We start from the raw sequence: 56,354 nt of genomic DNA on the forward strand, positions 1-56,354 counted from the left end.
TCGCCCCCGCCCCGGAGGGGAGGCCTGGCGGCGGCCACCGACTGGGGCAGGTCCAGAGCCACCCGCGTGGTGCGCTGTTCCGCCACCGTCCAGCCCTCGGCCTCCAGCTCCCGGTAGGCGGCCAGCACGGTGTTGCGGTGGACGGTCAGCGTCTGGGCCAGGCTCCGCGAGCCGGGCAGGGGGTCCCCCGGTCGCAGCCGGCCGCGCCGGATGTCGGCCCGGATGGCCTGGGCGATCTGCTGGAAGACCGGCTCGCGCGTGCAGCTCGGCCGAAGGGCGACGGGAAAGGTCCAGGGGCGCATGGTCTAGTTGTAATGACAGAAATGGACCTTTTCAATAGGCCATCTGAGCCGATCCTGGAATCGGCCCATCGGCCACGGAGTCGTCATGCGCGCATCGAAACCCCATCCCGACCTCGCCCCCGCCGCCTACCAGGGACTGCTCCAGATCTACCGCTACACCCGCGCCTGCGGCCTGGAACCGGGGCTCCTCCACCTCGTGGAGCTGCGGGCCTCGCAGCTGAACGGCTGCATCTACTGCATGGACATGCACGCCACCGAAGCCCTCCAGGATGGGGAAGCCCCGCGGCGCCTCCACATCCTCCCGGGCTGGCGGGAGGCGAACCTCTTCACCTCCCGGGAGCGGGCCGCCCTGGCCTGGACCGAAGCCCTCACGGAGCTGACCCGCCACCAGGTGAGCGACGAGCTCTACGAGGCCACGCGGAAGCACTTCTCCGAGCAGGAGCTGGCGGACCTGACCTACGCCATCACCCTCATCAACGCCTGGAACCGCCTGGGTGTGGCCTTCCAGCCGGACCTGCCCCTCGACAAGACGAAGGAGCCCGCATGAGCGCCGCTCTCACCTACCATCTGGATCGCCGCCCGGAGGTGGAGGCCATCCGCGCCCTCTACGCCGCGGCGCCCCTGCGTCGCCCCATCCACGATCCGGAGCGCATCCGCCGCATGTTCGAGGGCTCCAACGTGGTGATCTCCGCCTACGATGGCGACCGCCTCGTGGGCCTGCTCCGGGGCTGGACGGACTTCGTCTGGGATGGCTACGTCTGCGACCTGGCCGTGCATCCGGCCGTCCAGAAAGCAGGCGTGGGGCGCCGGCTGCTGGAGCTGGCCCAGGGCCTGGACGAAGGCATCCAGTGGGTGCTCCAGGCCGCGCCCCTGGCCAAGGACTACTACGCCCACGTGGGCTGGGCGAGGATCGAGAACGGCTGGAAGTTGGACCGCAGCGGCTGGAAGCCGGGCCCCTACGAGGCCTTCCAGGCGGAACACGCGGACCTGGCGGCGAAGGCATGAGCCCGGCCTCCCGCTCCCTGGAGCGCTGGGCCCCGCGCTACGCGCGCCTCGCCCTGGGCGCCGCGTTCCTTTCCGGCATCGCCTCCCGCTTCGGCCTCTGGGGCCCGGGCCGGGGCTACGGCACCTTCGCCAACTTCATGAAGTACACGGCCCAGGTCAACAGCTTCATGCCCGCCCGCAGCATCCCCTTCCTGGCCTGGGCCGCCACGGCGGCGGAGCTGGCGCTGGGGCTCGCCCTCCTGCTGCCGCTCCCCTCCCGCGCGGGCCGGGCGGTGGCCCTGTCCAGCGCCCTCCTCCTGGCGGCCTTCGGCCTGGCCATGGCGATCTCCTTCGGCCCCAAGGAACCCCTCGACTACTCCGTCTTCTCCGCGTCCGCCGCCGCCCTGCTCCTGGCTCGACGTTCTGGCCCCGAGGCTTCATGAACAACCTGACCCTCTACCTCGCCTCCATCCTGATCTGGGGTTCCACCTGGATCGCCATCACCTGGCAGTACGGCCACGTGGCGGCCGAAGTCTCGGTGGCCTACCGCTTCACCCTGGCCGCGGCGCTGCTGGCCGCCTGGTGCCTCCTGCGGGGGCTGAAGCTCCGCTTCACGCTGCGGGAGCATGGCTGGATGGCCCTCCAGGGCACCCTGCTGGTCGGGATCAACTACGTCTGCGTGTACCTGGCCGAGCAGCGCATCCCTTCGGGCCTCATGGCGGTGATTTTCTCCCTGATGGCGGTCCTCAACCTGGTGGGCGCCCGGCTCTTCTTCCGCACGCCGTTGAGCCGCCGGGCTCTGGGCGGCATGGCCCTGGGCGTGGTCGGCGTGGGGCTGGTGTGCCTGCCCGGAACCTCGGGATCGATGCAGGGCGGGTTGGACCGCGCGGGCCTGCTGCTCGGGCTGGTGGGCACCGTGGCCGCCAGCCTCAGCAACCTGGTGGTCCAGCGCAACCTGCGCCAGGGCATCCCGGTCGTGCAGGGCAACACGCTCGGCATGGCCTATGGCGCGGCCTCCGTGGCCCTCTTCTGCTGGGCCACCGGCCGGCCCTTCGCCTTCGATCCCTCCCTGCGCTACCTGGGCTCGCTGGCCTACCTGTCCCTGTTCGGATCGGTCCTGGCCTTCGGCGCCTACTTCACCCTGGTGGGCCGCATCGGGGCCGGCCGGGCCGGCTACGCCATGATCGTCATCCCCGTGGTGGCCCTGGCGCTTTCCACCGCCTTCGAGGGGCTCCAGTGGCGCTGGGAGCTGGCCCTGGGCGCCGCGCTCTGCCTGGGCGGCAATGCCCTGGTGATGCCGGGAAACGGCCCCCGGCCCAGGATGCCCGCCCCGGTGGCCGATAGACTGGAGGCATGACGAACCTTCCGCCCATGCCCTGGGACCGCCCCGCCCCCGAGCGAGAGGGGCGGCCCTCGGCCTGGTCGCTGTTCCCGGAGGACCTCGATGCCCTGGGGTGCCCCGGCAGCGCCCTGGAGACCTTCAAGCGCCTGCACCGGCCCTGGACCTGGAAGGACGGCGCGCCGGACCTGGGCTCGGGCATCCGCCGCTGGCTGGAGGGCGTGGCGGACCTGCGCCTCCCCACGATCGTCGAGCGCCAGCCCTCCGGGGATGGCTCGACCAAGCTGGCCCTGGCGCTGGCGGACGGGAAGCGCATCGAGTCCGTCCACATGCCGCGCAAGGTGCGGAACCCGCGCGTGACCTACTGCATCTCCAGCCAGGTGGGCTGCGCCATGGGCTGCACTTTCTGCGCCACGGGCAGCATGGGCATCCTCCGCAACCTCCAGCCCGGCGAGATCCTGGGCCAGGTGCTGGCCCTCATGGCGGAGCTCGGGCCGGAGCGCGGGCATGAGCTCACGCTCGTGTTCATGGGCATGGGGGAGCCCCTGCACAACCTCGACAACCTGCACCGCGCCATCCGGCTCATGTGCCACCCGGCGGGCCTGGGCCTGGGGAAGAACCGCATCACCGTGAGCACCTCGGGCCTGGTGAGCGGCCTCGAGAAGCTGTCAAAGCTGGAACCGAGGCCCCTGCTGGCCCTCAGCCTCAACGCCACCACGGACGAGGCGCGCAGCCGCACCATGCCCGTGAACCGCGTGTGGAACCTGGCCCGGCTGCGTAAGGCGCTCGACGACTGGGGACCCAAGCGCGGAGAGAAGTTCTGCTTCGAGTATGTGCTCATCGCCGGCGAGAACGACACCGAGGCCGATGCGGAGCGCCTGGCGGACTGGCTGGGCGACCTGCGGAGCGGCCACAACCTGAACCTCATCCCCATGAACGAGCACGCCGCCAGCGCCTTCCGCGAGCCCGGCGAGGACCGCGTGCAGCGGTTCGCCGAGTGGCTCAAGGCCCGCGGCTGCTTCGTCACCGTCCGCCGCAGCCGGGGCCGCGATGTGCAGGGGGCCTGCGGGCAGCTGGTGAAGGAAAATCCAACGCAAAGGCGCAGAGGCGCAAAGGTGGCCGGTGAGTGTAGCGGAGAATGACTTGTCGCATCGGATCATCGAGGCAGCGATCGAGGTGCATCGAACGCTTGGTGGACCCGGGCTCCTGGAGAGTGTGTACGAGGAGGCGCTTTGCTGGGAGTTGGAACAGCGGGGCATGAAAGTGAAGCGTCAACCCCTCTGTCCGATCCGCTACAAGGGGGTCGAGCTCGGATCCCCCTTGAGGATCGATCTGTTGGTGGACGATCTGGTCATTGTGGAATGCAAGGCGGTGGCGGAGATCGCCCCGGTATTCGAGGCGCAACTGTTGACCTACCTTCGTGTGACCGGTTTGCGCCTCGGCCTGCTCCTGAACTTCGGCCAACGCCATCTGAAGGAAGGCATCCGCCGGGTCGTGAACGGCCTCGATTAGCCCTTTGCGTCTTCGCGCCTTTGCGTTGAATCTTTTTGAATGCGCATTCCGGTCCACCAGCTCCCCCACGGCCTCGGCCTCGACCTGCCCGCCGCCGCCACGGCCCATGCGGCGGGCATGGACCTTCGGGCGGCGATTCCCGAAGGCGAGTCCTGGACCCTCGCGCCCGGCCAGCGGCGCCTCGTCCCCACGGGCCTGGTGATGGCCCTCCCGCCGGGCTTCGAGGGGCAGGTGCGGCCCCGGTCGGGGCTGGCCCTGAAGCACGGGCTCACGGTGCTGAACGCGCCCGGCACCATCGACGCCGACTACCGTGGCGAGGTGCAGGTGCTCCTCGTCAACCACGGCGAGGCGCCCTTCGAGCTGCGCCGGGGCGAGCGCATCGCCCAGCTCCTGGTGGCCCCGGTGGAAAGCTGGACCTGGATTCCCGAGCCCAGCGTCGAGGCCCTGGGCGACACGGAGCGCGGTGGCGGAGGCTACGGAAGCACCGGGCGCTGAGGGGCCGCACGCGGCATCAGCCCATCTCCACCCGGTTCCTCCCGTCCTGCTTGGCGCGGTAGAGGGCGGCGTCCGCCCGGGCCAGGATGCTGTCCGGCTCCGCATCCTCAGGGGTGAAGACGGTCACGCCAATGCTCACGGTCAGGGGAATGGGCCCGGCCTCGGTCTGGACCGGGGAGTGCTCCACCTGGGCGCGGAAAAGCTCGGCCACGGTCATGGCGCCGGCCCCGTCCGTGCCCGGGAGGAGGATGCCGAACTCCTCGCCGCCCAGGCGGCCGAAGAGGTCCAGGCGGCGCAGGCGGATCCGGGACAGCTCCGCGAGGTGCCGCAGCGCGAGGTCGCCGACGGCGTGGCCATGGGCATCGTTGACGCGCTTGAAGTGGTCGAGGTCCAGCATCAGGAAGGCGGACGGCTTGCCGAACCGCTTGTGCCGGGCCAGCTCCATGTCCATTTCCTGGAGGAGGCGGCGCCGGTTGGCGACCCCGGTGAGAGGATCCGTGGTGGCCAGGCGCCTCAGCTCCTCCTCCATGGCCTTGCGCTGGGTGATGTCCTCGAAGACCGCCACGACGCCCACGATGCTCCCTTTTTCGTGCATGGGGGTGACGGTGAGCTGGACGGGGAACCTCTCCCCGTTCTTGCGGAGGAAGCCGTCCTCGCACTCCCGCTTGATGCCATCGCCCAGGGTCAGGCTGACGGGGCAGTCCTCCGCCTGGTAGGGGGACCCATCCATGTGGTGGGTGTGGAAGAGCTCATGCTGGCGCGCTCCGAGGATCTCCTCCGGGGCGTACCCCAGCATCCGGGCGGCGGTGGCGTTGATGTAAGTGCATCGCCCCTCCAGGTCCACGCTGTAGATCCCCTGTCCCGCGGAGGCCAGGAGCATCTCGTTCCACTGGGACAGCCGGGCGATCTCGGCCTCCGCCTCCTTGCGCTGGGTGATGTTCTTGGCCGTTCCGGTGACCCGGACGGCCCGTCCGTTCGCGTCGCGCTCCACGGCCATGGCCCTTCCCTGTACCCAGATCCAGCGCCCGTCCTTGTGGCGCATGCGGACCTCGGCTTCCAGGTGGGGGGTCTCGCCCTTGAGGTGGCGGATCAGGGCCCGGCGCGCCGCGGGGATGTCCCGCGGGTTCAGCAGGCCCCGGAGGGTGGAGGTCTGGTCCAGGAGGTCCCCCGGCTGATAGCCGAGCAGCTTGGTCCAGCCCTCTCCGAAGACCAGGGTGCCGCTGGGGACGTGCCAATCGGCGATGGCGAGGTCCGATCCCCGCAGGGCGAGGGCCAGCCGCTCCTCCGCCGCCTCGCGCTCGGTGATGTCCTGGCCCAGGGCCAGGATGCCCGTGATGGCGCCACCGGCGTCTCTCATGGGCTTGTCGTGCCACTCCACCAGGATGCGGCGCCCGTCCCGGGCCAGGATCTCGCTGGTGTTGGCGGTGCTCCTTCCCTCGGCAAGGGCGTTCCGGTAGCGGGCGCGAGCCTCGTCCCGCCCGGCTTCCGGGGGGAAGAGGGCGAACCAGTCCGCGTTCTGGAGTTCCGCCTGGGCGTAGCCCGAGAGCTCCTCCATGAAGCGGTTGATCCTGAGGATCCGCCCTTCGAGGTCGAGGACGATGACGATGGCCTGGGCCGTGTCGATGAGCCCCTCAGCGAAGTCGCGGTCCCGGCGGTGGACTTCCTCCAGGTCCTTCCGCTCTGCCAGGGCCTGTTCGAGCGTCCGGGCGAGCTGCTTCTGCTCGAGGCCCAGCCGGATCGAGGCTCCGAGGGTGCCATGCAGGTGCCTGGCCCCGGCCAGCATGTAGACCAGGAAGATGAGGCAGCCGAAGCCGAAGGCCCAGTGGAGGGACGAGCCGGCCTGGAGCAGGATCGCGGCGGTCATCGGCAGGCCGGCCAGCGCCACGAAGGCCAGCAGGGCCGCGGGGACCGCGGCCAGGAGGGGAAGCGCTCCGGCCACCATGGCTCCCACCACGAGGCCGGTGAACATGCGGGCCCCTTCGCTGCCGTGCCACACGAAGGGGAGGACGCCCGCGCCCCAGGCCGCGGACACCAGGGCCGTCGCCAGCACGTAGCGCCGGCGCCAGACCGTGGAAGCGCCGGCGTCCGGGGCCGCGGCCGTGAACCGGCGGGCCAGCGCGTAGCGGACCGTGGCCGCCACCGCCACCAGGGCCCACCAGGTCAGGGCACCGGCGACCGGGGCCGCCTGGGTCACGTTCACCCAGGCCAGCAGGCCCCCGACGGACAGATGCACGGCCCAGGTGAAGGGGGCGTTCCTGAAGACCAGCGCGGTCATCCGGTGCTGGACTTCCGCTTCGAGGCTCGGAGGGAGCTGGATCGACATGGGAGATCCATGGTGTGGCCGGCCCCGGAGGCGACCCCCGGGTCGGTACTCCCTTGTCGGCCGGGACATGCCGGTCCTGGAGTTCCCGTTCAAACAGGAATAGGATCGGGCTCCCAGCCCGGAGGTCCCATGCGATCCGCCGCCCTCGCCCTCTCCCTCGCCATCCTGCCCGTCTGCGCGGGCCAGCCGCTCAGCTATGCCGATGGCCCGACAAAGCTGGCGGGCTACCTGGCCAGGCCCAAGGCCGCCAAGGGCAAGGCGCCGGGAGTGGTGGTGATCCACCAGTGGATGGGCCTCACGGACCATGAGCGCAAGGTGTCGGACGACCTGACGAAGCTCGGCTATGTGGCGCTCGCCGCCGACATCTACGGCGAGGGCGTGCATCCCGCGAACACGGCGGAGGCCGGCAAGCTGGCGGGCCAGTACAAGGGTGACCGGGCCCTCTACCGGCGCCGCATCGCCGCGGCCCTGGACGCGCTGAAGGCCCAGAAAGGCGTGGACGCCTCGCGCCTGGCGGTCATCGGCTTCTGCTTCGGCGGCACCGGGGCGCTGGAGGCCGCCCGGGCCGGCCTGCCCGTGAAGGGCGTGGTGTCCTTCCACGGCGGCCTGGACGTGCCCAAGGACTTCAAGCCCGGCCCCATCGCCGCCAAGGTGCTGGTCTGCCACGGCGCGGACGATCCCTTCGTGCCCGCCATGGATGTGGCCACCTTCCAGGACGAGATGCGCGCCTCCAAGGCGGACTACGTGTTCGTGGCCTATGCCGGGGCGGTGCATGCCTTCACGCAGAAGGAGGCGGGCTCGGATCCCAGCAAGGGCGCCGCCTACAACGAGGCCGCCCACCGGCGCAGCTGGCAGCACATGAAGGATCTGTTCAAGGAGATCTTCTAGCGTGCAGAGCTGCGCCCCGCTTCGCGGGGCGCAGTAAGGGAAGACAGGGCTAGTTGGAACGGTTCGGATACACCGGTTTGCGGGTGGCGGGGGGCTGCTTCCTGATCGCCGCCTCCACCTCCTGGATGGCCCGGTCCAGCTGGGGGTCCCTGCCCTGGGCCAGCAGGGCGGGGTCGTCCATCACCTCGATGTCGGGCTCCACGCCGTGGCCCTCGACGATCCACTTCCCCTCATTGGAGTAGATGCCGAAGGTGGGCACGGTCACGCCGCCGCCGTCGATGAGGGCCGGGGAGCCGCTGATGCCGATGAGCCCGCCCCAGGTGCGGCGGCCGATGAGGGGGCCGAGGCCCGCCTGCCGGAAGTAGTGGGGGAAGAGGTCGCCGCCGGAGCCGCTCCAGCCGTTGATGAGCATGGCCATGGCGCCGCTGGGGGCGATCGCGGGCCACTGCCAGTCCTTGCCGTCGCGCACACCCCAGTGGTTCAGCGTCCGGCGGCCCAGCATCTCGATGAAGCGGTCGGGGATCTGGCCGCCGCTGTTGAATCGCTCGTCGATGATCAGGCCGGCCTTGTCCCACTGGCCGCGGAACTGGCGCACCAGGTCGTTCTGCCCGCCGATGCCGGTGTCGGGCACGTAGATGTAGCCGATGCGCCCCCCCGAGACCTTCTCCACATGTTTCCGGTTGGCCTCGATCCAGGCCCAGTAGCGCAGCGGATAGTCATTGGCCACCGTGTCCACCAGCACATCCCGGGCGCCCTCCAGAGAGGGCTTGTCGTTGACGGTGAGGAGCACGGTCTTGCCGGCCAGGCCCTGGAAGGCCGCCCAGGGGTCGGTGCGGACGTCGAGGGGGATGCGGTTCACGGCCAGGAGGTAGTCGCCCTCCTTCACCTTCAGGCCCGGCTGGGCCAGGGGGGCCCGGGTCTGGGCGTCCCAGTCCGCGCCACGGAGGATGGTCTTGATGCGGAAGGCGCCGTTCTCCAGGGCGAAATCCGCGCCCAGGAGGCCGACGCCGAGGCGCGCCGGCATCTCCTGGTCGCCGCCGCCGCGGTAGGCATGGGAGGCGTTCAGCTCGGAGATCAGCTCGCCGATGACGAAGTTCACGTCCTCGCGGGTCACGCAGTCCTGGAGCAGCTTGCCGTAGCGGACCTTCTGGGCCTTCCAGTCCACCCCGTGCATGCCCGGGTCGTAGAACATGTCCCGCTCCAGGCGCCAGGCGTCGTTGAAGAGCTGCTGCCACTCGGCGCGGGGATCGAGGGTCATCATCAGCTCGCCCGTGGGCAGCTTCTTCTCGAACTTCTGGTCGGGCTTGAGGTCGATGAGGGCGTAGTCCAGCTTCCGGTTCACCAGCACCTTCTTGCCATCGCCGCTGAGGAGGGCGCCATCGAGGTCCGCCAGCACGGCCTTCTCCTCCCGCTCCTCCAGGTCGTAGGTGTAGAGGGTGCCCGTGGTGCCCTCGGCCATGGGATTGATCTGGGCGGCGCGCCGGTAGACCAGCTTGCCCTTGGTGGCGGCCAGGTCCGCGTAGTAGCCCGCCGCGGGCGGCAGGAGCACCATGCGGCCCTCCAGGCCCTCCAGGTCGATCTCCACGGGCTTGGGAGCCTCCTTCTTCCCCTCCTCCTTCTTGTCCCCGTCCTTCCCGTTCGTTTTGTCGGCACCCTCCTTCTTCTCGTCCTTCGCGGCATCCGCGTCATTGCGGGGAGCCATGGGAGAGGGCACGTCCCTGCGGAGCGGCAGGGCCGCCACCCGGGTGGTGGCAGCGTAGACCCAGGTGCCGTCCAGGTCGCTGTAGGTGGGGCTGAACTGCTGGCCCGTGGTGAGGAAGAGATACCGCCCCTCGGGATCGAAGGCCGGATCACCGGCGTTGTAGTAGGGCGAGGTCACCTCGCGGCGCTGGCCCGTCTTCGTGTCGTAGAGGGCGATCACGCTGTTGCGGTTGGCCGTGTCGCGGGGGTAGGCGATCCAGCGGCTGTCCGGCGACCAACTGGCGCGGAAGTCCTGGAGGGGGCCATCGGACATGAAGAAGCCCTGGTCGATGGCCTGCGTCTTTCCGGTGGCCAGGTCGCAGAGGTGGATGCGCATGGCCTGGTCCGCGAAGACCACCCGCGTCCCGTCGGGCGACCAGCTGATGCGGTAGCGGAAGCCCGGGCCCAGGTGCGTGACCTGGCGCTCCACTCCCGATCCGTCCGCCGGCCGCACACAGAGCTCATACTCGCCGCTGCGGTCGCTGAAGTAGGCCACCTGCTTCCCGTCCGGCGAGAGGGCCGGATAGCGCTCCGCCGCGCCGGGCGTGCGGGTGAGGTCGATCACGTAGCCCTTCTCCGCGGGCACGGAGAAGACCTCGCCCCGGGCCTCGAAGAGCGCGCGCTTGCCCTGGGCGGACAGGGTGGGATGCCTCAGCAGCTTGCTGGCGTTCTCCTCCCTCGGCCGCAGGGTGGCCCGGTCCGTGACCACCTCCACCTTCACCTCCACGAGCTTCTCCGAAGGCAGCTCGATGCGGTGGAGGCGTCCCCCGGCCTCCAGGACGATGTCCGAGGGGCCGATGGCGGGGAAGTGGATGTCGTAGTCCTTGAAGAAGGTGATCTGCCTGAAGGCCTTCGTGGCCAAGTCGTAGGACCAGATGTTGCTTCGCTTCGCACCGTCACGGTCCGAGAGGAAGTAGAGTTTCCCGCCGTGCCACATGGGCTGGGAGTCGTTGGAGCCGCCTTCGCTGGGCAGGCGGGTGGCGGTCTTCTTCTCCAGGTCGTAGAACCAGATCTCCGAGGCCATGCCGCCGCGGTAGCGCTTCCAGGTGCGGAAGTCCGTGCTGATGGGCTGGTAGGCCAGGATCTTCCCGTCCGGCGACAGGGCGCCGAACTCGGCGTAGGGCAGGGGCAGGGCCTTGGGCAGGCCGCCGCCCTTGGGCACGGTGAAGAGCTTGTTGAAGCGGTCCTTGCCGGACTCCATGCCCGAGGCGAACAGGATCGACTTGCCATCGGGGGCCCAGTCCACCATGCGATCGGGCATGGGGTGGTGGGTGATCCGGGCGGGGACGCCGCCGCCCACGGGCAGGGTGTAGACATCCAGGTTCCCGTCGTAGTTGCCGCTGAAGGCCACCTCCCGGCCGTCCGGCGAGAAGCGGGCGAAGGTCTCCTCGCCCTTGGGCGTGGACAGGCGCTGGGCGGTGCCGCCGGCCTTGGGGACGATCCACAGGTCGTTGGCGTAGGTGAAGACGATCTGTGTCGCCGACACATCCGGATAGCGCATCAGGCGGGCGTCAATCTGCGCCGAGGCGCCGACGGAAGCCGCCACGACGAGGGCGGTGGCGAAGAAGGGCAACAGGCGCATACGGCTCTCCGGGTTCCTGAGGGGTCCGCCAAGCATACGGAGGTCCGGCCGCGCGGGTTGAGTGCCCGCGGATGCTTGCATCTGACAACCCGAGGTGTGGTTCGGGGAGGATCAGCCCGTCCGCCGGGCCCAGCGCAGCTTCGCGCTGGTGGAGCGGGGGTTCGAGCGCCGCTCCTCCGCCGAGGCCCGGAGGGGCTCGGCGGCCACCTCGGTATAGGAGCCTTCCCTCAGTCCCTCCTGGAAGGCCTTCTTCACGCGGCGGTCCTCGCCGGAGTGGAAGGTGAGGATGGCCACCCGGCCGCCGGGCGCCAGGGCGGCGGGCAGCTGGGTCAGGAAGTGGTCCAGCACGCCGAACTCGTCGTTCACGGCGATGCGCAGGGCCTGGAAGGTGCGCTGCATGGCCCGCTTCACGTCATCGTCCTCCAGGCCCTCGGCCAGCAGGGCCGAGCGGATGCACTCCGCGAGGCCGCGGGTGGTGCGGACCTCCCGGTCTGCCACTTCCCGGGCGATGGCCTCCGCATGGGGCTCGTCGGCGTTCGCCATCAGCAGCTCCGCCAGGGCGGGCGCGTCCAGCCGCGCCAGCAGGTCCGCGGCGGGCTGGCCCTTCTGGGGATTCAGGCGCAGGTCCAGGGGACCCTCGGCCTTCCAGGTGAAGCCCCGGGCCGGGTTGTCGATCTGCATGGAGGACACGCCCAGGTCCGCCAGGATGAGGTCGAAGGGGCCCAGCTCCGCCGCGACCTTGGCGAGGCTGGCGAAGTTGGTGCGCCGGACCACCAGCGCCTCCTCGTCGAAGCCCAGGGCCCGCAGGCGCGCCTCCGTGCGGGGCAGCTCCAGGGGATCCACGTCCAGCCCCACCAGGCGTCCGCCGGGCCGCAGGCGCGTGAGGATCTCCCGGGCGTGGCCCCCGTAGCCCAGGGTGGCGTCCAGGGCCCGCTCGCCGGGCTTCGGCGCCAGGGCCTCGAGGATCTCATCGACCATGATGGAGCGGTGCGTCCCCGCGGGCGTGTGGCCCCGGGCCGCCACCTTGGCCTGCTCCTCCGCGTAGCGCTCCGGCGCCAGCTCCTTGTATTTCTCGTCGAAGCGCCGGGGGTGGGTGCCCTTGTAGCGGGGGCGGCGCGGGGGCCGGGGGTTCGGGTCGGTCATACGGCCATGGTAGCCGTCAGCGGGCCCGGACCTCCTTCAGGGCCAGGGCCATGCGCCGGCAGGCCTCGTTCTGCTCCTCCACCGTGTGCGCCGCGAAGCCCAGGCTCAGGTGCGGAAGGGGATGCCGGTGGAGGTCGTACAGGCTGCCCGGGTAGACCACCACGCCATGGGCGAGGCAGCGTTCCGTCCAGGCCTCCAGCGGAATGTCCCCGGCCACCGAGAGCCAGAGGGAGAGGCCTTCCCGGGGGTTCTTCACGGAGACGGCCGGGTGGAGGTGGAGCAGCAGCCGGTCCACCATGGTCTCCCGCCGCTCGTCCGTGAGCTTCCGCACGCGGCGCAGGTGGCGCAGGATCTCGCCGTCGCGCAGCGTCTCCTCGATGGTGGCCTCCTGCACGAGGTTGCCGGGCCAGTCCACCAGCTGCCGCTGCTGGGCCAGGAGCTTGATGAGGCCCGCCTCGCCGGCCAGGAAGCCCACCTGCAGCCCCGGCGCCAGGATCTGCTCGAAGCTGCTGAAGTAGAGCACGCGGCCATGGGGATCCTCGCTGGCCAGGGGCAGGTGCGGGTTGCGCTCGCGGTGGAAGCCCAGGGCGGGGTCGCCCTCCAGGATGCGGAAGCCGTGGGCCTCGGAGAGCTGGAGCAGCCGCTGGCGCCGGGCCGGGTCCAGGTTCACCTGGGTGGGCTGCTGGGGCGCCGCGGTGAGGTAGAGGAGGCGGACGGGCTCCCGGCGCAGGAGCAGCTCGAAGGCCTCCACGTCCAGGCCGCGGGCGTCCACGGGGACGGCGAAGAGCCGGGCCCCGGCGGCGCGGAAGGCCTCGGCCACGCGGAACTGTCCGGGGTTCTCCATGGCCACCGCGTCCCCCGGCGCGAAGAGCACCCGGGACACGAGGTTGAGGGTGCTCATCAGCCCCCGGGTGAGCAGGAGGTTGCCCGCCTCCACGGAGAGGCCGCGGAGATCGCGCAGCATCTTGCTGAGGGAGTTCCGGAGATCCAGCAGCCCCCGCGGATCCCACCCGGGCTGGAGCAGGCGCTCGGGGTGCAGCCGCAGCACCCGGCCGTAGGCCCGGTGGATGGCGTCCGTGGGCGTGAGCCGCAGGTCCGTCGTGTCCGGGAGGAGCTGGAAGGACTCCGGCGCCGGGAGGCCAGGCTGGAAGAAGGGCCCGGTGCGCGGCGTGGCCCGCTTCCAGGAGGCGGAGTCCTGGGCCGAGATCCCCTCCGGGACCTCCAGGGCCATGGGCCGCTTCCTGGCGATGAAGGTGCCACGGTCCGGAGAGGCCTCGATCCAGCCCTCGGCCTCGAGCTCCCGGTAGGCGGTCAGGGCGGTGGTGCGGTTCACGCCCAGAAGCTCGGCCATGGCCCGGGTTCCGGGCAGGGCGTCGCCGGGCCTGAAGCGCCCGTGGCGGATGCCCTCCTCGATGGCCTTCACCAGCTGGAGGTACAGGGGCTCCGGATCGGACCGGTCCAGCGCGATGGCGAGATCCCAGGTGCCCACAGGGCCTCCATGCCTCGGGCCAGGATCCGGTTGCGGCGGGGCCCCGTCAAGGCGGCCGGGGACCCCACGATCCAGGATGGCGCCCGGGTGATCCAGGGCCAGATCCGGTTTCAGGATGGGGACCCCTCCGGTGGCCGCGGCCGCTTGCCCCGCCCGGGCAGTGGGCTACCATCCACGGAAGCCCGCGGGCCCGGAGACCGATGCCGATCCGTCGCTGGACACTCCCCCTGGTCGCCGTCCTTGCCCACGGCCAGGAGACCGCGCCGCTCCCGCCGCAGGCCGGCGGATCCTGGCGGCCGGCCTGGGAGCTGACCCTCCGGGGGGACCGGCTTTCGGATGCCGGCTACGATCCGGAGTCCTTCCGCCGGGTGGATCTCCAGCTCCGGCTGCGCTGGGCCTGGGAGTCCGGGAACCTGCGCCTGGAGGCCGGGACACGGTCGGCCCTGGGCTCGGACGGGAACCGGCTCAACGCCGACCGCTGGGACCAGCAGCCCTCCAACGGGAACCAGGTGGATGTGGCCAAGGCCACCTGGACGGAGCTGTCCGAGCGCGCCTTCGGCTCTCTGACCCTGGGCTTCCAGGAGAGCGGGCTCCTGGCCCCCCAGGCCCTGTGGGACCGGAACCTCCGCTTCCTGGGCGCCGGCGGGCGCTTCGGGCTGCGCAGCCCCGGCGGCCTGGTCCAGGAGGCGGGCTTCCGGGTGGCCGCGGGCCGGGTCCGGGACGTGCTGGGGGGCCGCGTGAACCTCCTGGCGGGACAGCTGGTGCTCAAGCTGGACACGGGGCCCTGGTCCTGGACCGCCCATGCGGATCGCTGGGGCCTGGCCTGGGACGCGGGTGACGAGCGGCTCCGGGCCCTGCCCGGGCACGATCCGGCGCAGCGCCAGCGCATGACGGTGGAGGCCGCGGGAGTCTCGGCCACCTGGCATGCGGCCCTCCCGCTGGAGGCAGGCTGGTCCGGCTCCAGGAACCGCGAGACCGGCGAAACCGCCGAGGAGGCGCAGCTCGCCCTGGGCAGCCGCCAGCGGCTCTACTGGCCCCAGCTGGCCCTCTCCTGGCAGCGCCTGTCCTCCACGGGCACGCTCTATCCCGTGAACGGGGACGAGTGGTGGCACTACCGCCGCGCACGCGGCCCGCGCGTGGACCTGGCCCTGCCCCTGCCGGACCGCTGGCTCGTCGCCGTCGTGTACCTGCGGCAGCGCTACGACGGGGCGGACGAATCCATCGCCCGGACCCTGCTGGTCCTCTCGAAGCGGTTCTGATACCCAATCACCATCAAGAATGAAGATTCACCACGGAGGCACAGAACCCACGGAGGCGGCACGGAGCCCTCCGTGCAACTCCGTGATGGGCAGGCCAGAGGCCGCTTCCGGCTCCGCCGGAAGCCACAGGAGGCGCCGGGCCCGGACCCGCCTGGAGCGTTCCGGACCCGGCGCCTCCTGTGTGCCCATGCTCCGTTCCTCCGTGGTGGATCTTTTACGATTGATTGCAATTTGGTATGAGCCCAGATCAGTACGCCCGCTCGTCCTGGGGCGGGGCGTAGTCGCGGCCGAACTTGTTCTTGTGCGGCTCCAGGGCCGGCAGGGACAGGTCCAGGTCCCAGGCGCCGCGGGTGACGCCCTCGCCGATCCGCACCGTCCAGGTCCGCTCGCTGGCCTCGGGATGCCAGAGGCGCAGCCGGTAGGCGCCCGGTGGCACCTGGTCGAAGGCCAGACCGGTCCGCCCGTCCAGCACCTGGGCGAAGGGCGTCGTCACCACCCAGAGGAAGGCGTTCATCTGGTGGTGCACGTTGCAGTAGAGCTTCACGAGGCCGGGCCGCGCCACCTTCACCCTGGGCGCGTCCCCCGGCTGGTACTGGCCCGTGTCGAAGCGGTTGCCCTCGGTGACGCTGAACACGTTGTGGAGGATGTGGTCGAGGTTGGGGAAGGCCACCTCCGTCCCCGGCGTGGCGAGGGAGACCCGCGGATGGAACTGCTTCCCCACGGTCCTGATGGACACGGGCCGGGAGGGCCCCGGGGCCGGCAGGGGGACGTCGAGGGGCTCCAGGATGGCCACGCAGTCCTGGAGCGAGGGCCGGACCTTGCCGCCCTTCTCGTGCAGGCGCACGGGGCCCTGGAGGCCGCCCGCGAGAAGGGGAACGGCCAGCACCAGGATCGGCAGGCCGTTCGCGAGGACTCGTCTCATGCGTGGCATCCCGGGTAGATTCGAGCCAGTATAGCCACCACCCAAGGGAGGCCGATGCCGCAGGGCATGAGCTGGTACCGAACGCTGGCCTGGACCTTCTTCCTCCGGCAGGCCGCGGCCATCGCCGCCCTCCTGGCCTTCATCCTCTGGGTGGCCTACAGCGAGGCGGATCGCGGCGCGCGGGCCACGGCCAGCGCCAGCCTCTCCGCCGGGCGGTATGTGGTGGAGCGCGCCTTCGAGCAGCAGGGGCGCTCCCTGGACGCGGGGCTGGAGGTCTTCACGGAATACTCGGGCAACCTGGCACTGGTGGAGCACGCGCTGGAGGCAGGGGCCTCCACCAGCCTCGCGGACACCCTGTCGGAGAACCTGCCGCGCCTGGGCGCGGACCTGGCCCTGGTGGTGAAGCCGGACGGCAGCCTGCTGGCGGCCACCGGCGGCGGCGGACGCCTCTCCTTCCCCGACGCCGGCATCCTCCAGATGGCCCTGGCGCCCGAGGAGGCCGAGGTGGCGGGCCACCGCGGGCCCTTCTACCGGGGCTTCCTCCGGGTGGACTGGGGGGACCGGCCGGGGATCTACCACGCCGTGGCCCGGCCGCTGAAGTCCCCGGGCGGCCGGCCCCTGGGGGCCATGCTGGTGGGCGTGCGGGTGGACGACCGCGCCGCCCTGGACCTCCGGCGCGTGGCCATCGCCGGGCCCCAGCGCGGCGACCCCTCCGCCCACCTGGCCCTGCTCAGCCGCTTCCAGACCCTGGGGGCCACCCTCCCGGGGCGCGGGGAGCTGGACCGGCTGCTGGCCCGGGACCCGGCCCTCCTGGCCGCGCGGGGGCCGGTGCTGGACGGCCAGGGCTCCGGCGTCCTCTCCTTCCGCGTGGACGGGCGGCCCTACCTGGGGATGGTCTCCCCCATCCGGGGCGTGAACGCCCTCGATCTGGAGTTGGCGGACGTCCTGCTGCTGCCCGTGGATCCGCTCATGGCCCCCTTCCGCAACCTCCAGCGGGCCATCCTCATTGCCGGCGCGGCGGGGCTTCTGGCGGCCCTGGCCCTCAGCCTCCGCTCGGCCCGGAAGGTCACGGCGCCCCTCAAGGCGCTGGCCACGGCCACGGAGGCCCTGGCGGCGGGAGAGCACCCCGGGCCCCTGGCCCTCGTGCCCACCGAGGACGAGGTGGGCGTGCTGACCCGCACCTTCAAGTCCATGGTGGCGGAGCTGCAGGCCAAGGACGAGCTGCTGGCCCTGCTGGGCTCCGCCCGGCGCAGGCCCGCGGTCCCGGCTCCCGTGCGTGCCGTCCCAGCGCGGGAGGATGAGGCCACGCAGCGCCTCCGGCCCGGGGGCCCGGCCCCGGAGGAGCCCCTGCCGGCCCCGCTCCAGGCGGGCGCCACCTTCGCCGGGCGGTACCGGGTGGAGCGGATGCTGGGCCGGGGCGGCATGGGCGTGGTCCTCCAGGTGCGGGACCTCCAGCTGGAGGAGGACGTGGCCCTCAAGGTCGTGCGCGCCGGGCTGGCCTCGCAGCCGGCCTACCTGGAGCGGCTCAAGCAGGAGATCCGCCTGGCCCGCCGGATCACCCACCGCTACGTGCTCCGCATCCACGACTTCGGCGAGAGCGACGGCATCCCCTACGTGACCATGGAGTACCTGCGGGGCACCACCCTCCGGGAGCTGCTGGAGGGGCGCGGGCGCCTGCCCCTGCCGCTGGCGCTGCGCATCGCCCGCCAGGTGGCGGAGGGCCTGGAGGCCGCCCACCAGGTGGGCGTGGTCCACCGGGACATCAAGCCGGCGAACGTGCTCTTCGACACCCGGGGCGATGCCAAGATCATGGACTTCGGCCTGGCCGCCCCGGCCGCCGGAGCCGCTCCCGGGGATGAGGGGCAGGTCCACGGGTCGCCGCGCTACGTGTCGCCGGAGCAGATCCGCGGTGGCCGGGTGGACGCCCGGACGGACCTGTACTCGCTGGGGGTCATGCTCTTCGAGCTGTGCGCCGGGAGCCCGCCCTTCGACAGCCCCCGCATCGAGGACCTCCTGTCCCTGCACCTGGAAGCGCGGCCGCCGGCCCTGGCGGAGGCCGCGCCGGACCTGCCGCCGGACCTGGGCCTCCTGGTGGCCCGGCTCATGGAGAAGCGGCCCGAGGACCGCCCCCAGTCCGCCGCCGAGGTGGTGGAGATCCTGAAGGCGCTGGCCTCCGAAGGCGGGGGCACGTCGCGCCTGTGAGCGCCCACGAGCGTTCCATAAGCAAGCCTGCTTATCGGCCAGGCTCAGCCTGAAATACCTGGAACCGCAGAGAACGCAGAGGGCACAGAGGTGTCCAGGCCAGGACATCCGGGCCTCTGGCCCCGGGCCGCGCATGGCGCCGCCCGAGAAAGGATGTCCGCGGTGGATCGAGTCCCCTTTGCGATCTCTGTGCGCCCGAAGGGCGTCTCTGTGTTCTCTGCGTTCCCCTTCTTTGGCTGAGGTTCACCGGTAAGCAAGACCTTGTTCACCACCAAGACCACCAAGAACGGCAAAAGCGCCTGGTCTTGGCTTTTCTTGGTGCCTTGGTGTCTTGGTGGTGTTCCTGATGTTTTGAATGCGGAGTCGTGTGAATACCGCCTAGGCGGAGGGCAGTCCGTCCAAGAATTCCGCCAGGGCCGCGAGCACTCGCGCCTCCTGGTCCTTGAAGGGGACGTGCCCGCAGCGGGGCAGCTTGAGCAGCCGCGCGCCGGGCACCCGTTCCGCGATGACCTCGACCTGCCGCAGGGTGGCGTACTCGTCGTCCTCTCCCTGGACCGCCAGGACTGGACAGCGGATGTCGCGCAGGCAGGCCTCGATGTTCCAGTCCCGGAAGGCCGGCGACAGCCAAGTGTCGTTCCATTCGCGGAACACCCGGGGCGCGTCCGGGTGGTAGCGGGCCAGCTTCCGGGGCCAGTCCGTGGCGGCCCAGGCCTCCCGGGCCGCGCGCAACCCCGCCAGCGTCTCCTCCTCGATGAACTCGTGGGGCGCCATGACCGCGAGGCCGAGCGGAGCCTCCGGGAAGGCCGCGGCGAAGAGCAGGGCGATGCTGCCGCCGTCGCTGTGCCCGATGAGCACGGGCCGCGCGATGCCCAGAGCGGCGAGGAAGGCCGGCAGGGCCCTTTCCGCCTCGCGGTGCATGTAGCGGGGCGTGCGCGGCTCCGGATGGGGGTCGGAGGCCCCATAGCCCGCGCGGGAGCCCGCCACCACCCGGCAGCCCGTGGCCGCGGCCAGGTGCTGGGGGAAGCTCCGCCACATGGCGGCGCAGCCCAGGCCCTCGTGGAGCAGGACCAGGGCGGGCCGTCCCTCCGCGGCGGCGGGGATGTCGAGATACTCGATCCGGAAACCATCCACGGTGGTGTGCTTCATGGAGCTAGCCTAGCGCTACCCTGGCGCTACCCTTCCAGCATGGCCGCCTCCGCCTTCACCTACCGCCCCATCGGAGTCCTGCGCTCGCCCTACGCGAAGCGCATCGACGCGCCGCACCAGCCCACGGTGGTGGCGGGCACGGAGACCGGAGCGCCCGCGGAGGCCACGCTGGAGCTCGATGCCTCCCTCCCGGAGACCGTGCTTCGGGACCTGGAGGGCTTCGAGCGCGTGTGGCTCATCTTCGCCTTCCACCTCAGCGAGGGCTGGGCGCCCCTGGTGCAGCCGCCGCGGGGGCCCCGGGCCAAGCGGGGCGTGCTGGCCACCCGCTCGCCCCACCGGCCCAACGGCCTCGGCCTCTCCTGCGTGGAGCTGGTGGCCGTGGAGGGCCGAACCCTCCGCCTGCGGGGCGTGGACCTGCTGGACGGCACGCCCGTCCTGGACCTGAAGCCCTACGTGCCCTATGCCGACGCCTTTCCAGAAGCCCGGGCCGGGTGGATCGATGGGGTGGACGAGGCCACGGGCCGCCACTCGGCGCCGGGCCCCCGGAAACCCCGGCGCGCTTGACGTTACGGGGACCCGCGGCCATCCTGCGGGCACCCCAACCCCTACCCAAGGAGCCATCCCATGGTCCCGCTCTCCCAGCTCTGGCTACCCATCGTGCTGTCCGCCGTGATCGTCTTCGTGGCCAGCAGCCTCATCCACATGGTCCTGAAGTGGCACAACTCGGACTTCCGCGCCCTGTCCAACGAGGACGAGGTCCGCGCCGCCATCCGCAAGGGCTCGCCCGCGCCGGGCCAGTACGTGATGCCCCGTTGCAACGACATGAAGGAGATGGGAACGCCCGAAGTCCAGGCGAAGTACCAGGAGGGCCCCGTGGGCTTCCTCGTGCTGAGCCCCAACGGCTCCCCGAACATGGGCAAGGCCCTGGGCCTGTGGTTCCTCTACGCCGCGGCCGTGGCCTTCATGGCCGCCTACGTGGCCGGCCACACGCTGGGCGCGGGCGCCCACTACCTGAAGGTGTTCCGCATCGTGGGCACCGTCTCCTTCCTGACCTATGTGGGCGGCAGCGTGCAGATGGGCATCTGGATGGGCAAGCCCTGGGGCAGCGTGCTCAAGGACCTGCTGGACGGCCTCATCTACGGCCTGCTGAGCGCCGGCGTCTTCGGCTGGCTGTGGCCGAGGATCTGACGCCGTGGAACCCAAGTCCGACCGCTACGGCCGTATCGCCTATCGCAGCCTCATCGACTGGCCCCAGCGCCTGAAGCGCGAGGCGCCGCTCCTCCAGCGCGTACTGGAGGGGGCGCCTTCGCGGCGGGTGCTGGACCTGGGCTGCGGCACCGGCGAGCACGCCCGCCTGCTGGCCAGCCTGGGTTTCGAGCCCACGGGCGTGGACGCCTCGCCCGCCCAGCTCGCGGCGGCCCGGGAGGCGGATCCCTCGGGCCGCTACGTGCAGGGCAGCCTCACGGGGCTGGCGGAGCTGGTCGAACCAGGGCAGGGCGGGGCCCTCTGCGTGGGCAACACGCTGCCCCACCTCACGGAGGAGGCGGACCTCCGCCGCTGCTTCGAGGGCCTGGCCTCGCGCCTGCTGCCGGGCGGCGTCTTCCTGCTCCAGACCCTGAACTACGACCGCATCCTGGACCGCCATGAGCGCGCCCTGCCCGCAGTGGTCCTGCCGGGGGAGGACGGCGATGAGACGGTTTTCCTGCGCCTGATGACCGCCCGCGAGGGCGGACGCCTCACCTTCACGCCCGTGCGTCTGCGCTGGCATGCGGGGGCCACGCCACCGGTGGAGGTGGTCTCCGCCGAGGAGGTCCAGCTGCGGGCCTGGCGCCGGACCGAGGTCGAAGCCCTGCTCGCCGCCGCGGGCTTCGAGGTGCGCGAGGCCCTCGGCACCATGACCGGCGAGGCCTGGAGCCCCACCTCGTCGGACCTGGTGATGGTCGCGGTGAAGCGCGGCTGAAGGCCTCCACGAAGGACACGAAGGAAACGCAAAAGACCGCGAAACCAGAAACTGGCGTTCCGGCCCGGAAGTCCCAGGTTGGGGCGCCCCGAGCTGCCTTCGTGGCCTTGATCTTCACCTTCGTGGTGGGCTTTTCAGAAGTAGGCGGGCCACTGGATCGGGCATCAGCTCCCGGGGATCACATGGAAGAGCACCCCGAAGACGTGGCAGGCGCTGCCGGCCACCACGAAGAGGTGCCAGAGGGCGTGGTGGTAGGGCAGCTTCTTGAGGCTGTAGATGGCGGCGCCCACGCTGTAGAAGACGCCGCCGCCGAAGAGCCAGCGCAGGCCTGCGGGTGAGAGCGCGCGGACCAGGGGCTCCGCGGCGATGACGATGATCCAGCCCATGAGCAGGTAGATGCCCGTGGAGATCCAGCCCATGCGCTTCACGAAGGCGGGATCCACGGCGGGCCCTGCGGGGGCGTGCAGGTGGTCGATGGGGGCCGGGCGCAGGGCGGCCTTGGCGATGCGCCCGTAGAACACGCCCTTGAAGGTGATGCCCAGGACCGCCAGGCCCCAGACCAGGCCGAAGACGGTCCAGCCCCAGCCCGGGCTGACGCGGCCCAGGGCCGAGAGGCAGAAGGGCGTGTAGGTGCCCGCGATGAGCAGGAAGATGGCCGAGTGGTCGAAGACCTTGAAGACCAGCTTCACCCGGGGGCCCCGGAAGGCGTGGTACAGCGTGGACATGATGTAGAGCAGGATCAGGGTGGAGCCGAAGATGGCCGCGCCCACCACGTCCCGGGCCGTGCCGTGGAGGGCCGCCTCCACCACCATGAGCACGAGGCCCGCGATGGCCAGGGCCGCGCCCAGCCCGTGGGTGAGGCTGTTGGCCAGCTCCTCGCGGGGGGTCTGCGGCGTCGAACCGGGGATGACGGCGCTTCGGGACATGCCCCAAGGATGACAGACTCAAGGACACAGGCACCCAAGAGGCTCTCCATGCACCTTCGTTTCTTCCTCTCTCTCTGCCTTTCCCTCAGCCTCCTGGCCCAGGGTAAAGGGGTGGTGGTGAGCCAGGAGCGCCTGGCCTCCGAGGCGGGCGCCGCCGTGCTGCGCGAAGGCGGCAGCGCCGTGGACGCCGCCGTGGCCACGGCCTTCGCCCTGGCGGTGGTGCATCCCGCCGCGGGCAACCTGGGCGGCGGCGGCTTCCTGCTGTCGCGCCCTACCTCGGGTCAGCCCTCCTTCGTGGATTTCCGGGAGACAGCCCCGGCTTCGGCCCATCCCCGCATGTGGCTCAAGGCCGACGGGACCTACGATGAGCCCCGGCATCACGATGAGCTCGCCTCCGTGGGCGTGCCGGGCACGGTGGCGGGCCTGCGCGAGGCTTGGAAGCGGGAAGGCCGCCTGCCCTGGGCGCGTCTGCTGGCGCCCGCTATCCGCCTCGCGCGGGAGGGTTTCGTGCTGTCGGAGAACCAGGCCGCCAGCCTCGCAGAGCAGCTGCCCGCCTTCCGGAAGCACGGCCCCACCCTGGCCCAGTTCAGCCGGAAGGGGGAACCGCTGCGGGCGGGGGATCGCCTCGTGCAACGGGATCTGGCCCGCACCCTGGCCCGGCTGGCCAAGGACTGGCGGGACTTCTACCGCGGCACCACCGCCCGCCTCATCGTCCGCGACATGAAGGCGAACGGGGGTCTCATCACGGCCGCCGACCTGCGTGCCTACCGGCCCGTGCTGCGGGAGCCCCTGCGGGGCACGTACCGGGGCCTGGAGCTGCTGGCGGCGCCGCCCCCCAGCTCCGGCGGCCAGGTGCTGATCGAGGCCCTCAACATCCTGGAGGGATATGACCTCAGGGCCATGGGCGCGGGCTCCCCCGCAGCCGTGCACTTGACTTCCGAGGCCCTGCGCCGGGCCTTCGCCGACCGGGCGCAGTTCCTGGGCGATCCCGCCTTCACGCCGGACATCCCCCTGGCGCGGCTGCTGTCCAAGGCCCACGCCGACGAGCTGCGCGCCACGATCCGTCCGGACCACGCCTCGACCTCGGACCCGGCCCGCTTCATCTGGCCGAAGGACCGCCCCGACACCACGCACCTCTCCGTGCTCGACGGGAAGGGGAACGCGGTGAGCCTCACCTACACCCTGGAGGAGAGCTACGGCCTGCGCCGCATCGTGCCCGGGGCGGGCTTCCTGCTGAACGACGAGCTGGGCGACTTCAACGCCGTGCCGGGTCTCACGGACACCGCGGGCCGCATCGGCACGGCGCCGAACCTGGCCCGGCCCGGCCAGCGCCCCCTCTCCAGCATGTGCCCCGTGATCCTCGTGAAGGACGGCCGTGTGGTCATGGTGAGCGGCAGCCCCGGCGGGCGCACCATCCCCGCCACGGTGCTGGGCACCGTGCTCAACGCCGTGGACTTCGGCATGGATGCCCGCGCCGCCGTGGATGCGCCGCGCTTCCACCACCAGTGGCTGCCGGACCGGATCCAGGTGGAGGCGGATCTCCCCGCTGCCACCCGCGAGGCCCTGCAGGCCATGGGCCACACCCTCAAGGAGGTGAAGAAGCAGGGCTGCGCCCAGGTGATCCTGGTGCGGGACGGCCGCGCCGAAGGCGCCGCCGACACCTGGCGCTGGGTGGATAGCAGTGTGGCGTCAGAATAGACGCCAGGCGACCGCGCCCTTTTTCGTCTACAGGGCTGATGCCGGGGAAGGGGTTCCGGAGGCTGAACTCCGGTCCTCTTCCGCCGTCAGCTTCTGAACCAACTGGACGAGTTCCACCCGGTTTCGGACGCCCGTCTTCTGGAAGATCCGGTAGTTGTGGTCTTTCACTGTTTTCAGGGAGATGAAGAGCGCGTCCGCGATCTCCTGGTTGGTGAGGCCGCGGCAGACGAGCTGGATGACTTCCCCCTCCCGCTTCGAGATCCCATAGGCCCCCGCCAGTGGATCACCGGCGAGTTTCATGGGCGTGGCTTCCTTCATGGGAGCTTCCGGGGCGTGGAGGATCGGGTCGAAAAAGTGGATCCAGGACACCGTCACGAGGTTGTAGACCACTCCGAACGCGACGGTGATGGTGACATAGGTGTACGGATGGACTGCGGCCGAGTACCGGTACCACCCGATGAAGAGGGTCAGGGTGAGGAAGATGACGGAATAGGCGGCCCCGAGGAGCCGGATATTCCGCCAGGCGGCTCTTTCCTGGACCGGGTGGGTGCCGAGGATGAACCAGAGGCTGAGGAGGGCCATCGTCAAGAAGGTCAGGCTGACGAGGATGCGGTTCAGCAGCCGGATCAGGGGCTCCTGGTCCATCGCGAAGAGGGCCAGGTAGATCGCTGCCGCGCCTGCTGACAGAAGGGAAGCCGCCCTCCAGGTCGAGCGCAACGATTTCGGCGAAAAGGCCGGCCGGGTGGTGCGGAGGATGAAGGCCAGGTAGGACGAACCCAAGTGGATGGCCAGGGCCACCGAGAGGCAGGAGAGGGCGAGGATCACTCCGCGCCCCATCGCGGGTGAGGGTTCCCCGAGCATGCTTGCCTCCAGGAAGCGATAGGTCAGCCTCAGGAGGATCCACAGGTTGTAGAACAGCAGGGGCGGGACGAGGGCATCGGCCACAGGTGAGTAGTGGTGGTGGGAGCGTCGCGACACGAGGGCCAGGGACATGAATCCCGTGGCCAGGGCGATCAGGAACGTCAGGACCATCGTGGGAAACATGCGGCAAGCATAGCCCACCTATGCGTTCTCTCCCCTCCGAGTTCAGCCCAGGGCGGGGGGAACCTCCGACTTAAGTCCGGATCCCGGGAATCAGGACTATCGGCGGATGGACCTGGGACTGGGCGGGTCCACATTCCAAGCAGCATCAACCACCGTTTCAACCACACCCAGTGAGGACTGCCCATGATCGCCCGACGTACCATCCCCTCCTCCCTACCGCGATGGGTGGGAAGCCTCCTGCTGGGCCTGTCCGCCCTCAGTCTGGGATTGGCCCAGGAGCGGACGCGTTCTGAACGACCTGAGCGTTCTTCGCCTTCCGTGGATCATCCCCGGGCTGAACGTACGACTCCCCCAGCTCCCGCGGAGCGTCCCGCTCCCGCGCGCCCCACGGGGACTCCCAGGGTCCAGGGATCTTCGGAGTCATCCAGCCGCACGAACCGGCCGGGGCCGGTGAGGCTGTCCAGCGATCCCGGCACATCTCCGACCCCACCGGCGCCAGGGAAGGGAGACGGAGTCCTGGCAGGGCGGACCAGCAGGCTCATCATCGAGCCGGCTCCCCTGCCTCGACGCCTGGAGGTACCGACAGAAAAATACTGGCGTAGCAGGGATCTCATGGCGGAAATCCAGACCATGGCCCGGCGCGGATCCATAGCCGTGCATCCAGTGGGCGACGACTTGGCTGAGTTCACAGGGATTGCGGACTTTCCCGCCGGATGGAAGGCCTACGGCTTCCGTGTGCCGTCCCGGGAAAACATCCGGATCAGCCTCCATCACTCCAATAAAGCCTGGTTCCGCCTGATCATGGTCAATCGGCAGGGTGAGCAGGAAAAGGGCATGCTCCAGAACCTCATTCCGACCGGCAATCCCGAAACGACTTACACGAACCCCACCGACGAGACACGGCGCGTGTACGTCATCGTCGACGATCCCGGCTGGATGTCCAGCGAGACGAACCCCTTCATCATGAGGATCACCCGCAGTTGGGGCCAGGGTGGGAAGGCGGAGGACAGTACTCCTCTCGCCTCGGGGATTTGGGCCGTGAAATAGCTGGCGTCCATGCTCCTTCCGACGAACGTGGAGCGGCCGTGAGACGGTTGCCCCACTGGACCGCTGCGTTGCTCGCGATGACGGGATGCATGCCCATCTCCACGGTGACGGCCCTGTTGAACCTGAGACCGATCCTTTGATTTGCGAATGATTGATCGAGGGATGATTCCGCCCTACTTCAGGTGCCTGTCGAACCAGTGGAGCATCTCCCACAGGGTGTGCTCCACGGACTCGCGGGCGAGGTAGCCGTGGCTCTCCAGGGGCAGGGTGACGTTGCGGGCGGTCTGGCCGTTGCCCTTGAGGGCGGCGTAGAGGCGCTCGCTCTGGATGGGGAAGGTGCCCTGGTTGTTGTCCGCCTCGCCGTGGATGAGCAGGATGGGCGCGTGGAAGTGGTCGGCGGCCATGAAGGGCGAGATCTTCAGGTACATCTCGGGGGCCTCCCACAGCGTGCGGCGCTCGCTCTGGAAGCCGAAGGGCGTCAGCGTGCGGTTGTAGGCGCCGCTGCGGGCGATGCCGGCCTTGAAGAGGGTGGAGTGGGCCAGCAGGTTGGCGGTCATGAAGGCGCCGTAGCTGTGGCCGCCCACGCCCACGCGCTTGGGATCGATGACGCCCAGCTCGTCGGCCTTGTCGATGGCGGCCTTGGCGCTGGCGACCACCTGCTCGAGGTAGGTGTCGTTCACGGTCTTGGGGTCGCCCACCACCGGCATGGTGGCACTGTCCAGCACCACGTAGCCCGACAGGAGGAAGAACAGGTGGGACATGCCGTTGATGGTGGTGAAGCGGTTGGCGGAGCCGCTCACCTGGCCCGCGGTGCCGGCGTCCGTGAACTCCAGCGGGTAGGCCCAGACCACCGCCGGGCGGCGCTCGCCGGCCTGATAGTCGGGCGGCAGATAGAGGGTGAAGCTGAGGGCCACGCCATCGGGCCGCGTGTACTTCACGAGCTTCTTCTGGATCTTCCGGAGTTCGGGCAGGGGGTCCGTGAAGGTCGTGCGCGCCACCGTGGGGGCGTTCGGGGCGGAGCCGTGCAGGAAGTAGTTCGGCGCTTCCGTGGGGCTCTCGCGCCGGGTGATGAAGCGGCCATCCGGAAGGAGCGCCGTTGGCGACTCGTAGACGCCCTCGCCGCAGCGGAAGAGGCGTTCCGTCTTCAGCGAAGCGGGATCGAAGCGGTCCAGGAAGGGCCGGTCGCCCGAGGGCGTGGCACCGGCGCCGGTGAGGAAGAGGCTGTTCCCCTCCTGCCGCAGGGCCGTCTGGCCGCTGGGCAGGGTGCGGGCGAGGAAGGAGCCGGGGTGCCGGTAGCGGTCGTTGCTGCTCAGGTCGAAGGCGAGGCGGGCCTCCGCGGGCTTCGCGGGATCCACCAGCCAGGTGCGGGTCCAGCGGCGGTCCCGTTCGTACTCGCGCACCACGGCCAGATCGCCGCGCTCGCCCCACTCGAGGCCCACGAGGCGGGCCTTGAGGCGGATCAGTTCGGCGGGCGCCGCCTGGAAGGGCGCGGCCTGCGTCAGCACGCGGTCCCGGAACTCGGCCTTCTGTTTGGGGTCGCCGCCGTCCAGGGCCTCGACCCAGGCGAGGGTGGCGGGTTCCGTGGGCCGCCAGTGCAGGGACCGGGGGCCCGTGCGCACACCCTCCATGGGGATGCCTTCGGCCAGCGGCAGGTCCGCCGCGGTATGGACGAGCTTGCCGGTGCGATCCCAGACCTCGTCGCGGACGGGGAACTGGAAGGCCGGCACCAGGTAGGAGAAGGGACGCCGGAGGCGGGCCACCAGGATCAGCTTCCCGTCGGGCGAAGGCTGGATGTCCGCGTAGAGGCCGGGCTTGCCGAGGGGCTTCAGCGCCCCGGTGGCGAGGTCCACGCGCACCAGCTGGGACTGGCCCAGGAATTCGAACAGGGTCTCGTCGAAGGCGTTCTGGAGGAGGTCCTGGTAGGTGGGCGCGGGAGCGGCCTTGCCCTCGGTCTCCTGGATGCGGGGGCCGGTGGGCACCTCCGGCGCCATGGGCATGGGGCCCTGGTTTGCGGGCACGGCCTTGGCGAGCAGGGTGCCATCCGGCAGCCAGTCGAGGGGCTGGCCCAGCACGGCATTGAGGTCCAGGCCCGGAACGCGGTGGACCTTCCCGGTGGCGGCCTCGCCCACCCACAGCTCGGTGGCCCGGGCGCCGGCTCCGGTCATCACGAAGCGCCGGCCGTCGGGCGACCAGCGCGGCTGGCCCAGGGCCACGCCGGCGGGCAGGAGGATGGGCCGGGCCGGGCCGCCCTTCACGTCCTGGAGGGCCAGGGCCTTCAGCCGCGGCGGATGGTGGGGGCCGCGGGTGCGGGGGTTCAGCCGCAGGCCCGCCAGCCGCGCCATGGGCTGGGCCAGGGCCCCAATCGGAGGATGGCGCTCGAACTCGGCCAGCAGGAACCGGTCCCCCGCGGGGCTGGCCAGCAGGGCAGGCGTGCCTGGCGCGTCCAGCACCCGCTCGATGGCCCGGGGTGCCTTCTGGTAGGGCGTCGGCTGGGCGGCGAGAGCCAGGCACAGGAAGGGCGCGAGGGGACGCAGCATGGGCACTCCGGGGGGTTCCGGGAGCATACCACGCCATGTGAGGTAGGCCCCTAGTCGACTCGGAAGCGCGCGTGGCTGCCGCCGGGGCCCGGCGTCACCTCCAGGCGGGCGGAGATGCGGGCCTTCACGTCGTCCAGGTGGCTGATGAGGCCCACCAGGCGACCGCCCTGGTTCAGCTCCTCCAGGGTGCGGAGGGCCAGGTCCAGGGCCTCGGCATCGAGGCTGCCGAAGCCTTCGTCGATGAAGACCGTGTCCAGCCGGATGCCCCCGGCATGGCGCTGCACCACGTCCGAGAGGCCCAGGGCCAGGGCCAGGCTGGCCTGGAAGCCCTCGCCGCCCGAGAGCGAGCTCACGGCCCGGGCGCGGCCGGTGTGGGCGTCCGTGATCTCCAGTTCCAGGCCCCCGGCCCGCCGCAGGTCGCCGCCGCCGGTGGCCCGCCGCAGGGCATAGCGCTGTTTGCTCATGCGGCGCAGGCGCTCCGAGGCCGAAACCAGCACCTCGTCCAGGAGGGCGCCCTGGACGTAGCGCTCGAAGGAGACACGCGTCCCCTCCTCGCCTCGGGCCACCCGGGCCAGACTGGCCGCCGCACGGTGGCGGCGCTCCTCCGTGCCCTGCCGCGCCTCGAGCTCCGCGAGGGAGGCCTCCAGGCGCTGGAGGGCGGCCTGCTCGGACTGGGCCCGGCCCAGGGCCTCGCCGGTCTGGGAGAAGCGAGCCTGGGCCTGGTTCCGGGCGGCCTGGAGGGCGGGCAGGTCGGGGGCAGGAGCGGCTTCGGGCGGAGGCTCGACCCCGGCCGCGGCCAGGGCCGCCGTGAACTCGAGGCCCGCTTTCCGGATCTCCGCCCGGGCGTCCTCCAGGCGGGCACCATGGGATCTCAAGGTGGCCTCGGCCTGGACGGCCGCCTCCTGGGCCGCCTTCCGGGTCTCGCGGGCGGCCTTCAGCCCGGCTTCGGACCGGACCAGCTCGCCTTCCGTCTCCCGCCGCTGGGCGGCGAGGGCTCCGGGGACGCGCAGGTCCTCGGGCAGGGCCGCTTCATGGACCTTCATCCGGGCTTGGGCTCCAGCCTCCAGGAGCGCGACCTCCGATTGCCGTCGGGTGGTGGCGGCGAGCTGGGCCTCCGCCTGCTTCTGGGCCTCTTCGGCCTCGGCCAGGATCTTCCCGATCCGGGGCAGCTCGGCCTCGGCTTGGCGGCTTCGTTCCCAGGCCTCGTGGCAGTGCGTCTCCTCGGCGGCCAGGGAGCCGGGATCGAGCCCGGCCTCCCCGCCCAGCTGGTCGATGAGGCCCTGTCGGAGGCGGCGGGCGGTTTCCAGGGCCGAGGTACAGGTGGCGGCGGTCTTCTGGGTCCGGGCCTGCGCCAATTCGGCATGGTCCTGGTCTGCTTGGGCTTTCCGGATCGCCGTCTCATCCGGCAGGTCCGCCGAGGCTTCGGCGGGATGGGGATGCGCTTCACTGCCGCAAACGGGGCAGGGCTCACCGGGTTTCAGGGTCCGGGCGAGGTGGGTTGCCTGGGCCGTCAGCAGCTGCGCCTGGAGGTCCCGGAGGCGGCCGCGGGCTCCCTGGACCGCCTCCTCGGCGGCCTCCAGCTCAGCCTGGGCGGCGTCATGGGCGGTGCGGGCCTGCTGGACCTCCTGTTCCGCCCGGGAGAGCTGCTCCCGCTGGGTCCGCTTCTGCTGGGCCAGGCGGAGCAGGCCTTCCCGGCCCTGCTTTTGAGAGGCCTCGGTCTGCAGGCCGTGGAGCCGGGCCTTTTGGCGCTCGGCCTCCTGACCGGCGGCGTCGCGGTCCTGGACATCTTTCGCAGCCGAGACCTGGAGGCGCCGGGCCTCCCGGGCCGCTTCCCCGGCCTCCTGCCGGGCCTGCTGGAGATCGGCCAGCTTGGGGTCCAGCTCCTTCAGGCGGGCGATGGCGCGGCGGAGTTCCTCCCGGCGCGGCTCCTGGGCTTCTGTGTGGGCCAGGGCGGCTTCGGCCTGCGCGAGGGCCTGGGTTCGCGCCGCGGCTGCTTCCGCCAGGTGGGCCTCCTCCTGTTCCAGCAGCCGGACCCGGGCGAGGGCCTCCTCCAGGTGCTTCCCCTCGCGCAGGACGGCCTCCGCTCGGTCGAAGGCGAGCCGGGCCTCCGTCTGCTCGTGCATCCGTTCCTTCACGCACAGGGCCGCGGCTTCCAGGCGCTCCGGCAGGTCCTGGGCCGCGGCCACGCCGGCCTGGGCGAGGAGCTGGCGTTCCTCGGCCTGGGCCGCGAGGAGGGCCTCCCGCAGGACCTTCTCGCGCTCCGCCAGGGCCTCGGCGAGGGCGGCGTAGCGGCCGGTCTGGAAGAGGGTCTGGAGGATGGCCTGGCGCTCGGCGGAGCCCGCCAGCATGAACTCCTGGAAGCGGCCCTGGGGCAGCAGGACCACCTGCCGGAACTGGCTGGCCCGGAAACCCAGCAGGTCGGCCACCGCCGCATCCACCACCGTGGGCTTCTCCGTGGCCAGGGGCACCTCGGCGCCGTCCCGCAGTTCCCACAGGTGGGCCGCGTAGAGCTGCTTCTTCGTGCCGCCGCCGCGCACCTTCGGCACCTGCTGCTCCGGCGTGCGCTCCACCCGGTAGGCCTTCCCGCCCAGGGCGAAGTCGAAGGTCACGCGGGTGGGGGTGGCCGCGGCGGCGAAGTGGCTGCGCAGGTCGCGGGTCTCCCGCTGGCCGCCGCTGGTCTGGCCGTAGAGGGCATAGCTGATGCCGTCGAGGATGCTGGTCTTGCCCGCGCCCGTGGGGCCGTGGATGAGGAAGAAGGACTGGTCGCCCAGGTCCGCGAAGTCGAGGTCCTGCCTTCCCGCGTAGGGGCCGAAGGCTTCCAGGCTGAGGCGCAGGGGCTTCATTCCGCCTCCCCGGCGAGCAGCTTCCCGGCCACTTCGCGGAAGAGGGCCAGCTCTTCCTCGTCCATCCCGCGCCCGGCGGTGTCCTGGAAGAAGGCCTCGAAGAGGGCCGCGGGATCCAGGTCGCGATCGGCGGTCCGAGCCACCTCCTGGGCGGGCACCGGGGGCGGGGCGGGCACGATGCCGAGGATGTTCGGGTAGACTTGGCGCAGGCGGGCCATGGCATCCAGCACGGGCCCCTCGTCCAGCAGGTCCAGGAACAGGTAGTCGTCGGGGTTTCCCACGGGGCCGCGCATGAGGTCATCGAAGCGGCCGCGCAGGCGCCGCAGGTCGCGACGGGGCGTGAGGGGCAGGGACTCGGTGTGGGCGGGGCCATGCTCCGGCAGCTCCACCAGGGTCAGGGCCTTGGTGTGGGCGGCCTCGGAGGCGCTGTACTTGAGCAGGCTGCCGGCGTAGCGCACGTGGGGATATCCGGCCGCCTGGGGCCGGTGGAGGTGGCCCAGGGCCGCGTAGTCGCAGTCCCTGAAGAGGGCCGCGTCCACCTCGCCGGTGCCGCCCACGGCCAGGCCCAGCTCCGAGTCCGAGCCTTCGCCCCCGGCCACGAAGGCGTGCGCCACGGCCACGAAGCGGCGGCCCTCCGGGTGGGCGGCGCGGGCCCGGGCCAGCTGGGCCGCCAGGGCGTCCTGGTGGGTGCGGATGCCCTCGTCCTGGAGGGCATGGCGGGCCATGACCGGGTCTGCATAAGGCAGGAGGTGGAAGGCGGCGGAGCCGATGAGGACCGGCACCGCCGCCTCCAGGGTGCCCGCCACATGGAGGCCCTGGGCCCCGAGGAAGCCGGAGGCGAAGCCCAGGCGCTCGGGGCTGTCGTGGTTGCCCGCGATGAGGAGCACGGGCACGCCCAGGCCCCGCACGAGGCGGTCGAGGGCGTCGTCCAGCAGGGCCACGGCCTCCTTGGGCGGCACCGCGCGGTCGTAGAGGTCCCCCGCCACCACCAGGGCCTCGGCGCGGGTCTCCTTCGCCATGGCCGCCACCTGATCCAGGGCGTGGGCCTGGTCCTCCAGGAGGTTCGCGTTGCAGAGGGTCTTGCCGAGGTGCCAGTCGGAGGTGTGGAGGAAGCGCATGGACGTCCGTGGAAGCCGGAGGGGGCTTCCGAGTATCGCATCCCACCACGACGAAGCCCCCTTGCGGGGGCCTCATCGTGGTGGGTGGAAGGGACGCTACTCGCGCTCGGCCTTGTTGAAGGCGTCGGCCAGGGTGGCCTTTTTGAACTCGGGCTGGCGGGCCTTGGCGGCTTCCATGTCGCCGCGCTCCTGATCCTGCTCCAGCTGCTTGACGGAGAGGCCGATGCGGCGCTCGGTGGGATCGAGCTTCACGATCTTCATGGTGAGCTCCTGCCCGGCGGAGAACTCCTTCTGGATGTCCTCCACCCGCTTGCGGCTCAGCTCGGAGACATGGACCAGGCCCTCGATGCCGTCGCCGAGGTCGACGAAGGCGCCGAAGTCGGTCAGGCGGGCGATCTTGCCGGTGAGGACGTCGCCCACGTGGTGACCCTCGAAGAAGATCTCCCAGACGTTGGGCTCCATCTGCTTCACGCCGAGGCTCATGCGCTGGGCCAGGGGGTCCAGGTTGAGGACCTTGGCGGTGACGCTGTCGCCCTTCTTCACGATCTCGCCGGGGTGCTTGATCTTCTTGGTCCAGCTGAAGTCGGAGACGTGGATGAGGCCGTCGATGCCCTCCTCCAGCTCGACGAAGGCGCCGAACTCCGTGATGTTGCGCACGGTGCCCGTGACGATCATGCCGGGCTGGTACTTCTCGGCGATGGCCATCCAGGGGTTCGGGGTGATCTGCTTCATGCCGAGGCTGATGCGGCGGTTCTCGCTGTCCACCTGCAGGATCAGGGCCTCGACCTGGTCGCCCAGGTTGACCATGCCCTTGGCGGACTTGACCTTCTTGGTCCAGCTCATCTCGGAGACGTGCACCAGGCCTTCGATGCCGGGCTCCAGCTCCACGAATGCGCCGTAGTCGGTGATCGAGACGACCTTGCCCTTGACCGTGGCCTGGATCGGGTAGCGCTCCTCGACGGAGAGCCAGGGATCCGGGAACTTCTGCTTGTAGCCGAGGCTGACGCGCTCGGTGTCCTTGTCGTACTTGAGCACGGCCACTTCGACCTTGTCGCCCACCTGGAACATCTCGCTGGGGTGATTGAGCCGGCCCCAGGACATGTCGGTGATGTGCAGCAGGCCGTCCACACCGCCGAGGTCGACGAAGGCGCCGTACTCCGTGATGTTCTTGATGGTGCCCTCGACCAGCTTGCCTTCCTCGAGGCCCGCCAGGGTCTCTTCCTTCAGGCTCGCATTGATGGTCTCGAGGAACAGCTTGCGGGACAGGACGATGTTGCCCCGGCGGCGGTTGACCTTGATGACCTTCATGTCGAAGGACTTGCCGAGGTAGGGATCCAGGTTGCGGACGGGCTTCATGTCCACCTGGCTGCCGGGCAGGAAGGCGCGGATGCCGATGTCCACCGCCAGGCCGCCCTTGACCTTCTCCAGCACGGTGCCGTGCACGGTCATGTTGGAACGGAAAGCCTTCTCGACCTCGTCCCAGATCTTCATCTTCTCGGCGCGCTCGCGGCTGAGGCGCACGTTGCCGTGGGCGTCCTCCAGCATCTCGAGCAGCACTTCCACCACGTCGCCCACCTGGACGCCCTGGGTGCCGTCGGGGTTGTTGAACTCGTCAAGGTTGACGGTGCCCGACCCCTTGTAGCCGATGTCGACGATGACGTCCTTGCCGCGGATCTCCACGACGACGCCACGGACCACTTCCTCCTCGCGGAGGCCGCGGGTCTCGCCCTGCAGCGCGGCCAGGAACTCCTGCCCATCGGCGCTGTCGTCCTCGACATAGCCCGGATCAAGTACCGTGATCCGGCCCATGTGCTTGGGGGCCTGGCCCTTCAGAATTGCTTCTAGCTTGGACATGAAGTCCACCTCGTTTGGTTGCGCCCGCTCTCTGGCGGTGCGCTGGAATCCCGGCACACGAAGTCCGGCAGAACGCCTAGATTAGCCCAGAAAACCTTTGGAAACCATGAAATATCCGGAAGGCCTGCCCGGGGGCGTTGGCTGGAAAAGATGTTCAACCGCAGAGGACACAGAGGGCGCGGAGATAAAGAGGGCGGTTGGTTCGGCCTGGGTTTGGTCCTGACGTCGAAGCTGGCCCGGGCGAGGGACATCCCCGGAACCCTTGCCAGACCCCCCTCTGCGCGCTCTGCGTCCTCTGCGGTTAAGAGTCTTTCCCTAGCTTTGGGGCCCTGCTGGGGGATCACACGCTGATGACCACGATCTCCGGATCCACTTCCTTCTGGAGCATGCCCTCGATGGCGACCAGGGTGCCCGTGAGGCTGGCCGGGCAGGAGCCGCAGGCGCCCATGTAGCGGATCATGACCTGCTTCTCGTGGCGGCCGATGAGCTCCAGGCCGCCGCCGTCCGCGGCCAGGGCCGGCAGGATGGCGCTCTCCAGCACCATGCGGATGTCCCTGAGCATCGGATCGTTGGCGTCATCGACCTTGCTGAAGACCCTCGGCGCCCCCGGCGGGGGGGCCTGCCCACCGCCGGCACCCGCCGCGGCCCGGATGGGGGCGGCCAGCAGGGGCAGCATCTCGGGCCAGCCCTTGTCGTCGGTCTTGGTGACGGTCAGGAACTTGTCCTGCATGAAGACCGAGGTGACGTTCCCCACGGCGAAGAGGCCCTTGGCCAGCTCGTCCTCCTGGGCCGTCTCCACGTTGGGGAACGACTTGGGAAAGCCCAGGGCCACCGGCTCCTTCAGCACGAACTTCACGGCGTTGGGGTTCGGCGTGTACTCGATTTCAGCGATTTTAGGCATTAAGGACTCTCACCACGAAGACGGGAAGACCACGAAGAAAACCAGAAAGGACCAAGGAAGAATTGCGGTCATTCTTCGTGGTCTTGGTGGTCTTCGTGGTGAATTTCATTCAGTGCTCGCTTCCGCCTCGCCCTTGAGCGCGGCGTGGAGGGTGGCCCAGGGGAGGACGGCGCACTTCACGCGGCTGGGCAGGTCCTTCACGCCGCTGAACAGCGTGAGCTTGCCCAGCAGGGGCGCCTGGGTGGCGGGGTCCAGCTCGCCGCGCACCATGCCGCGGAACTGCTCGGACATGGCCTCGGCCTCGGCCACGGTCTTCCCCTTCACGGCCCCGGTCATGAGGCTGGCGCTGGAGACGTCGATGGCGCAGCCGCTGCCATGGAACTTGATGTCCTTCACCACCCCGTCCTCGATCACCATCGTCAGGTCCAGCTGGTCGCCGCAGAGGGGGTTGTAGCCCTCCGCATGGTGCGTGCAGGGCTCCAGCTTCCCGAAGTTCCGGGGCTTCTTGTTGTGCTCCAGGATCACCTGCTGGTACAGCTCGCGGGGGTCGGTCATTGGGCAGATCCAGACGTATAAAGGACATCCACGAAGGTCACGAAGGGAAAGGACAGGACACGAAGGGCATCTCGGTAATCGACTGTCTTTCCTTTGTGCCCTTGATTCATCTTCGTGCCCTTCGTGGAGATCCTTTTCATTTGAAGATCTCGATGGCCTTCAGCACGGCCGACACCAGCACATCCACGTCTTCGCGGGTGTTGAAGTAGGCGAAGGAGGCGCGGGTGGTGGCGGGGACGCCGAAGCGGGTCATGATGGGCTGGGCGCAGTGGTGGCCGGCCCGGACCACAACGCCCTCGCCGTCCAGCAGGCTGCCCATGTCGTGGGCGTGGATGCCGTCCACCACGAAGGAGAGGACGCTGGCCTTGTCCTTCGCCTGGCCGAGGATGCGCAGGCCGGGGATGGCGGAGAGCTTTTCCGTGGCGTAGGCCAGCAGCTCGTGCTCGTGGGCGGCGATGCGGTCCAGGCCCAGGGCCTCGAGGTAGTCGATGGATTCGCCCAGGCCGATGGCGGCGGCGATGGGCGGGGTGCCGGCCTCGAACTTCCCGGGCGCGGCGATGTACGTGGTCTTCTCCCAGCTGACGGAGCGGATCATGTTGCCGCCGCCGTGCCAGGGGGGCATGGCGTCCAGGTGGGCCAGCTTGCCGTAGAGGACGCCGATGCCCGTGGGGCCTGAGAGCTTGTGGCCGCTGAACACGTAGAAGTCGGCGTCGAGGTCCTTCACGTCCACCTTGAGGTGGGGCACGGCCTGGGCGCCATCCACCAGCACGGGGACGCCCTTGGCGTGGGCCCTGGCGATGATCTCCTTCACGGGGTTGATGGTGCCCAGCACGTTGCTGACGTGCACCACGCCCACGATCCGCGTGCGGTCCGTGATCAGCTCGTCGAGCGAGTCCAGGATCAGCTCGCCGTCATCGGTCAGGGGGATGACCTTGAGGGTGGCGCCCTTCTCCTCCGCCAGCATCTGCCAGGGCACGATGTCGGCGTGGTGCTCCATGGCGGACAGGAGGATCTCGTCGCCCGCCCCCACCTTCATGCGGCCGAAGGTCTGGGCCACCAGGTTGATGGACTCCGTGGTGCCGCGGGTCCAGACGATCTCCTTGATGGAGGCGGCGCCGATGAACTTGCGCACCTTCTCCCGCGCGGCCTCGTAGGCGTCCGTGGCCTCCTGGCTGAGGGTGCTCACGCCGCGGTGGACGTTGGTGTGCTCGTCCCGCTCGTACTTCGCCATGCGCTCGATGGTCCGGAGGGGCATCTGGCCGCTCACGGCGCTGTCGAGGTAGACCACGGGCTTGCCGTGCAGGATCCGGGAGAGCAGGGGGAAGTCCCGGCGGATGGCGGCGACGTCGAGGGGCTGGGCGGTGGCGTTCACGGTGGGGCTCATGACAGTTCTCCCAGGGAACCTGCCTGGGTGCGGGCCATGACGAGCTGGCGGAGGCTCCGGCGCAGGCTGGCCACGGGGATGTGGGTGAGCACGTCCGCCGCGAAGCCGTAGGTGAGGAGGTTGCGCGCGTCGTCGGCGTTCATGCCCCGGCTCTGGAGGTAGAACAGCTCCTCAGGGTCCAGCTGGCCCACGGTGGCGCCGTGGCTGCACTTGACGTCGTCGGCGTAGATCTCCAGCTGGGGTTTGGTATCCACCCGGGCGGCTTCGGACAGCAGCAGGTTGCGGCTCTGCTGCTGGGCGTCCGTGCCCTGGGCGCCCTTGGCCACGAGGATCTGGCCGTTGAAGACGGCCCGCGCCTTCCCGTCCACGATGCACTTGTGCAGCTGGTGGCTGGTGGCGCCGGGCTCAGCGTGGTGCAGGAAGCTGTGGGTGTCGGCCACCTGGGCGCCGTCCAGCAGGGCCAGGCCGTCCAGGGTGGCGTCGGCGCCCTCGGCCAGCCGCACGCGGGGCTCCTGCCGGGAGAGGCGGGCGCCGAAGCTGAGGGTGCGGGAGTGGTACTGGCCGCCCCGGCCGACCTCGGCCTTGAGGGAGGTGAGGTGGAAGGCCTCGGGGCTCTCCCGCTGCACGCGCTCGTGGCGCAGGATGGCGCCTTCGGCCACGCGGATCTCCACCACGGGGCAGCTCAGGTAGGCGCCCTCGCCGTGGTGCTCCTCCACCAGCTCCAGCTCCGCGCCGCGCTCCAGTACCACCAGGACCCGGGGGAACACGGCCACGGGGGATTCGGCCTTCGTGATGAAGAGCAGGTGCAGGGGCAGGGCCACCTTGAGGTTCTTGGGCACCAGGATCACGGCGCCGTCCTGGAAGCGGGCGGTGTTCAGATCCTCGAAGAGCCCCTTCGCCGTGCCGTTGCCGACGCTGCCGAGGGTGTGGCAGGCCTCGCTGGCGTGGGACATGGGGAAGTAGCGCACCCCGGCGGGGACGGCGGAGGCGCAGCTGGCGTGGGGGGCGTGGCGACCGTTCACGAAGACCTGGCGCGTGCCCACCATCTCGGGGAGCAGGTGGCCGGCGACGTCCACGGTAGCCTCAGGGGCGGGGCTGAAGCCGCCGGCCAGAAGCTTGAGGTCCGTGTACTTCCAGTCCTCGTCGGAGGTCGTGGGCAGCTCCCGGCCCGCCAGCCGCTGCTCTGCCGCCTCGCGCAGCGGGGCCCACTCGGCGGGTCGCGGCCCATTGAGCAGGTCGGCGAGCAGGTTGGAACCGGCCAGGGCTGAGGTCATCGGGCGCCCCCGGCGGCGGCCTCTTCCAGCACCCAGTCGTAGCCGCGGTCCTCCAGTTCCGTGGCCAGCTCCTTGCCGGCGCTCTTGAGGATGCGGCCGCCGGAGAGCACGTGCACGAACTGGGGCTGGATGGTCTCCAGGATGCGGGGGAAGTGGGTGATGATCAGCAGGGCCCGGTCTGGGCGCTGGAGCCGGTTGACGGCCTCGCCCAGCACGCGGAGGGCGTCGATGTCGAGGCCGCTGTCCAGCTCGTCCAGGATGGCGAGCTTGGGCTCCAGCACGGCCATCTGGAGGATCTCGTTGCGCTTCTTCTCGCCGCCGCTGAAGCCCTCGTTGAGGCTGCGGTCGAGGAACTCCTCGCGCATGGCCACGAGCTTGATCTTCTCGTGGATGAAGTCGTCGAACTCGAGGGGGTCCAGCTCGTCGCGGCCATCGGCCTCGGCCTTCTTGTTGTAGGCCAGGCGCAGGAAGGCTGCATTGCTCACGCCCGGCACCTCGATGGGGTGCTGGAAGCCCATGAAGAGGCCGGCGCGGGCCCGCTCATCCGCGGCCATCTCGAAGAGGTTCCGCCCCTCGTAGAGCACCTCGCCGCCCGTCACCTCGTAGGCGGGATGGCCCACCAGCACCTTGCCCAGCGTGGACTTGCCCGAGCCGTTGGGGCCCATGATGGCGTGGATCTCCCCCGCCTTTATCTCCAAGTCGATCCCCTTCAGCACCGGCGTGCCGTTGATCGAGGCGGTCAGGTTCTTGATGGAAAGCATCTAAAACTCCAACAACAAAATATCAACCGCGAATGGCGCGAATGGCGCGAATGTCCGCGAATAGGGTCGGGGGTTTTTATTCGCGCCCATTCGCGTCATTCGCGGTTCCATCTTCATCCCACGCTCCCCTCGAGCTTGAGGGAGAGCAGCTTGGTGGCTTCGACGGCGAATTCCATGGGGAGCTCGCGGAAGACGTCCTTGCAGAAGCCGTTGATGATCATGCTGATGGCTTCCTCGGCGGGGATGCCGCGCTGCTGGAAGTAGAGCAGCTGCTCCTCGCCGATCTTGCTGGTGGTGGCCTCGTGCTCCACCCGGGCGCTGCGGTTCTGCACCTCGATGTAGGGGAAGGTGCTGGCGCTGCTGCTCTGGCCGATGAGCATGGAATCGCACTGGCTGAAGTTGCGGGCGCCCTCGGCTTTGGGCTGCACCTTCACCAGGCCGCGGTAGCTGTTGGAGCTGTCGCCGGCGCTGATGCCCTTGCTGACGATGGTGCTCTTGGTGTTGCGGCCGATGTGGATCATCTTCGTGCCGGTGTCGGCCTGCTGCTTGTGGTTGGTGAGGGCGACGCTGTAGAACTCGCCGATGCTGTCGTCGCCCAGCAGCACGCAGCTGGGGTACTTCCAGGTGATGGCGCTGCCGGTCTCCACCTGGGTCCAGCTGATGTGGGACCGCTTGCCCTTGCAGAGGCCGCGCTTGGTCACGAAGTTGAAGATGCCGCCCTTGCCGTCTTTGTCGCCGGCGTACCAGTTCTGCACGGTGCTGTACTTGATGGAGGCGTCGTCCAGGGCCACCAGCTCCACCACGGCGGCGTGCAGCTGGTTGGTGTCGAACTGGGGCGCGGTGCAGCCCTCCAGGTAGCTCACGCTGGCGCCCTCCTCGGCGATGATCAGCGTGCGCTCGAACTGGCCCGACTCCTTGTTGTTGATGCGGAAGTAGGTGCTCAGGTCCATGGGGCAGGCCACGCCTTTCGGGATGAACACGAAGCTGCCGTCCGTGAACACGGCGCTGTTCAGCGCGGCGTAGAAGTTGTCGGAGGAGGGCACCACGCTGCCGAGGTACTTCTTGACCAGGTCCGGGTGGGACTTCACGGCCTCGCTGAAGCTGCAGAAGATGATGCCGACGGCGGCCAGCTTCTCGCGGTAAGTCGTCGTCACACTCACGGAGTCGAAGACCACGTCCACGGCCACGCCGGCCAGGGCCTCCTGCTCGTGGATGGGCACACCCAGCTTCTCGAAGGTGCGCCTGAGCTCGGGATCCACCTCATCCAGGGAGGCGTATTGGGGCTTCTTGGGCTTGGGGGCGCTGTAGTAGACGATCTTCTGGAAGTCGGGCTTCGGATACTCGACCTTGGCCCACTCGGGCTCGGCCATGGTCAGCCAGTGCCGGTAGGCCTTGAGGCGGAACTCCAGCAGCCAGTCGGGTTCGCCCTTCTTGGCCGAGATGAAGCGGATGACGTCCTCGCTGAGGCCGGGCGCGACGCTATCCGCCTCGATGTCCGTCACGAAGCCGTACTTGTATGCCTGGCTGGTGACCACATTCAAGGTGGTGCTCATCCCCGCCTCCCGAGTCTTCCATTCTGGAATCTCGACTAAAATTGTCAACTTAATACCGTGTGCGCCCGGTCACGGCCTGGTCAGGGTCGGTTCAGGGGCCGGCGGGCGCGTCCAACTCCTTCAGGAGGCCGCGGATCTGGTTCTTCACACCCTTGGCCTGGGTGTCGTTGAGGTCGCCGGGCTCTGCGTCCAAGCCGGACCGCAGCAGGGCCCGGGCCTCCTCCTGCTCCCCCAGGCCCGCCAGGGCGGCCCCCAGCTGGAAGTGGTTGATGAGGGTGGGTTCCTTCTCGATGAGGGGGTCCAGCAGGTCCAGCACCTCCTGGTGGCGCTTGAGGGCCAGCAGGTACTGGCCCAGCAGGGTGCGGGCCCGGGGCTCCATGCCCGGCAGGGGGTGGGTGTGGAGGCGGCGGACCTCGATGAGGTCCTGTTCCGTGGCCAGGCCGTTCATGAGGCGGTAGGCCTCGCGCATGAGGGCCGCCTCCCAGGCGCCGGTGCTCTTGGGATGCCGCGTGAGGAAGGCATCCAGGGCCCGGGCGATCTCGGGCTCGCGCTTCTGGGCCATGAGGTGCTCGAGGGCCAGGCGCAGGGCCAGGAAGCAGAGGCGCGGATGGCGGTCCGAGCAGGCGAAGTCCAGGGCGGCCTTCAGAGTCTTCTCGGGGTTCTGGAGGAAGGCCAGGCGCAGGTCCAGCCACTCGGAGCGCTGGCTCCTCCCCTTGCGCCGGGCGCGCTTGAGCAGGAGGGCGGCGGAGTCCAGCTGGTTCTCGTCCAGCAGGGCCTCGGCCTCGTCCAGCAGGACCTGGGTGCCGGCCTTGCCGTCCCGTGCCTCCCGGAGCTGGGGGTGGTCCTCGGCGTCCACCATGAGCAGGAGGTGGGGATCCCCGGGGTTCTGCAGGAGCAGCTCCTGGAGGATGGCGAAGGCCTTGGAGCGGTCTCCCTGCTGGAGGTAGGCCTCGGCCAGGGACTCGCGCACGTGGAGGTCGCCGGGCAGGTAGCCGCTGGCCTCCTTGAGGGCGGGCACGGCCTGGGCGCTCTCCCCCCGGGCCAGGTGGACCTGGCCCAGCAGCAGCAGGGTCTCGCCGTCCTTCCGGCGGGCCACGGCCTCCTGGGCCGCCTCCAGGGCGCCCTGCAGGTCCTCCTCGTCCAGCAGCAGCTCCGCCAGCAGCATGCGGGGCTCGGGATCCTCGGGGTGCAGGTCCGAAGCCTGGTGCAGGGCCTCGATGGCCTGGTCCACCTGGTCCGGCAGCTCCTGGAGCAGCTTGGCCAGCAGCATCCAGGCCTCGAAGTGGCGGGGGCTCAGGCTGACGGTCTTGCGGACGAGGCTCTCGGCCTCCTCGAAGTTCTGGGCCGCCTCGTGGAGGGAGGCGGCGGTGAAGATCAGCTCGTAGTTCCTGGGATCCAGGGGCAGGGCCTGGCCCAGGCGCTGGGCGGCGCCGGGCAGGTCCGCCGCCTCCAGCAGGGCCGTGGTCTCCAGCAGGGCCCGCTTGAGCTGGGACATGGACTTGGGCCGGGCGATGGGCAGGATGCGGGCGCGGTAGCGGGTGAACAGCTCCCGGGCGCTGATGAGGTGCAGGTTCTCCTCCACCAGCTGCTCCCAGCGCTCGGAAAAAGCGTGGGCGTCCAACTGGCGCTTCTGCTCCATCTCCTGCACCAGGGCCATGAGGCCGTTGCGCAGCATCACCTCGCTGCGCTCCAGCTTGCCCAGCTGGTCGGACACGGTCTCCAGGTAGGTCTCCACGCGGCGGAGGGTCTCCTCCAGGCCGGTGATGCGCTCCAGGAGGTGCTCCTCCAGATCCTCGCCGTCGGCCTCCTCCGGCTCGTCCTCCCAGGTCTGGTCCCCGGCCAGGATGAGGAGCCGCGTGCCGCACTTCACGCAAGTCTCCCGGTCCCCGGGGTTCCAGGTCAGGCAGTTCTGGCAATAGGAACCGGGCAGATCGTTGGCCATGATCCTTAGGATAGCTGGCCCCGGGGGGCTGAAGGTTTTATCCTGAGGCCCGCGAGGGCGGCCCATGAGCGATGAGCAGGAACGCCAGGACAAGCGGCAGGAGGCCATGGAGTGGGTGGGCAAGGCCTACCAGCTCCACATGAAGGGCGAAGTGGAGAAGGCCATCGGCCTCTACACCAAGTCCATCGAGATCTGCCCCACGGCCGAGGCCTACACCTTCCGCGGCTGGGCCCGCTCCTTCGAGAAGGACTACGCCTCCGCCATCGAGGACTGCCACCGGGCCATCGACCTGGACCCGGAGTTCGGGAACCCCTACAACGACATCGGCGCCTACTACGTGGAGCAGGGCGAGCCCGACGAGGCCATCCCCTGGCTGCGCATGGCCCTCAAGGCCAAGCGCTACGAGAGCTACTGCTTCCCGCACTTCAACCTGGGCCGCGTGTACGAGGCCAAGGGCCAGCTGGACAAGGCCCTGGAGCACTTCCGCAAGGCTCTGGAGGAGAACCCCCGCTACGCCCTGGCGGCCAAGGCCGTGGAGCGGGTCAAGGGCAAGCTGGCGCCGAAGGATCCGGAGACCATCGGCTGAACCGCCCGCTCACATGCCCGGGGTGGCGCGGAGTTCACCGCCGCCGCTCCCATCCGCGGCGCCGGGTCTCGCGGGGCCAGTGGGACCTGGGGAGTTCCGTCCAGGGGCCGTTCCTCGAGGTCGAGTAGAGCCACCGGTCCCCGGAATAGAAATAGACGTACCCCTCGTAGGTGTAATACGGCTCCACATCCAGCTCGACCACCGCGGGCAGGACCGGGACCACTTCCACGCCGCCCCTTGGCCCGGTCGCGACCACGCAGGCGGTGAGCGCGGCGAGTCCGAGTGCCAGCACACTCCACTTCGACACCCTGTTCTTCATCCTGGCCTCCTTTCCCATCTCTCGGCTTCACTGAGGGGCAGTGGGTGGACGAATGCTCTGAGCCTCCAGATCAGTAGGGGAAAAGGGTTGCGAGCGTGGCCTAAATCAAGGCCTGTCGTTGATTAACTGTTCGTGCCACATACCATCCGACCACGGGCCGCCCAGATCATAGGAGTCTCGGTTCCAGGGGCGTGGTCGTCAAGGCCCCGGGGGTCCGTGGCAATTCGCGCCCGGATCTATGCTGAACTGGATGGGAGGTCTGACATGAAGTTCACCATTGCCCACAGCCCGGATTCCGACGACGCCTACATGATGGCCCCCCTGGCCCTGGGCTGGCTGGACCCGGAGGACTTCGAGATCACCTTCATCCGCAAGGACATCGAGACCCTGAACGCCGAGGCCCTGGAGGGGCGCTACGACGTCACGGCCATAAGCTTCGGCGTCTACCCGGAGCTCCTGGGCCGCTACGACCTGCTCACCGCGGGCTCCAGCATCCAGGAGGGCACGGGCCCCTTGGTGGTGAGCGGCGCGCCCCTGGATGTGAACGCCCTCAAGGGCCTCACCATCGCCATCCCGGGCCGGCGCACCAGCGCTTACCTGGCCATGCGCAAGTGGTGCGCGGAGCACGGCTTCGAGCCCAAGGTCGAGCTGGTGCCCTTCGATCAGATCCTCCAGGCCGTGGCCGAGGGCCGCTACCAGGCGGGCCTGCTCATCCACGAGAGCCAGCTCATGTACCACGATGCGGGCCTGCGCCTGGTGGTCGACCTGGGCGCCTGGTGGAAGCACGCCTACGACCTGCCCCTGCCCATGGGCGGCAACGCCATCCGCCGCGACCTGCCGGCCGACCTGAAGCAGCGCTTCGCCGTGCTCATGCGGAAGAGCGTGGAGATGGCCCGGGCCCGCCACTGGGAGAGCGTGGACTACAGCCAGTCCTTCGGCCGCGGCATGGACCGCGAGATGATCGGCCGCTACGTGAACGCCTGGGTGAACGACTTCACCGTGGATCCCGGCCCCCGCGGCCGCGAGGCCGTGGAGAAGCTGCTGGGGCTCGAGCCCGTGTGGATCCAGGGCTGAGACCGGAGACGGATTCCGAGGCCAAAAAGATCTCCACGAAGGACACGAAGGGAAAACCAAGGGCGCGAAGCGATTCCTTCGTGCCCTTTCCTATATTCTTCCTGTCCTTCGTGGAGTCCTTTCCTGGACCGGACGGCTACTCCCGCGCCGCCTCCAGCCGGATGCGCACCCGCTGCTTGCGGCCCCCGCGCTCGACGTCCAGGTCGGCGCTGCCGCCGATGGGCAGGGCCTCCACCAGGTCCAGCAGGCTGTCCCAGTCCTCGACGGCGCGGCCGTTCACGGCCTGGATGAGGTCGCCGGGGAAGACGCGGCGGCCTTCGGTGCTCACGCCCTGGAGGCCCGCCCGGGCTGCGGGCCCGCCCCGGTAGACCTTCCCCACCATCACGCCCTTCTGGGGGCCGAAGGCGCGCTCCACCAGGCGCGGGGCCACGGGCTCGAAGCCCAGCTCCGGCCGCTCCAGCCTGCCCCGGGCGATGAGCTGGGGCACCACGCGGTTCACGGTGTCCACGGGCACGGCGAAGCCGATGCCGGCGCTGGCGCCGCTGGGGCTCTGGATGGCGGTGTTCACGCCCACGAGCCGCCCCGCGCTGTCCAGCAGGGGACCGCCGCTGTTGCCGGGATTGATGGCGGCATCCGTCTGGATCACGCCTGAGATGCGCCGCCGGGTGACGCTCTGGATCTCCCGGCCCAGGGCGGACACCACGCCGGTGGTCAGCGTCTGGTCCAGGCCGAAGGGATTGCCGATGGCCAGCACGGACTGGCCCACCTGGAGGTCGGCGCTGGTGCCGAGCGGGATGGCCCGCAGTTTGGGCGGCGTCTTCGTCATCTGGAGCACAGCCAGGTCCTTGTCCGGGGCTCCGCCCACGTAGGTGGCCTCGTGGTGGCTGCCGTCCGCCAGGGTGATGAAGGCGTGGGTGGCGCCCTGGATCACATGGAAGTTCGTCACGACATGGCCCTGGGCGTCCCAGATGAAGCCCGTGCCGGAACCCGCCGGAACCTCCACCACGTCCAGCCCGAAGAAGTCCCGGGCCCGCTCCTCGGTGGTGGTGATGTAGACCACGCTGGGCGCCGCCTCCTTGAACCGCTGGGCCTGGATCCGCTCCCACTCGTAGAGGGCCCCCCGGGACTCCACGGGGCGGGGTCCGGCCGGGCTGGGCGTGAGGGCGTGGCCGCACCAGCCCACGAGCAAACCCGCGGACAACAGACCGAGGATGAGGACGCTCCGACGCATGGGACCTCCGGGCGGAACCCAATCTACCCACTCTGATGGACAGGTCAACCCCATGGAATCAAGCAATTATGACATTCTTGAATTCATGGCTTGACACATGATGGATACACACTAAGATTTTATTCGGGTTCGACATCATGGCTCGTGTCCCGGGCCCACAGGTGGACGGATCCACATTCACAGGAGGACCTCATGACCATCCTTCGCACCCGCGCCCCCCAGACCCTGCCGGCCACCGCGGCCAGCCTCGAACCCTTCCGCCTCATGCGGGACTTCATGCGCTGGGACCCGCTCCGGGACTACGACCTGAGTGCCCCCGCGGCCGCCTTCATGCCCAGCTTCGACGTCCGGGAGACGCCGGACGCCTACCAGTTCAAGGCCGACCTGCCCGGCATCGCCGAGGCCGACCTTGAGATCAGCCTGGAAGGCACCCGCCTCACCGTCGCCGGCAAGCGCGAGGAGGAGGCCCTGAAGGACGGCGAGCGCAGCCACCTGTCCGAGCGAAGCCAGGGCCGCTTCAGCCGCACCTTCACCCTTCCGGAGGATGTGGAGGGCGAGAAGGTGGTGGCCGAGCTCCGCAACGGCGTCCTCACCCTCATGGTGCCCAAGCGGCCCGAGGTGAGGCCCCGGAAGATCAACGTCAGCCTCGGATAAACGCTGACCCTGCCTCTTCGCAGCGGCCGCTCAGTCGCCGGCCGCTGCGAAGAATTTTTGCAAGTCCGCATGCGGGGCGGCCCCCGAGAAGCCGTCGAACCGTCCGTGGGTGGCCAGCTCGGCCGCAGCCCGGATGAAGCCGCCCCACGCGGCGCGCGCGAGGGCGCCGCCGACGCTGACACGCCGCACGCCCAATGCCGCGGCATCGGCCATGGTCAGACCCACGCCCCCGGTCAGCCCTGCCGGCCCGGCCAGGAGCAGGTTCACGGGCTTGGGGGCCACGGCCTCCACCACGGCGCGGATGTGCTCCGGCTCGCGCAGGCCGGGCGCATAGAGGCAGTCGGCGCCCGCCTCGGCATAGGCCTGAAGGCGGTTCAGCACCTGGTCGAAGGTTTCGCGGCCGACCCAGAAACCCTCGGCGCGGCCCACCAGCAGCACGCCGCTGTCCCCGATGGCCTCGCGCGCCGCCTGAAGCCGCTCCACGGCGAGCGGCAGCTCGTAGATCGAGTTGTCCCGCCGGCCTCCGGCATCCTCGATCGAGAGCCCGGCTGCCCCCGTGCGGACGCAGAGGCGGACATTGGCGGCGACGTCCTCGGGGGCATCCGCATAGCCGTTCTCGAAATCGGCGTTCACGGGAAGGTCCGTGGCGTCCACCAGCTCCTTGATGTGGGCGAGCATCTCGTCGCGGCCCACGCTGCCGTCCGCCAAGCCGCGGGAGAACGCGTACCCGGCCGAGGTGGTGGCGATGGCCGCGAAGCCGAGGTGCTGCAGGTAGCGCGTGGTACCCACGTCCCAGGGGTTCGGAAGGGCGAAGCAACCCTCTTGGTGGAGGGCGCGGAAAGCCTGGCGCCGCGCGTGGATATCTGTCATGGCAGGCCTCCGTGTGACCTTCCGTGCGCCTCGAAAACGTTTGATGGCCCTGGGTTTTCCGGCCTCAGTGGTAGAAGAAGACCGGCTGGCCGAAGGTTCCCGGCGTGGACGCGAGGTTGAACCGCACCACGATGTCGCCGTCCGCCAGCACCAGGTCCGGGAGGCCGTCGCCGTCCATGTCCCCGATGGCTACGCCCATGGGACCCCAGGCGCCCCGGTAGGTGGCGGGCGCCAGCAGGGCGCCGGGGGTGGCCGGATCCTGCATGAACACGGAGACGCTGCCCGGATCGCCGGGCAGGCCCGCATTGGCCACGGCCACGTCCAGCTTGCCGTCCCCGTTCAGGTCACCCACCGCCAGGGCGGCGGAGCGGTAGCCGGTGGTGTAGTGGACCGGCGCCTGGAAGGTGCCGGCCGTCGTCCCCTGGAGCAGCACGCTGAGGCCCTGGGTACCGGGGCTGGTGGCGGCGCCCCAGTTGGCGGTGAGCAGGTCGAGCTTGCCATCCCCATTCAGGTCGGCGGCCTTGATCGCCACGGGCTGCACGCCGGTGGGGTAGTCCACGGCGATCTGGGGGGCGAAGGTCGGGGAGAGGGTGATCTGGCGGAGCACCGAGACCGTGTTGGCGGCGGTGGCCACGGCGATGTCCAGCGTGCCGTCCCCGTCCAGGTCCCCCACCGTCACGGCCTGGGGATCGCCGCCCACGGTGAAGGCCACCGGGGCGTTGAAGGCGCCCGTGGCGGTCTGGGTGAACACCAGCACGCTGTTGGCCCCGCTGGCGGCCACGACGAGGTCGGCCCTTCCGTCGCCGTCCAGGTCGCCCACGGCCACGTCCAGGGGCGTGCGGCCCGGCGTGGCGAGCACGGTGGCGGGCAGGAAGAACCCGGGCCGGGCAGGGTCCGCCAGGCGCACGCTCACGGTCCGGTCCGCGGCATTGGCCACGACGAGGTCCGGCCGGCCGTCGCCGTTCACATCCGCCACCACCAGGTTGGCGGGCTCCGCGCCCACGCCGAAGCGGACGGGCAGGGCGAAGGCGCCCGCGGGCCCCTGGAGGCGCGTGGACACGTAGCCCTGGGTGGGCGTGCCGCCGAAGTCCGTGGAGACCAGGCCCAGGATGTCCGGCTGCCCGTTGCCATCGATGTCCGTCACGGCGATGGCGTTCACCAGGTAGCTGGAGACGGGGCCGTAGTAGGAACTGGAGTGGTCCGATCCCGAGCAGCCCAGCAGGGCCAGGATGCCCAGGGATCCGAGGAGGAGGGAGGGGCGTGGACGCATGGCAGCTCCGTGAGCCTGTGATCACAAGGATGTGCGGGGGCGGGGGAGCCTGCAAGCAGGCAGGAGGTTGGACCCGGATCCTGCCTCTGGGGTTGAGCCCTCAGAGTGCCTAACAATACCCCCACGGAGCCGCGCGAGGGTCGCCGGGCGAGCGAGGCGAGGAACGCGAGGAGACGCGTAGCCGGTACTACGCGCGACGAGCGTGACGCGGCATCGCGACGCCCGCCGGCCCTCGCCCGGAGGGAGAAAGCCAGGCGGGCGCCCCGCGGCGTCACGGCCCTTGAACGATGTCCCGCATCGCCCGGCGGGCCCTTCCTTGCGGTGCATCCCGCCTGGCTTTCTCGCGGCCCCGTCGGGGTGTTGTTAGGCACTCTCAGATGGCCTCGACGCTCACCTTCCATGCGACGAGCTCCCGCGGCAGGAGGGCCGGCCAGTAGGCCACGATCTCCTGGGCCTTGGGGCGTCCGCCGGCGAAGCCGGTGACACCGGCCGGACCGGCGGTCACCAGCGGCGCGATCTCCCGGCCGAAGCGCTCCACCTTCTTCCGGTCCGGGTCCTTCACGCTCAGGCGCAGGACGATCTCGGCCGGCTCGGAGGGTTCGGGCGCGATGCCCGCGTGGACCGTGCTGGCGCCCAGGAACTCGGCGTCCGTGTGCTCGTACTCGAAGCCCGCCGCCTTCAGCCGCTTCCACACGATGTCGGCGCAGAGGCGGGCCTTCTCCAGGGCGCGGGGGCCGCAGAGGGTCAGCTGGCCCGAGGCCTTGTAGCCCTTGAGGTAGGCGCCGCTCACCTTGAGGAAGGGCGTGCGGGGCTTGCCGGTGATGCCGAAGACGCGCACCCGGTCCGGACCGGCCTGCTCGAGGCGGATGCTGGTGAACTCCGCCACCACGTCCGGGGTGATGTAGTTCTCCGGGTCGCCCATCTCGTAGACCAATTGCTCGCTCACGGTGTCCACGGTGACCAGGCCGCCGGTGCCCGCATGCTTGGTGACGATGAAGGTGCCATCCTCCGAGACTTCGGCGATGGGGTAGCCCACATTCCAGAGGTCCGGCACCTCCCACCAGCGGGTGAAGTTGCCGCCGGTGCTCTGGGCACCGCACTCCAGGATGTGGCCGGCCACGGTGCCCGCCGCCAGGCGGTTCCAGTCGTCGCCGGCCCACTTGAACTCGTGGATGAGCGGCGCCAGCGTCAGTCCGGGATCCGTGCAGCGGCCCGTGAGGACGATGTCGGCGCCGGTGTCCAGGGCCTCCACCATGGCCTGGGTCTGGAGGTAGACGTTGGCGCTGAGGATCTCCCGGGGCGCGTCGAAGAGGCCCTCGCCCGTGTCCATGTTGGCCAGCTTCAAGCCCTTGGCCTGGAACTCGGGCAGTCTCGCCAGCACGTCGTCGCCGGTCACCGTGGCGATCTTCACGCCCTTCACGCCGAGCTTCCTCGCCACCTCCAGCACGGCCGCGCGGCAGGCCTCGGGGTTGACGCCGCCGGCATTGGCCACGACGCGGATCTTCTTGGCCTTGAGCTGCGGCAACACCCGCTTCATGAGATCCACGAAATCCGTGGCGTAGCCCAGCTGCGGATCCTTCCGCCGCTGCTTCTGCATGATGGAGAGGGTGACCTCGGCGAGGTAGTCCAGCGTGAGGTAGTCGATCCCCCCCGCCTCCACCAGCCGCACCGGGGCGTCGATGCTGTCACCCCAGAAGCCCTGCCCGTTGGCGATGCGCACAACCTTCGACATGTTTTCTCCGATCGAGACGGATCACCAGCTTACTCGTACCGGAGGGCTTCGATGGGATCCAGCTTGCTGGCCTTGGCGGCGGGGTAGAGGCCGAAGAGGAGGCCGATGGCGGCGGGGACGGCGAGGGCGCTGACCAGGGCCCAGAGGGGCACGGCGCCCATGGTGCCCAGCAGGGCCTTGCCGATGGCGGCGCCCAGGACGAAGCCCAGACCCACGCCGAGGGCACCGCCCAGGATGCAGAGGAAGGCGGCCTCGATGAGGAACTGGAGCATCACGTCCCGGCGCTTGGCGCCCACGGCCTTGCGCACGCCGATCTCGCGGGTGCGCTCGGTGACGCTCACCAGCATGATGTTCATGATGCCGATGCCGCCCACCAGCAGGGCGATGGAGACCATGCCCCCGGCCACGGCGGTGATGGTGCCCGTGATGCCGCTGATGATGCCGGTGATCTGCTTGGGGCTGAAGACCTTGAAGCCGCTGGGCTCGGTGCCGCGCAGGCCCTTGATGCGGCGCAGGGACTCCTCCACCAGCTCGGCCCCGTCGTCGGCGGAGAGGCGGGGATCCACCCGGGCCTGGAAGAAGAGCTGGCGCCGCTGGGCCTCGGTGAGCTGGGCCATGCCCGTGGTGAGGGGGATGAGGATGTTCTGGTCCGGGTCATTGCCTAGCTGGGCGCCCTGTTCCTCCAGGACGCCGATGATCTCGAGGCTGAGGGTGGGGGTGCTGATGAGCTTGCCCAGGGGGTTGCCCTTGAGGCCCAGCTTCTCGATGACCCGGGGGCCGATGATGGCCACCTTGTTGCCCAGGCGCAGGTCCGAGGGCACGAAGTTGCGCCCGGCCACCAGGGCGATGCTGTTCAGCTCCAGGTAGGTCTCGTCCGTCATGATGAGGTTGACGTTGGCGCTGCGCCCCTCGGCCTTCACTTCGGTGCCATTGAAGAAGAGCGGCGTCACCTGGGTGATCTGGGGCACGGACCGCGCCAGCCGCCGCATCTCGTCCAGGGTCATGTCCTTGTTCTTGATCTTCGTGTACTCGGCGAAGGGCATGTCCATGGGGAAGACGGGGCGGATGAAGATGGTCTGGCTGCCGGCCCGCTCGACCTGCTTGAGCACGCTGGTCTTGAGGCCCTGGACCAGGCTCACCACCACGATGACCGCCGCCACGCCGATGATGATGCCCAGCGTGGTGAGGGCCGAGCGCATCTTGTTGGCCTTGAGGGCGCGGATGGCGGCGGAGAGGGGTTCACGGACGTCCATTACTTCTTCGCATCCTTGGTCCGGGCCAGCTCGCTGTCGGACCTGCCCCGCAGAGTCACGGAGGCCTTGTCCTTCAGCTCCTTGAGCTTGCGGATGGGGCCCGTGAGCACCTTGTCGCCCTCGGCCAGGCCCTCCTTCAGCTCGAAGAACTGGGTGTTGGCGATGCCCACCTGCACCGTGCGCTCCTCGGCCTTGCCGCCCTTGAAGACCATCACGATGTTGCGCGACGCCGGGGCGAGGAGCCCCTGCTTCTGGGCCTCCTCCAGGCTGCCCTCGCGCTCGAGCACCGCCTGGAGGGGCACGCGCAGCACGCCCTTGACCTCATGGGTGAGGATGACGGCGCGGGCGCTCATGCCGGGCCGCAGGTTGTCGAGGTCCTCGCGCTTGCCGGAGAGCACCACCTTCACCTTGTAGAGGTTGGCGTCCGTGCCCGTCTTCTCCGTGCCCGTGGCCACCTCGATGACCGAGCCCTGGAAGACCCGGCCGGGCAGGGACTCCACGGTGACCTGGGCGGTCTGGCCCACCTTGGTGCGCACCACCTCGCTCTCGTTGACCTTGATCTCCGCCTGCATCTCGCTCATGTCGGAGATGATCATCAGGGTGGCGCCGGGCAGGTTGCTCATGCCGGGGATGGCCGTCTCGCCCTTCTCGGCCTTCAGGCTGGTGACGCGGCCCGTGATGGGCGCGCGCAGGGTGGCCTTGGAGAGGCCGTCCTGCATGCCCTTCAGGTTCGCCTCGCTCTGGGCCACGGCGGCGCGCGCGCTGCTGTAGGACAGCACGGCGCTCTCCTTGGCGAGCTTCTGCTGGCGGAAGTCCTCGTCGGACATGAGGCCATCCCGGCGCAGGGCCTCGTAGCGGGGGAAGCTGTCCACGGAGCGCTTCATGGCGGCCTCCAGGCGGGAGGCGTCCTGGCGGGCGGCCTCGACGGCGGCCCGGGCCTGGGCCATGGCCTGCTTCAGGCGCTCCTGGTCGATGGTGACGAGCAGGTCGCCGGCCCTCACGTCCTGGCCGTCCTTCACATGGATGGCCTTGATCTCGCCGGCCACGGAGGTGCCGATGTTGATCTGGGTCTTGGCGCGGATCTCGCCGCTGGCGCTGATGGTCTCGCGGATGTCGCCGCGGCCGATGGCGTCCCAGGAGTAGGCGCTGTCCTCGTCCCGGGCGCCGCCGAAGGCGATGCCCAGGACGATCAGGACCACGAGGGCGGCGCCGCCGCCGAGGAGGAGCTTGGTGTTCCTGGAGGCCATCTACTGCGCCCTCAGCAGGCCGAAGCCGAGGGAGAGGAGCAGGGGCAGCAGCACGCAGATCAGGGCTCCGGCGGTCTTCATGCGCACCAGGTGCCGGAGGGCCAGGAAGGCCAGGGCCAATTCGGCCAGGCGGAAGAGCTCCAGGCCGAAGAAGAGGGCCTGGAGCCGCAGGCTCTCCGGATGCAGGAAGTAGCCCAGGGACGTGGGCGCGATCCGGTCCGGCGTGAGGCCGCCGATGGGCCGCATCAGGCAGATCACGGCGATGAGGAGCATGAGGGGCAGCTTCACCAGGCCCGGCACCACCGCCGCGCTGAAGGCCTGAAGGTAGGTGGGGGGGGCGTCCTGGGGCAGGGCCTTGCCCACCAGCCAGTAGAAGAGGCCCAGCACGGCCAGCACCGCGGGGGTTCCGAACAGGGCGCCCAGGATGCCGAAGGGCATGATGAACTTCTTCTGCATTTCGATGATCGTGTCGATCTGGGCGGATTGGATCTGAGGGTTGCGCTCCAGGAGGGGCCGCAGCATCTCCTCCACGTCCACCTTCATGCCCCAGATCACGGCGACCACCAGGCTCGCCACGATGATGGTGCCCAGGGCCCAGCCCCAGCTGGGGGCCTTGTTCAGCCGCTGGAACAGCTCCACGGGGGCCGTGAACACCCCGGCGATCTGGTCCACCAGACCCGGCGGCTGGGACCGGGGCATCTCGGGCTGGGTGCCGTACAGGGAGGGGGGCTGCTCGGTCATGAGGATCTCCAGGGCTTCAGGACGGTAGGGATAGACGACCGCATTGTCCCACCTCTTCTTGCGATGGCCAGGAGTCCCTTCATTTCCCGGGAAGTGCCGCCTGGCGGCCACTGACACTTCGTCAAGGCGTTGCGGGAATCCTGGCGGGACCTGGGGCAGGGATTAGAATGATTCCTTTCCATTCGAGCTGTTTTCCCGTTTCCCATCCGGAGGTCCCCATGGCCACCCTCGCCAAATCTGAAACCCTCATCCAGCAGGAAAACCAGTACGGTGCCCACAACTACCACCCCCTGGACGTGGTCTGCACCAAGGGCGAGGGCGTGTTCCTCACGGACGTGGACGGCAAGAAGTACATGGACTTCCTGGCGGCCTACTCCGCCGTGAATCAGGGCCACAACCACCCGAAGATCGGCGAGGCGATGATCGCCCAGGTGAAGAGCCTGGCCCTCACCAGCCGCGCCTTCCGCAACGACCAGTTCCCGCCGCTGCTCGAGAAGCTTTGCAGGCTCACGGGCTTCCAGAAGGCCCTGATGATGAACAGCGGCGCCGAGGCGGTGGAGACGGCGCTGAAGGCCATGCGCAAGTGGGGCTACGACAAGAAGGGCATCGAGTACGGCAAGGCCGAGATCATCGTGGCCGACGGCAACTTCCACGGCCGCACCACCACCATCGTGGGCTTCAGCACCGATCCCGACAGCACCAGCAGGTTCGGCCCCTTCACGCCGGGCTTCGTCATCGTGCCCTACGGCGATCTCGACGCCGTGAAGAAGGCCGTGAACAAGAACACCTGCGCCATCTTCATGGAGCCCATCCAGGGCGAGGGCGGCGTCATCATCCCGCCCAAGGGCTTCCTCAAGGGCCTGCGCGAGGTGGCGGACCAGAACAACCTCCTGCTGGTGCTGGACGAGATCCAGTCGGGCCTGGGCCGCACGGGCAAGCTCTTCGCCTTCGAGCACGAGGGCATCCGGCCCGACGGCGTGACCATCGGCAAGGCCCTCAGCGGCGGCTACTACCCGGTGAGCGCCTTCCTGGCCAACGATGAGGTGATGGACGTCTTCACCCCCGGCATCCACGGCAGCACCTACGGCGGCAATCCCCTGGCCTGCGCCGTGGCCAGCGCCGCCTTGGACGTGCTGGTGGACGAGAAGCTGGTGGAGAAGACCGCCGAGCTGGGCAAACACCTGGAGGCCCGCCTCAAGGGCATGAAGACGGACAAGCTCAAGGAGGTCCGCGTCATCGGCCTCTGGGCCGGCGTGCAGCTCAAGCCCGAGGCCGGCGGGGCCCGCAAGTACTGCTACCTGCTCAAGGACCGCGGCATGCTCTGCAAGGACACCCACGTGGACACCATCCGCCTGGCCCCGCCCCTCGTCATCACCAAGGAGCAGATCGACTGGGCCGTGGATCAGCTCGAGGCCGTGCTGGCCTAGGGCCCTCGGGTGGATGGAAGGCCGGCCCTCCCTTCCGGGGCCGGCCTTTCCATGGATGCCGCCAGGAGCGCCTGGACAGGCTGGATCTGAAATTTATATTGAGGTCATGAATGGGTCGAAGGGCATCCGTCCCGCCTGTGGCTGGGCATGGATAGGCTGTATGTCGGCTTTGCTGGGGATACTGCTGAGCCTTCCCGCCTGCCGGAAGCCTCAGGTGGAGGCCTCAGGGGCGAGGCCCATCCAGGCCGCGGCCGTACAGGATCCCGCCTGGTTCGGAGAGGGGATCGACTGGAGCCCCCGTCTTGGGCTGGATTTCGCGTGGGCCGCAGAAGGCCTCGACGTGCGGGGGAAGAGCGTGGAACTGGCCCCTTGGACGGTCGTCGCGGGCGGGCCTCCCCGCCATCGTGAATCCGTGGTTCAGATCCTCCAGAGGCAGGCCGTGGAGGGAGTGGCTCTGGCGCAGGAGATGCAGGTCCCGGCGGGCAACCCTCCCGCCTACCGGTTGGAGGGGCGGATCTTGTCACTCGATCGCCGTACCCGGGTGGGGGCCAAGGCCGGTCAGGTGGCCTATAACACGCTGCTGGTCCCGGTGGACGCGACCTTGATCCTCCTGGCCATCGCTTCCGGCGGTGGGGGCATGGAGAAAGGGATGATCATGCCCATGGAGGATGTGCCGGGCTACCGGACGGAGGTCCTCTATCAGGTGAGGCTCCAGGATCTGGCGACCGGGCGGCCTGTCCTGGCGATCCAGTCCTGGGCCCGATTCGACAGCCTGCATGTTCCCAGGACCCTCCGGGGTGTGATCTTCACCCTGGCGGGGGGCAGCCAGAACCCCCTGGAGTTCGAAACCTCAGAATCTCTGGTCGAGGAGGGTGGGGATCAGCTCTGGTGGGCGCCGGGCCTCGACCTTACGGGCGCCTGGATCAGATGCCTGAACTGGAAGGGAGAGGACCTGTGGGGTGAGGCTACAGAGGCCCAGGAGCGGCAGGGCCTTCTGGCCATTCGAATGCCGGACCTGCTGATTGGGGAGCGCGAGGATGCCCGGCTCCTGCTCTCGCGCGACAGGGGAACCCTCTTCCTTCAGGCGGGATATCCATTGGTGCGTGGGAAGCAGTGTCGGGTGAAGCTTTGGGATTCAGAGACTGGCCAGGTGCTAGGCCGCATGGTGATCACGTCGGGTCGGGACGGTCCGGAGTTGGAGAAGGACTGGGCCCGGCGGATCCGGAG

The 56,354-nt window shown here is 69.8% G+C and carries 48 protein-coding genes (2 of these 48 running past the window's edge); 20 read left to right on the forward strand and 28 right to left on the reverse strand.

Features of this window, described 5'->3' with window-relative positions:
- A protein-coding gene (pdxR, locus tag G398_RS0101265; RefSeq protein WP_026852235.1) for a MocR-like pyridoxine biosynthesis transcription factor PdxR crosses the window boundary here: on the reverse strand, positions 1–302 show its beginning. The gene continues 1,147 nt to the left of window position 1, outside the view; only the first 302 of its 1,449 coding nucleotides appear in the window; the start codon lies at positions 300–302; its stop codon lies off the left edge, out of view.
- Between the two features lie 85 nt (positions 303–387).
- Here pdxR and G398_RS0101270 point away from each other — a divergent pair, with 85 nt between their 5' ends.
- Genes G398_RS0101270 through dut form a run of 7 tightly spaced genes read left to right on the forward strand, consistent with a single transcriptional unit; the run spans position 388 to position 4,632 of the window.
- Positions 388–849, forward strand: a complete 462-nt coding sequence (locus G398_RS0101270) for a carboxymuconolactone decarboxylase family protein (protein WP_026852236.1) — start codon at positions 388–390, stop codon at positions 847–849.
- Entirely contained in the window at positions 846–1,307 is a 462-nt protein-coding gene (locus G398_RS15355; RefSeq protein ID WP_052571088.1) for a GNAT family N-acetyltransferase, read from the forward strand. The genes G398_RS0101270 and G398_RS15355 overlap by 4 nt, the downstream gene beginning before the upstream one ends.
- Complete coding sequence (locus tag G398_RS0101280; RefSeq protein ID WP_043483006.1) at positions 1,304–1,729, forward strand: hypothetical protein; 426 nt, start codon at positions 1,304–1,306, stop codon at positions 1,727–1,729. Before G398_RS15355 ends, G398_RS0101280 begins: the two co-directional genes overlap by 4 nt.
- On the forward strand, positions 1,726–2,643 hold the full coding sequence (locus G398_RS15360; RefSeq protein WP_052571089.1) for a DMT family transporter: 918 nt from the start codon (positions 1,726–1,728) through the stop codon (positions 2,641–2,643). The genes G398_RS0101280 and G398_RS15360 overlap by 4 nt, the downstream gene beginning before the upstream one ends.
- Positions 2,640–3,767 (forward strand): 23S rRNA (adenine(2503)-C(2))-methyltransferase RlmN, encoded by a 1,128-nt coding sequence (gene rlmN / locus G398_RS15365; RefSeq protein WP_052571091.1) that lies wholly within the window; start codon positions 2,640–2,642, stop codon positions 3,765–3,767. The genes G398_RS15360 and rlmN overlap by 4 nt, the downstream gene beginning before the upstream one ends.
- Position 3,768: 1 nt before the next feature.
- The gene (locus G398_RS0101295; protein ID WP_052571093.1) at positions 3,769–4,137 is read left to right on the forward strand and encodes a GxxExxY protein; all 369 of its coding nucleotides are present in this window, start codon (positions 3,769–3,771) and stop codon (positions 4,135–4,137) included.
- Positions 4,138–4,176: 39 nt separating this feature from the next.
- Positions 4,177–4,632, forward strand: a complete 456-nt coding sequence (dut, locus tag G398_RS0101300; protein WP_026852239.1) for a dUTP diphosphatase — start codon at positions 4,177–4,179, stop codon at positions 4,630–4,632.
- Between the two features lie 16 nt (positions 4,633–4,648).
- Here dut and G398_RS0101305 read toward each other — a convergent pair whose 3' ends face one another.
- Positions 4,649–6,955, reverse strand: a complete 2,307-nt coding sequence (locus G398_RS0101305) for a GGDEF domain-containing protein (RefSeq protein ID WP_026852240.1) — start codon at positions 6,953–6,955, stop codon at positions 4,649–4,651.
- Positions 6,956–7,084: 129 nt separating this feature from the next.
- Here G398_RS0101305 and G398_RS0101310 point away from each other — a divergent pair, with 129 nt between their 5' ends.
- Positions 7,085–7,843 carry a dienelactone hydrolase family protein gene (locus tag G398_RS0101310; RefSeq protein WP_026852241.1) on the forward strand — a complete coding sequence of 253 codons (759 nt, stop codon included), beginning with the start codon at positions 7,085–7,087 and terminating at the stop codon, positions 7,841–7,843.
- A gap of 49 nt (positions 7,844–7,892) precedes the next feature.
- Here G398_RS0101310 and G398_RS0101315 read toward each other — a convergent pair whose 3' ends face one another.
- The 3 genes from G398_RS0101315 to G398_RS0101325 form a co-directional block, all read right to left on the reverse strand.
- Entirely contained in the window at positions 7,893–11,165 is a 3,273-nt protein-coding gene (locus G398_RS0101315) for a S41 family peptidase (RefSeq protein ID WP_026852242.1), read from the reverse strand.
- Positions 11,166–11,276: 111 nt separating this feature from the next.
- A complete protein-coding gene (gene rsmH / locus G398_RS0101320; RefSeq protein ID WP_026852243.1) occupies positions 11,277–12,308 on the reverse strand; it encodes a 16S rRNA (cytosine(1402)-N(4))-methyltransferase RsmH in 1,032 nt (343 codons plus the stop codon).
- A gap of 16 nt (positions 12,309–12,324) precedes the next feature.
- A complete protein-coding gene (locus G398_RS0101325; RefSeq protein ID WP_026852244.1) occupies positions 12,325–13,797 on the reverse strand; it encodes an aminotransferase-like domain-containing protein in 1,473 nt (490 codons plus the stop codon).
- A gap of 200 nt (positions 13,798–13,997) precedes the next feature.
- Between G398_RS0101325 and G398_RS0101330 the strand changes: the two genes are divergently transcribed.
- On the forward strand, positions 13,998–15,056 hold the full coding sequence (locus G398_RS0101330) for a hypothetical protein (RefSeq protein ID WP_026852245.1): 1,059 nt from the start codon (positions 13,998–14,000) through the stop codon (positions 15,054–15,056).
- A 247-nt stretch (positions 15,057–15,303) separates the two neighbouring features.
- On the opposite strand, the gene G398_RS19065 is transcribed toward G398_RS0101330, so the two are convergent.
- The gene (locus G398_RS19065) at positions 15,304–15,978 is read right to left on the reverse strand and encodes a cupredoxin domain-containing protein (RefSeq protein ID WP_052571095.1); all 675 of its coding nucleotides are present in this window, start codon (positions 15,976–15,978) and stop codon (positions 15,304–15,306) included.
- 66 nt (positions 15,979–16,044) lie between these two features.
- Between G398_RS19065 and G398_RS19070 the strand changes: the two genes are divergently transcribed.
- Positions 16,045–18,180 (forward strand): serine/threonine-protein kinase, encoded by a 2,136-nt coding sequence (locus G398_RS19070; protein WP_157492233.1) that lies wholly within the window; start codon positions 16,045–16,047, stop codon positions 18,178–18,180.
- A 378-nt stretch (positions 18,181–18,558) separates the two neighbouring features.
- Here G398_RS19070 and G398_RS0101345 read toward each other — a convergent pair whose 3' ends face one another.
- Complete coding sequence (locus tag G398_RS0101345) at positions 18,559–19,326, reverse strand: alpha/beta fold hydrolase (protein ID WP_026852246.1); 768 nt, start codon at positions 19,324–19,326, stop codon at positions 18,559–18,561.
- Between the two features lie 39 nt (positions 19,327–19,365).
- Between G398_RS0101345 and tsaA the strand changes: the two genes are divergently transcribed.
- Genes tsaA through G398_RS0101360 form a run of 3 tightly spaced genes read left to right on the forward strand, consistent with a single transcriptional unit; the run spans position 19,366 to position 21,286 of the window.
- Positions 19,366–19,890 carry a tRNA (N6-threonylcarbamoyladenosine(37)-N6)-methyltransferase TrmO gene (gene tsaA, locus G398_RS0101350; protein WP_026852247.1) on the forward strand — a complete coding sequence of 175 codons (525 nt, stop codon included), beginning with the start codon at positions 19,366–19,368 and terminating at the stop codon, positions 19,888–19,890.
- Between the two features lie 60 nt (positions 19,891–19,950).
- Positions 19,951–20,514, forward strand: coding sequence for a hypothetical protein (locus tag G398_RS0101355; protein WP_026852248.1), 564 nt, complete (start codon positions 19,951–19,953; stop codon positions 20,512–20,514).
- A 4-nt stretch (positions 20,515–20,518) separates the two neighbouring features.
- A complete protein-coding gene (locus G398_RS0101360) occupies positions 20,519–21,286 on the forward strand; it encodes a class I SAM-dependent methyltransferase (RefSeq protein ID WP_026852249.1) in 768 nt (255 codons plus the stop codon).
- Positions 21,287–21,450: 164 nt separating this feature from the next.
- Here G398_RS0101360 and trhA read toward each other — a convergent pair whose 3' ends face one another.
- Complete coding sequence (trhA, locus tag G398_RS0101365) at positions 21,451–22,212, reverse strand: PAQR family membrane homeostasis protein TrhA (RefSeq protein ID WP_052571100.1); 762 nt, start codon at positions 22,210–22,212, stop codon at positions 21,451–21,453.
- 48 nt (positions 22,213–22,260) lie between these two features.
- On the opposite strand from trhA, the gene ggt reads away from it, so the two are divergent.
- Positions 22,261–23,910 carry a gamma-glutamyltransferase gene (gene ggt / locus G398_RS15380; protein WP_043483009.1) on the forward strand — a complete coding sequence of 550 codons (1,650 nt, stop codon included), beginning with the start codon at positions 22,261–22,263 and terminating at the stop codon, positions 23,908–23,910.
- Positions 23,911–23,937: 27 nt separating this feature from the next.
- On the opposite strand, the gene G398_RS19075 is transcribed toward ggt, so the two are convergent.
- Positions 23,938–24,954, reverse strand: a complete 1,017-nt coding sequence (locus G398_RS19075; RefSeq protein ID WP_052571102.1) for a response regulator transcription factor — start codon at positions 24,952–24,954, stop codon at positions 23,938–23,940.
- A gap of 612 nt (positions 24,955–25,566) precedes the next feature.
- On the opposite strand from G398_RS19075, the gene G398_RS0101380 reads away from it, so the two are divergent.
- Positions 25,567–26,001: a hypothetical protein gene (locus G398_RS0101380; RefSeq protein WP_026852251.1), complete on the forward strand. Its 435-nt coding sequence runs from the start codon at positions 25,567–25,569 to the stop codon at positions 25,999–26,001.
- A gap of 173 nt (positions 26,002–26,174) precedes the next feature.
- Here the strand turns inward: G398_RS0101380 and G398_RS0101385 are convergent, their stop codons facing one another.
- The 11 genes from G398_RS0101385 to G398_RS0101435 all read right to left on the reverse strand — a co-directional run bounded on the left by G398_RS0101385 (position 26,175) and on the right by G398_RS0101435 (position 42,723).
- Positions 26,175–28,538, reverse strand: coding sequence for a prolyl oligopeptidase family serine peptidase (locus G398_RS0101385; protein WP_052571104.1), 2,364 nt, complete (start codon positions 28,536–28,538; stop codon positions 26,175–26,177).
- A 50-nt stretch (positions 28,539–28,588) separates the two neighbouring features.
- Entirely contained in the window at positions 28,589–31,381 is a 2,793-nt protein-coding gene (locus G398_RS21790; RefSeq protein WP_026852253.1) for an AAA family ATPase, read from the reverse strand.
- Positions 31,378–32,499, reverse strand: a complete 1,122-nt coding sequence (locus G398_RS0101395; protein ID WP_026852254.1) for an exonuclease SbcCD subunit D — start codon at positions 32,497–32,499, stop codon at positions 31,378–31,380. The genes G398_RS21790 and G398_RS0101395 overlap by 4 nt, the downstream gene beginning before the upstream one ends.
- A 96-nt stretch (positions 32,500–32,595) precedes the next feature.
- Positions 32,596–34,353 (reverse strand): 30S ribosomal protein S1, encoded by a 1,758-nt coding sequence (locus G398_RS0101400; protein WP_052571107.1) that lies wholly within the window; start codon positions 34,351–34,353, stop codon positions 32,596–32,598.
- A 340-nt stretch (positions 34,354–34,693) separates the two neighbouring features.
- Positions 34,694–35,254, reverse strand: coding sequence for a NifU family protein (locus tag G398_RS0101405; RefSeq protein WP_026852256.1), 561 nt, complete (start codon positions 35,252–35,254; stop codon positions 34,694–34,696).
- A gap of 105 nt (positions 35,255–35,359) precedes the next feature.
- Positions 35,360–35,809: a Fe-S cluster assembly sulfur transfer protein SufU gene (gene sufU / locus G398_RS0101410; protein ID WP_026852257.1), complete on the reverse strand. Its 450-nt coding sequence runs from the start codon at positions 35,807–35,809 to the stop codon at positions 35,360–35,362.
- Positions 35,810–35,945: 136 nt separating this feature from the next.
- On the reverse strand, positions 35,946–37,193 hold the full coding sequence (locus G398_RS0101415; protein ID WP_052571111.1) for a cysteine desulfurase: 1,248 nt from the start codon (positions 37,191–37,193) through the stop codon (positions 35,946–35,948).
- A complete protein-coding gene (sufD, locus tag G398_RS0101420; protein WP_026852259.1) occupies positions 37,190–38,467 on the reverse strand; it encodes a Fe-S cluster assembly protein SufD in 1,278 nt (425 codons plus the stop codon). The genes G398_RS0101415 and sufD overlap by 4 nt, the downstream gene beginning before the upstream one ends.
- On the reverse strand, positions 38,464–39,228 hold the full coding sequence (sufC, locus tag G398_RS0101425; RefSeq protein ID WP_026852260.1) for a Fe-S cluster assembly ATPase SufC: 765 nt from the start codon (positions 39,226–39,228) through the stop codon (positions 38,464–38,466). The genes sufD and sufC overlap by 4 nt, the downstream gene beginning before the upstream one ends.
- A 113-nt stretch (positions 39,229–39,341) precedes the next feature.
- Positions 39,342–40,781 (reverse strand): Fe-S cluster assembly protein SufB, encoded by a 1,440-nt coding sequence (gene sufB, locus G398_RS0101430; RefSeq protein ID WP_026852261.1) that lies wholly within the window; start codon positions 40,779–40,781, stop codon positions 39,342–39,344.
- 91 nt (positions 40,782–40,872) lie between these two features.
- On the reverse strand, positions 40,873–42,723 hold the full coding sequence (locus G398_RS0101435; protein ID WP_026852262.1) for a tetratricopeptide repeat protein: 1,851 nt from the start codon (positions 42,721–42,723) through the stop codon (positions 40,873–40,875).
- A 64-nt stretch (positions 42,724–42,787) separates the two neighbouring features.
- Between G398_RS0101435 and G398_RS0101440 the strand changes: the two genes are divergently transcribed.
- Positions 42,788–43,309 (forward strand): tetratricopeptide repeat protein, encoded by a 522-nt coding sequence (locus G398_RS0101440; RefSeq protein WP_026852263.1) that lies wholly within the window; start codon positions 42,788–42,790, stop codon positions 43,307–43,309.
- A gap of 34 nt (positions 43,310–43,343) precedes the next feature.
- Here G398_RS0101440 and G398_RS15390 read toward each other — a convergent pair whose 3' ends face one another.
- Positions 43,344–43,628 (reverse strand): hypothetical protein, encoded by a 285-nt coding sequence (locus G398_RS15390; RefSeq protein WP_052571113.1) that lies wholly within the window; start codon positions 43,626–43,628, stop codon positions 43,344–43,346.
- Between the two features lie 264 nt (positions 43,629–43,892).
- On the opposite strand from G398_RS15390, the gene G398_RS0101450 reads away from it, so the two are divergent.
- Positions 43,893–44,702, forward strand: a complete 810-nt coding sequence (locus G398_RS0101450) for an MqnA/MqnD/SBP family protein (protein ID WP_026852264.1) — start codon at positions 43,893–43,895, stop codon at positions 44,700–44,702.
- A 136-nt stretch (positions 44,703–44,838) separates the two neighbouring features.
- Here the strand turns inward: G398_RS0101450 and G398_RS0101455 are convergent, their stop codons facing one another.
- Positions 44,839–45,933 (reverse strand): S1C family serine protease, encoded by a 1,095-nt coding sequence (locus G398_RS0101455; RefSeq protein ID WP_026852265.1) that lies wholly within the window; start codon positions 45,931–45,933, stop codon positions 44,839–44,841.
- 192 nt (positions 45,934–46,125) lie between these two features.
- Here G398_RS0101455 and G398_RS0101460 point away from each other — a divergent pair, with 192 nt between their 5' ends.
- Entirely contained in the window at positions 46,126–46,587 is a 462-nt protein-coding gene (locus tag G398_RS0101460; protein WP_026852266.1) for an Hsp20/alpha crystallin family protein, read from the forward strand.
- Between the two features lie 30 nt (positions 46,588–46,617).
- Here G398_RS0101460 and G398_RS0101465 read toward each other — a convergent pair whose 3' ends face one another.
- The 6 genes from G398_RS0101465 to G398_RS0101490 form a co-directional block, all read right to left on the reverse strand.
- Positions 46,618–47,457, reverse strand: a complete 840-nt coding sequence (locus G398_RS0101465; RefSeq protein WP_026852267.1) for an isocitrate lyase/PEP mutase family protein — start codon at positions 47,455–47,457, stop codon at positions 46,618–46,620.
- Positions 47,458–47,521: 64 nt separating this feature from the next.
- A complete protein-coding gene (locus G398_RS15395) occupies positions 47,522–48,727 on the reverse strand; it encodes an FG-GAP repeat domain-containing protein (RefSeq protein ID WP_026852268.1) in 1,206 nt (401 codons plus the stop codon).
- Between the two features lie 373 nt (positions 48,728–49,100).
- Entirely contained in the window at positions 49,101–50,459 is a 1,359-nt protein-coding gene (locus G398_RS0101475; protein WP_026852269.1) for an acyclic terpene utilization AtuA family protein, read from the reverse strand.
- Positions 50,460–50,488: 29 nt separating this feature from the next.
- Positions 50,489–51,712: an ABC transporter permease gene (locus G398_RS0101480; protein WP_026852270.1), complete on the reverse strand. Its 1,224-nt coding sequence runs from the start codon at positions 51,710–51,712 to the stop codon at positions 50,489–50,491.
- Positions 51,712–52,959: an efflux RND transporter periplasmic adaptor subunit gene (locus G398_RS0101485; RefSeq protein WP_026852271.1), complete on the reverse strand. Its 1,248-nt coding sequence runs from the start codon at positions 52,957–52,959 to the stop codon at positions 51,712–51,714. Before G398_RS0101485 ends, G398_RS0101480 begins: the two co-directional genes overlap by 1 nt.
- On the reverse strand, positions 52,960–53,700 hold the full coding sequence (locus G398_RS0101490) for a YIP1 family protein (RefSeq protein WP_026852272.1): 741 nt from the start codon (positions 53,698–53,700) through the stop codon (positions 52,960–52,962).
- A gap of 218 nt (positions 53,701–53,918) precedes the next feature.
- Here G398_RS0101490 and rocD point away from each other — a divergent pair, with 218 nt between their 5' ends.
- Positions 53,919–55,127 (forward strand): ornithine--oxo-acid transaminase, encoded by a 1,209-nt coding sequence (rocD, locus tag G398_RS0101495; protein ID WP_026852273.1) that lies wholly within the window; start codon positions 53,919–53,921, stop codon positions 55,125–55,127.
- Between the two features lie 160 nt (positions 55,128–55,287).
- A protein-coding gene (locus tag G398_RS0101500) for a hypothetical protein (protein ID WP_026852274.1) crosses the window boundary here: on the forward strand, positions 55,288–56,354 show its 5' portion. The gene runs 49 nt beyond the window's last position; 1,067 of the gene's 1,116 nt are visible here — the first part of the coding sequence; the start codon lies at positions 55,288–55,290; its stop codon lies beyond the right edge, outside the window.

The organism is Geothrix fermentans DSM 14018 (genome assembly GCF_000428885.1).
In the GTDB taxonomy this organism is placed as follows: domain Bacteria; phylum Acidobacteriota; class Holophagae; order Holophagales; family Holophagaceae; genus Geothrix; species Geothrix fermentans.

Excerpts from the sequence above, each read along its gene's own strand:
- G398_RS0101270 (WP_026852236.1), top strand. The coding sequence starts at position 388 with ATGCGCGCATCGAAACCCCATCCCGACCTCGCCCCCGCCGCCTACCAG.
- G398_RS15355 (WP_052571088.1), top strand. The coding sequence starts at position 846 with ATGAGCGCCGCTCTCACCTACCATCTGGATCGCCGCCCGGAGGTGGAG.
- G398_RS0101280 (WP_043483006.1), top strand. The coding sequence starts at position 1,304 with ATGAGCCCGGCCTCCCGCTCCCTGGAGCGCTGGGCCCCGCGCTACGCG.
- G398_RS15360 (WP_052571089.1), top strand. The coding sequence starts at position 1,726 with ATGAACAACCTGACCCTCTACCTCGCCTCCATCCTGATCTGGGGTTCC.
- rlmN (WP_052571091.1), top strand. The coding sequence starts at position 2,640 with ATGACGAACCTTCCGCCCATGCCCTGGGACCGCCCCGCCCCCGAGCGA.
- dut (WP_026852239.1), top strand. The coding sequence starts at position 4,177 with ATGCGCATTCCGGTCCACCAGCTCCCCCACGGCCTCGGCCTCGACCTG.
- G398_RS0101305 (WP_026852240.1), bottom strand. The coding sequence starts at position 6,955 with ATGTCGATCCAGCTCCCTCCGAGCCTCGAAGCGGAAGTCCAGCACCGG.
- G398_RS0101310 (WP_026852241.1), top strand. The coding sequence starts at position 7,085 with ATGCGATCCGCCGCCCTCGCCCTCTCCCTCGCCATCCTGCCCGTCTGC.
- G398_RS0101315 (WP_026852242.1), bottom strand. The coding sequence starts at position 11,165 with ATGCGCCTGTTGCCCTTCTTCGCCACCGCCCTCGTCGTGGCGGCTTCC.
- rsmH (WP_026852243.1), bottom strand. The coding sequence starts at position 12,308 with ATGACCGACCCGAACCCCCGGCCCCCGCGCCGCCCCCGCTACAAGGGC.
- G398_RS0101330 (WP_026852245.1), top strand. The coding sequence starts at position 13,998 with ATGCCGATCCGTCGCTGGACACTCCCCCTGGTCGCCGTCCTTGCCCAC.
- G398_RS19065 (WP_052571095.1), bottom strand. The coding sequence starts at position 15,978 with ATGAGACGAGTCCTCGCGAACGGCCTGCCGATCCTGGTGCTGGCCGTT.
- G398_RS19070 (WP_157492233.1), top strand. The coding sequence starts at position 16,045 with ATGAGCTGGTACCGAACGCTGGCCTGGACCTTCTTCCTCCGGCAGGCC.
- G398_RS0101345 (WP_026852246.1), bottom strand. The coding sequence starts at position 19,326 with ATGAAGCACACCACCGTGGATGGTTTCCGGATCGAGTATCTCGACATC.
- tsaA (WP_026852247.1), top strand. The coding sequence starts at position 19,366 with ATGGCCGCCTCCGCCTTCACCTACCGCCCCATCGGAGTCCTGCGCTCG.
- G398_RS0101355 (WP_026852248.1), top strand. The coding sequence starts at position 19,951 with ATGGTCCCGCTCTCCCAGCTCTGGCTACCCATCGTGCTGTCCGCCGTG.
- trhA (WP_052571100.1), bottom strand. The coding sequence starts at position 22,212 with ATGTCCCGAAGCGCCGTCATCCCCGGTTCGACGCCGCAGACCCCCCGC.
- ggt (WP_043483009.1), top strand. The coding sequence starts at position 22,261 with ATGCACCTTCGTTTCTTCCTCTCTCTCTGCCTTTCCCTCAGCCTCCTG.
- G398_RS19075 (WP_052571102.1), bottom strand. The coding sequence starts at position 24,954 with ATGTTTCCCACGATGGTCCTGACGTTCCTGATCGCCCTGGCCACGGGA.
- G398_RS0101380 (WP_026852251.1), top strand. The coding sequence starts at position 25,567 with ATGGCGGAAATCCAGACCATGGCCCGGCGCGGATCCATAGCCGTGCAT.
- G398_RS0101385 (WP_052571104.1), bottom strand. The coding sequence starts at position 28,538 with ATGCTGCGTCCCCTCGCGCCCTTCCTGTGCCTGGCTCTCGCCGCCCAG.
- G398_RS21790 (WP_026852253.1), bottom strand. The coding sequence starts at position 31,381 with ATGAAGCCCCTGCGCCTCAGCCTGGAAGCCTTCGGCCCCTACGCGGGA.
- G398_RS0101395 (WP_026852254.1), bottom strand. The coding sequence starts at position 32,499 with ATGCGCTTCCTCCACACCTCCGACTGGCACCTCGGCAAGACCCTCTGC.
- G398_RS0101400 (WP_052571107.1), bottom strand. The coding sequence starts at position 34,353 with ATGTCCAAGCTAGAAGCAATTCTGAAGGGCCAGGCCCCCAAGCACATG.
- G398_RS0101405 (WP_026852256.1), bottom strand. The coding sequence starts at position 35,254 with ATGCCTAAAATCGCTGAAATCGAGTACACGCCGAACCCCAACGCCGTG.
- sufU (WP_026852257.1), bottom strand. The coding sequence starts at position 35,809 with ATGACCGACCCCCGCGAGCTGTACCAGCAGGTGATCCTGGAGCACAAC.
- G398_RS0101415 (WP_052571111.1), bottom strand. The coding sequence starts at position 37,193 with ATGAGCCCCACCGTGAACGCCACCGCCCAGCCCCTCGACGTCGCCGCC.
- sufD (WP_026852259.1), bottom strand. The coding sequence starts at position 38,467 with ATGACCTCAGCCCTGGCCGGTTCCAACCTGCTCGCCGACCTGCTCAAT.
- sufC (WP_026852260.1), bottom strand. The coding sequence starts at position 39,228 with ATGCTTTCCATCAAGAACCTGACCGCCTCGATCAACGGCACGCCGGTG.
- sufB (WP_026852261.1), bottom strand. The coding sequence starts at position 40,781 with ATGAGCACCACCTTGAATGTGGTCACCAGCCAGGCATACAAGTACGGC.
- G398_RS0101435 (WP_026852262.1), bottom strand. The coding sequence starts at position 42,723 with ATGGCCAACGATCTGCCCGGTTCCTATTGCCAGAACTGCCTGACCTGG.
- G398_RS0101440 (WP_026852263.1), top strand. The coding sequence starts at position 42,788 with ATGAGCGATGAGCAGGAACGCCAGGACAAGCGGCAGGAGGCCATGGAG.
- G398_RS15390 (WP_052571113.1), bottom strand. The coding sequence starts at position 43,628 with ATGAAGAACAGGGTGTCGAAGTGGAGTGTGCTGGCACTCGGACTCGCC.
- G398_RS0101450 (WP_026852264.1), top strand. The coding sequence starts at position 43,893 with ATGAAGTTCACCATTGCCCACAGCCCGGATTCCGACGACGCCTACATG.
- G398_RS0101455 (WP_026852265.1), bottom strand. The coding sequence starts at position 45,933 with ATGCGTCGGAGCGTCCTCATCCTCGGTCTGTTGTCCGCGGGTTTGCTC.
- G398_RS0101460 (WP_026852266.1), top strand. The coding sequence starts at position 46,126 with ATGACCATCCTTCGCACCCGCGCCCCCCAGACCCTGCCGGCCACCGCG.
- G398_RS0101465 (WP_026852267.1), bottom strand. The coding sequence starts at position 47,457 with ATGACAGATATCCACGCGCGGCGCCAGGCTTTCCGCGCCCTCCACCAA.
- G398_RS15395 (WP_026852268.1), bottom strand. The coding sequence starts at position 48,727 with ATGCGTCCACGCCCCTCCCTCCTCCTCGGATCCCTGGGCATCCTGGCC.
- G398_RS0101475 (WP_026852269.1), bottom strand. The coding sequence starts at position 50,459 with ATGTCGAAGGTTGTGCGCATCGCCAACGGGCAGGGCTTCTGGGGTGAC.
- G398_RS0101480 (WP_026852270.1), bottom strand. The coding sequence starts at position 51,712 with ATGGACGTCCGTGAACCCCTCTCCGCCGCCATCCGCGCCCTCAAGGCC.
- G398_RS0101485 (WP_026852271.1), bottom strand. The coding sequence starts at position 52,959 with ATGGCCTCCAGGAACACCAAGCTCCTCCTCGGCGGCGGCGCCGCCCTC.
- G398_RS0101490 (WP_026852272.1), bottom strand. The coding sequence starts at position 53,700 with ATGACCGAGCAGCCCCCCTCCCTGTACGGCACCCAGCCCGAGATGCCC.
- rocD (WP_026852273.1), top strand. The coding sequence starts at position 53,919 with ATGGCCACCCTCGCCAAATCTGAAACCCTCATCCAGCAGGAAAACCAG.